This window comes from Paenibacillus sp. GCM10027629, from assembly GCF_042676425.1.
GTDB classification, from domain to species: domain Bacteria; phylum Bacillota; class Bacilli; order Paenibacillales; family Paenibacillaceae; genus Paenibacillus_K; species Paenibacillus_K terrigena.
Genome location: NZ_JBHTGZ010000009.1, coordinates 1013591 through 1071261, shown reverse-complemented (window position 1 = coordinate 1071261; position 57671 = coordinate 1013591). Strand labels below are relative to the sequence as shown.

Annotated in this window: 55 protein-coding genes and 2 pseudogenes (1 of these 57 cut by a window edge); 55 read left to right on the top strand and 2 right to left on the bottom strand. The window is 44.1% G+C overall.

All coding sequences use genetic code 11. From position 1 onward, the window contains the following. From ACFQZR_RS14380 to ACFQZR_RS14245, 28 genes and pseudogenes are all read left to right on the top strand, one after another. Positions 1 to 306, top strand: partial view of a sensor histidine kinase gene (locus ACFQZR_RS14380; protein WP_379346940.1) — the final stretch only. Its footprint begins 1428 nt before the window's first position; the window shows 306 of its 1734 coding nt (coding positions 1429-1734); its start codon lies off the left edge, out of view; it ends in the stop codon at positions 304 to 306. Next, complete coding sequence (locus ACFQZR_RS14375) at positions 303 to 1901, top strand: response regulator (protein ID WP_379346938.1); 1599 nt, start codon at positions 303 to 305, stop codon at positions 1899 to 1901. The genes ACFQZR_RS14380 and ACFQZR_RS14375 overlap by 4 nt, the downstream gene beginning before the upstream one ends. A gap of 161 nt (positions 1902 to 2062) precedes the next feature. Then, a complete protein-coding gene (locus ACFQZR_RS14370) occupies positions 2063 to 3391 on the top strand; it encodes an ABC transporter substrate-binding protein (RefSeq protein WP_379346936.1) in 1329 nt (442 codons plus the stop codon). 206 nt (positions 3392 to 3597) lie between these two features. After that, complete coding sequence (locus tag ACFQZR_RS14365; protein ID WP_379346934.1) at positions 3598 to 4344, top strand: carbohydrate ABC transporter permease; 747 nt, start codon at positions 3598 to 3600, stop codon at positions 4342 to 4344. After that, on the top strand, positions 4345 to 5175 hold the full coding sequence (locus tag ACFQZR_RS14360) for a carbohydrate ABC transporter permease (protein WP_379346932.1): 831 nt from the start codon (positions 4345 to 4347) through the stop codon (positions 5173 to 5175). A gap of 18 nt (positions 5176 to 5193) precedes the next feature. Beyond that, positions 5194 to 7857 (top strand): glycoside hydrolase family 38 N-terminal domain-containing protein, encoded by a 2664-nt coding sequence (locus ACFQZR_RS14355; protein ID WP_379346929.1) that lies wholly within the window; start codon positions 5194 to 5196, stop codon positions 7855 to 7857. A 277-nt stretch (positions 7858 to 8134) separates the two neighbouring features. Continuing rightward, entirely contained in the window at positions 8135 to 12406 is a 4272-nt protein-coding gene (locus ACFQZR_RS14350; protein ID WP_379346927.1) for a glycosyl hydrolase family 95 catalytic domain-containing protein, read from the top strand. A gap of 203 nt (positions 12407 to 12609) precedes the next feature. Beyond that, positions 12610 to 13266, top strand: coding sequence for a GntR family transcriptional regulator (locus ACFQZR_RS14345; RefSeq protein ID WP_379346925.1), 657 nt, complete (start codon positions 12610 to 12612; stop codon positions 13264 to 13266). Positions 13267 to 13362: 96 nt separating this feature from the next. Continuing rightward, positions 13363 to 14280: an MBL fold metallo-hydrolase gene (locus ACFQZR_RS14340; protein ID WP_379346923.1), complete on the top strand. Its 918-nt coding sequence runs from the start codon at positions 13363 to 13365 to the stop codon at positions 14278 to 14280. Between the two features lie 31 nt (positions 14281 to 14311). Beyond that, the gene (locus ACFQZR_RS14335) at positions 14312 to 14968 is read left to right on the top strand and encodes an RraA family protein (protein WP_379346921.1); all 657 of its coding nucleotides are present in this window, start codon (positions 14312 to 14314) and stop codon (positions 14966 to 14968) included. 14 nt (positions 14969 to 14982) lie between these two features. Continuing rightward, positions 14983 to 16059 (top strand): mannonate dehydratase, encoded by a 1077-nt coding sequence (locus ACFQZR_RS14330; protein WP_379346919.1) that lies wholly within the window; start codon positions 14983 to 14985, stop codon positions 16057 to 16059. 41 nt (positions 16060 to 16100) lie between these two features. Beyond that, the gene (locus ACFQZR_RS14325) at positions 16101 to 17087 is read left to right on the top strand and encodes a phosphotransferase family protein (RefSeq protein ID WP_379346916.1); all 987 of its coding nucleotides are present in this window, start codon (positions 16101 to 16103) and stop codon (positions 17085 to 17087) included. A 10-nt stretch (positions 17088 to 17097) separates the two neighbouring features. After that, the gene (gene eno / locus ACFQZR_RS14320) at positions 17098 to 18393 is read left to right on the top strand and encodes a phosphopyruvate hydratase (RefSeq protein ID WP_379346914.1); all 1296 of its coding nucleotides are present in this window, start codon (positions 17098 to 17100) and stop codon (positions 18391 to 18393) included. Between the two features lie 26 nt (positions 18394 to 18419). Next, positions 18420 to 19193, top strand: coding sequence for an SDR family NAD(P)-dependent oxidoreductase (locus ACFQZR_RS14315; protein WP_379346911.1), 774 nt, complete (start codon positions 18420 to 18422; stop codon positions 19191 to 19193). 40 nt (positions 19194 to 19233) lie between these two features. Continuing rightward, complete coding sequence (locus tag ACFQZR_RS14310) at positions 19234 to 20055, top strand: fumarylacetoacetate hydrolase family protein (RefSeq protein WP_379346909.1); 822 nt, start codon at positions 19234 to 19236, stop codon at positions 20053 to 20055. A gap of 13 nt (positions 20056 to 20068) precedes the next feature. Continuing rightward, the gene (locus ACFQZR_RS14305; protein ID WP_379346907.1) at positions 20069 to 20860 is read left to right on the top strand and encodes an SDR family NAD(P)-dependent oxidoreductase; all 792 of its coding nucleotides are present in this window, start codon (positions 20069 to 20071) and stop codon (positions 20858 to 20860) included. Next, entirely contained in the window at positions 20857 to 22068 is a 1212-nt protein-coding gene (locus ACFQZR_RS14300) for an enolase C-terminal domain-like protein (RefSeq protein WP_379346905.1), read from the top strand. The genes ACFQZR_RS14305 and ACFQZR_RS14300 overlap by 4 nt, the downstream gene beginning before the upstream one ends. A gap of 21 nt (positions 22069 to 22089) precedes the next feature. Then, positions 22090 to 23133 carry a DUF4432 family protein gene (locus ACFQZR_RS14295; protein ID WP_379346903.1) on the top strand — a complete coding sequence of 348 codons (1044 nt, stop codon included), beginning with the start codon at positions 22090 to 22092 and terminating at the stop codon, positions 23131 to 23133. 337 nt (positions 23134 to 23470) lie between these two features. Then, on the top strand, positions 23471 to 23593 hold the full coding sequence (locus ACFQZR_RS14290; protein WP_379346901.1) for a hypothetical protein: 123 nt from the start codon (positions 23471 to 23473) through the stop codon (positions 23591 to 23593). Between the two features lie 65 nt (positions 23594 to 23658). After that, a complete protein-coding gene (locus tag ACFQZR_RS14285; RefSeq protein WP_379346899.1) occupies positions 23659 to 23826 on the top strand; it encodes a VOC family protein in 168 nt (55 codons plus the stop codon). A 100-nt stretch (positions 23827 to 23926) separates the two neighbouring features. Next, a pseudogene (locus ACFQZR_RS14280) lies at positions 23927 to 25275 on the top strand (IS3 family transposase). Between the two features lie 85 nt (positions 25276 to 25360). Next, complete coding sequence (locus ACFQZR_RS14275) at positions 25361 to 25900, top strand: P-loop nucleotide/nucleoside kinase family protein (protein ID WP_379346897.1); 540 nt, start codon at positions 25361 to 25363, stop codon at positions 25898 to 25900. Between the two features lie 587 nt (positions 25901 to 26487). Further along, on the top strand, positions 26488 to 26730 hold the full coding sequence (locus ACFQZR_RS14270; RefSeq protein ID WP_379346895.1) for an integrase core domain-containing protein: 243 nt from the start codon (positions 26488 to 26490) through the stop codon (positions 26728 to 26730). Between the two features lie 305 nt (positions 26731 to 27035). After that, entirely contained in the window at positions 27036 to 27962 is a 927-nt protein-coding gene (locus tag ACFQZR_RS14265) for a poly(ethylene terephthalate) hydrolase family protein (RefSeq protein WP_379346893.1), read from the top strand. A 394-nt stretch (positions 27963 to 28356) separates the two neighbouring features. Next, complete coding sequence (locus tag ACFQZR_RS14260) at positions 28357 to 29097, top strand: class I SAM-dependent DNA methyltransferase (protein ID WP_379346891.1); 741 nt, start codon at positions 28357 to 28359, stop codon at positions 29095 to 29097. 242 nt (positions 29098 to 29339) lie between these two features. Next, positions 29340 to 29798 carry a VOC family protein gene (locus tag ACFQZR_RS14255; protein ID WP_379346889.1) on the top strand — a complete coding sequence of 153 codons (459 nt, stop codon included), beginning with the start codon at positions 29340 to 29342 and terminating at the stop codon, positions 29796 to 29798. Positions 29799 to 30070: 272 nt separating this feature from the next. Next, the gene (locus ACFQZR_RS14250) at positions 30071 to 30547 is read left to right on the top strand and encodes a hypothetical protein (RefSeq protein ID WP_379346887.1); all 477 of its coding nucleotides are present in this window, start codon (positions 30071 to 30073) and stop codon (positions 30545 to 30547) included. A gap of 84 nt (positions 30548 to 30631) precedes the next feature. Then, positions 30632 to 31219: a class I SAM-dependent methyltransferase gene (locus tag ACFQZR_RS14245; protein WP_379346885.1), complete on the top strand. Its 588-nt coding sequence runs from the start codon at positions 30632 to 30634 to the stop codon at positions 31217 to 31219. 21 nt (positions 31220 to 31240) lie between these two features. Here ACFQZR_RS14245 and ACFQZR_RS14240 read toward each other — a convergent pair whose 3' ends face one another. After that, positions 31241 to 31939: a DUF4386 domain-containing protein gene (locus ACFQZR_RS14240; RefSeq protein WP_379346883.1), complete on the bottom strand. Its 699-nt coding sequence runs from the start codon at positions 31937 to 31939 to the stop codon at positions 31241 to 31243. A 593-nt stretch (positions 31940 to 32532) separates the two neighbouring features. On the opposite strand from ACFQZR_RS14240, the gene ACFQZR_RS14235 reads away from it, so the two are divergent. From ACFQZR_RS14235 to ACFQZR_RS14120, 24 genes are all read left to right on the top strand, one after another. After that, positions 32533 to 32859: a hypothetical protein gene (locus ACFQZR_RS14235; protein WP_379346881.1), complete on the top strand. Its 327-nt coding sequence runs from the start codon at positions 32533 to 32535 to the stop codon at positions 32857 to 32859. A gap of 391 nt (positions 32860 to 33250) precedes the next feature. Beyond that, a complete protein-coding gene (locus ACFQZR_RS14230; RefSeq protein ID WP_379346879.1) occupies positions 33251 to 34135 on the top strand; it encodes a GNAT family N-acetyltransferase in 885 nt (294 codons plus the stop codon). A gap of 386 nt (positions 34136 to 34521) precedes the next feature. Further along, positions 34522 to 35253, top strand: coding sequence for a Crp/Fnr family transcriptional regulator (locus ACFQZR_RS14225; protein WP_379346877.1), 732 nt, complete (start codon positions 34522 to 34524; stop codon positions 35251 to 35253). Positions 35254 to 35258: 5 nt separating this feature from the next. After that, the gene (locus tag ACFQZR_RS14220; RefSeq protein WP_379346875.1) at positions 35259 to 35981 is read left to right on the top strand and encodes a nucleoside phosphorylase; all 723 of its coding nucleotides are present in this window, start codon (positions 35259 to 35261) and stop codon (positions 35979 to 35981) included. Between the two features lie 4 nt (positions 35982 to 35985). Beyond that, positions 35986 to 36681, top strand: coding sequence for a nicotinamide mononucleotide transporter (locus ACFQZR_RS14215; RefSeq protein WP_379346873.1), 696 nt, complete (start codon positions 35986 to 35988; stop codon positions 36679 to 36681). 574 nt (positions 36682 to 37255) lie between these two features. Continuing rightward, positions 37256 to 38377: an aminopeptidase gene (locus ACFQZR_RS14210; RefSeq protein ID WP_379346871.1), complete on the top strand. Its 1122-nt coding sequence runs from the start codon at positions 37256 to 37258 to the stop codon at positions 38375 to 38377. Between the two features lie 88 nt (positions 38378 to 38465). Next, on the top strand, positions 38466 to 38912 hold the full coding sequence (locus tag ACFQZR_RS14205) for a GNAT family N-acetyltransferase (RefSeq protein ID WP_379346869.1): 447 nt from the start codon (positions 38466 to 38468) through the stop codon (positions 38910 to 38912). A gap of 186 nt (positions 38913 to 39098) precedes the next feature. Further along, positions 39099 to 39947 (top strand): AraC family transcriptional regulator, encoded by an 849-nt coding sequence (locus ACFQZR_RS14200; protein ID WP_379346867.1) that lies wholly within the window; start codon positions 39099 to 39101, stop codon positions 39945 to 39947. A 224-nt stretch (positions 39948 to 40171) separates the two neighbouring features. Continuing rightward, positions 40172 to 40564 carry a nucleoside 2-deoxyribosyltransferase gene (locus tag ACFQZR_RS14195; protein WP_379346865.1) on the top strand — a complete coding sequence of 131 codons (393 nt, stop codon included), beginning with the start codon at positions 40172 to 40174 and terminating at the stop codon, positions 40562 to 40564. A 140-nt stretch (positions 40565 to 40704) separates the two neighbouring features. Continuing rightward, positions 40705 to 40998 carry an alpha/beta hydrolase-fold protein gene (locus tag ACFQZR_RS14190; RefSeq protein WP_379346863.1) on the top strand — a complete coding sequence of 98 codons (294 nt, stop codon included), beginning with the start codon at positions 40705 to 40707 and terminating at the stop codon, positions 40996 to 40998. Further along, positions 40982 to 41590, top strand: coding sequence for a VOC family protein (locus ACFQZR_RS14185; protein WP_379348845.1), 609 nt, complete (start codon positions 40982 to 40984; stop codon positions 41588 to 41590). The genes ACFQZR_RS14190 and ACFQZR_RS14185 overlap by 17 nt, the downstream gene beginning before the upstream one ends. Positions 41591 to 42054: 464 nt before the next feature. Further along, positions 42055 to 43500: an FAD-dependent oxidoreductase gene (locus ACFQZR_RS14180; RefSeq protein ID WP_379346861.1), complete on the top strand. Its 1446-nt coding sequence runs from the start codon at positions 42055 to 42057 to the stop codon at positions 43498 to 43500. A 14-nt stretch (positions 43501 to 43514) separates the two neighbouring features. Continuing rightward, on the top strand, positions 43515 to 44111 hold the full coding sequence (locus tag ACFQZR_RS14175; protein WP_379346859.1) for a TetR/AcrR family transcriptional regulator: 597 nt from the start codon (positions 43515 to 43517) through the stop codon (positions 44109 to 44111). A 529-nt stretch (positions 44112 to 44640) separates the two neighbouring features. After that, positions 44641 to 45009 carry a hypothetical protein gene (locus ACFQZR_RS14170; RefSeq protein WP_379346857.1) on the top strand — a complete coding sequence of 123 codons (369 nt, stop codon included), beginning with the start codon at positions 44641 to 44643 and terminating at the stop codon, positions 45007 to 45009. Between the two features lie 298 nt (positions 45010 to 45307). Next, positions 45308 to 45994, top strand: a complete 687-nt coding sequence (locus ACFQZR_RS14165) for a response regulator transcription factor (protein WP_379346855.1) — start codon at positions 45308 to 45310, stop codon at positions 45992 to 45994. Further along, positions 45995 to 47530: a sensor histidine kinase gene (locus ACFQZR_RS14160; RefSeq protein WP_379346853.1), complete on the top strand. Its 1536-nt coding sequence runs from the start codon at positions 45995 to 45997 to the stop codon at positions 47528 to 47530. 235 nt (positions 47531 to 47765) lie between these two features. Next, positions 47766 to 48911 (top strand): TolB family protein, encoded by a 1146-nt coding sequence (locus tag ACFQZR_RS14155; RefSeq protein ID WP_379346851.1) that lies wholly within the window; start codon positions 47766 to 47768, stop codon positions 48909 to 48911. A gap of 29 nt (positions 48912 to 48940) precedes the next feature. Next, positions 48941 to 49636 (top strand): hypothetical protein, encoded by a 696-nt coding sequence (locus ACFQZR_RS14150; protein ID WP_379346849.1) that lies wholly within the window; start codon positions 48941 to 48943, stop codon positions 49634 to 49636. Positions 49637 to 49901: 265 nt separating this feature from the next. After that, complete coding sequence (locus ACFQZR_RS14145; RefSeq protein WP_379346847.1) at positions 49902 to 50510, top strand: hypothetical protein; 609 nt, start codon at positions 49902 to 49904, stop codon at positions 50508 to 50510. A gap of 334 nt (positions 50511 to 50844) precedes the next feature. Next, a complete protein-coding gene (locus ACFQZR_RS14140) occupies positions 50845 to 51021 on the top strand; it encodes a hypothetical protein (RefSeq protein WP_379346845.1) in 177 nt (58 codons plus the stop codon). A 124-nt stretch (positions 51022 to 51145) separates the two neighbouring features. Next, positions 51146 to 51493, top strand: coding sequence for a VOC family protein (locus ACFQZR_RS14135; RefSeq protein WP_379348843.1), 348 nt, complete (start codon positions 51146 to 51148; stop codon positions 51491 to 51493). Between the two features lie 185 nt (positions 51494 to 51678). Then, the gene (locus ACFQZR_RS14130) at positions 51679 to 52116 is read left to right on the top strand and encodes an LSm family protein (protein ID WP_379346843.1); all 438 of its coding nucleotides are present in this window, start codon (positions 51679 to 51681) and stop codon (positions 52114 to 52116) included. Between the two features lie 124 nt (positions 52117 to 52240). Next, positions 52241 to 52729, top strand: a complete 489-nt coding sequence (locus tag ACFQZR_RS14125) for an NUDIX hydrolase (RefSeq protein WP_379346841.1) — start codon at positions 52241 to 52243, stop codon at positions 52727 to 52729. Between the two features lie 61 nt (positions 52730 to 52790). Beyond that, positions 52791 to 53333 carry a GNAT family N-acetyltransferase gene (locus ACFQZR_RS14120; protein ID WP_379346839.1) on the top strand — a complete coding sequence of 181 codons (543 nt, stop codon included), beginning with the start codon at positions 52791 to 52793 and terminating at the stop codon, positions 53331 to 53333. 267 nt (positions 53334 to 53600) lie between these two features. Here ACFQZR_RS14120 and ACFQZR_RS14115 read toward each other — a convergent pair whose 3' ends face one another. Beyond that, positions 53601 to 54206, bottom strand: coding sequence for a TetR/AcrR family transcriptional regulator (locus ACFQZR_RS14115; protein ID WP_379346837.1), 606 nt, complete (start codon positions 54204 to 54206; stop codon positions 53601 to 53603). A gap of 163 nt (positions 54207 to 54369) precedes the next feature. On the opposite strand from ACFQZR_RS14115, the gene ACFQZR_RS14110 reads away from it, so the two are divergent. The 3 genes and pseudogenes from ACFQZR_RS14110 (at position 54370) to ACFQZR_RS14100 (ending at position 57415) form a co-directional block, all read left to right on the top strand. Beyond that, on the top strand, positions 54370 to 55818 hold the full coding sequence (locus ACFQZR_RS14110; RefSeq protein WP_379346835.1) for an MDR family MFS transporter: 1449 nt from the start codon (positions 54370 to 54372) through the stop codon (positions 55816 to 55818). Between the two features lie 247 nt (positions 55819 to 56065). Continuing rightward, positions 56066 to 56518 (top strand): annotated as a pseudogene (locus tag ACFQZR_RS14105) (VOC family protein). A gap of 369 nt (positions 56519 to 56887) precedes the next feature. Continuing rightward, a complete protein-coding gene (locus ACFQZR_RS14100; RefSeq protein ID WP_379346833.1) occupies positions 56888 to 57415 on the top strand; it encodes a hypothetical protein in 528 nt (175 codons plus the stop codon). Positions 57416 to 57671: the final 256 nt, after the last annotated feature.

The following is a 57671-nucleotide window of genomic DNA, read 5'->3' as shown; positions in this document are numbered from 1 at the left end:
AAGCATGCCATGAATAAAGGGAAAAATATCGAAATTCAAATCAGCGTAACGGAAGTTCAGGATAAGATCCAAGTAAAGGTGACAGATAACGGAAAGGGAATCATGCCGGAAAACTTAAATCGTCTACGAGCCAATCTTCAAATGACACCGTTCGAATCAAAAGAATCGTCATCCGTCGGAATCATGAATGTACATTCGAGGCTGCGATTAATATTCGGCATAAACTACGGGTTGGATATTGAGAGTAGGATAGGAGAAGGCACTGTAGTTACACTTTATATACCGAAACTTGAGGTGAACGCATGAGTTCAATTAATAGAAAAGTCATTATTGTGGATGACGAGCCGCTTATTCGAGAAGGATTGCACGCCATAGTTGATTGGGAAAGCTTAGGTTTCGAAGTAGCTGGATTGTTCGAAGATGGTGAAGATGCATGGGAATTCCTGCAATCGAATAAGCAAATCGACGTCGTTATCACTGATATTCAGATGGACGTATGCACGGGACTAGAGTTGTTAAAAAGGATCAGAGACGCCGATTATCGGACGAGAGTCTTGATCATTAGCGGATATGACGAATTCAGTTATCTTCGTGAAGCTATGATCAGGGGTATTGACAATTATTTGTTGAAGCCGATTAACAAAGAGGAATTGATACGGTCTCTTCAACAAATTCATGAAAGCCTTCTCATAGAGTATCGTAAATCTCGCGAGTTGTTCGAGGGAACTTTACTCATGAAGAATAATATTCTGAATCAAATTGTCATGAACAATTACTCGATTCGAGACGTTCACGAGAAGTGCGGAATGCTGAACATCGATCTAGAAGATAGCGGTTTTCAAGTCGTCGTTATGGACACGATTACCCGTCAGAGAAAAGTCCCTTTGCTGAAAGAAAGACAATTAAGTGAGTTTGCCATACGCAACGTTGCTCATGAGGCAATTGCTATTGATGAGAAAGTATATGTATTCGGGAATCAACAAAGTCATATCATTTTATTATTCACCGGTATAAATCACCATAGCCAAGACGCGATCAGTAATCGAACAGAAGAGATTATCGCGCTCATTCAAAAGGTATTGAAGATTCAAGTTGTCGCCTTTATTGGTAAACCCTGCACATCTTGGAGAGATATCTATTTATCTTATCAATGCGCGATGGACTTATACGACTATCGATATTTCGTCGATGCCGCATCGGTCATCGATTATTCCAAGCAGAATCGGGAAAAGAAAAAGGAAACCATCTCCAAAGAGCTAGGCTTCATCCGTTTGAATTTATTAATAGAAAATCATGACTATGTGGCTGTACTAAAGGAATTGGAGTCGACTGGCAAGAAACTGCAAGAAATCCAAGTGCCTGATCTCAGCATCATTCGTACGGTATTTATCGACTTCGCCTTATTGTGCATGAGCCAATTAAGGCAAATGGAGTTCGAGATTCTCGAGCATGCAAGCCACTTTCCAAAGTCTGTCGATGCACTCTTTCAGGCCGATTCGAAAGAAAAATTGTACGAGCATTTTATACAATTATCCCAAACGTTACTTGAAACGCTGCAGAGGCTGAAAATGAACCGAAATACGAATATCGTAGAAAAAGTGGTTAAATTCATTGATTCTCATTATATGGAAGGATTGACCTTGCAGGAATTATCACAACAATTTCATATTTCGGCTCCTTATCTCGGAAAGCGGTTAAAGATCGAATTGGGGCAGCAATTCAATGAATACTTGCATCATGTCAGAATAAGAAATGCGAAAAACCTCTTGTTGATTTCCGGCGAAAGCGTGAAGGATATAGCTGAGAAAGTCGGGTATACCGAACCGAACTATTTTTACAGCCAATTTAAAAAAATTACAGGCAAATCACCAATGGAATTTAAGAAAGGTAATAAGTCTTAAGCTACAGAATGCTTCGGGAGTCGATCTCGAAGCATTTTTTTCTGAGAGCCTAGTAACAGCATTATTTATTATAGTCGAACGTTAATTCCTGCACTTTTTGTCGCTGGCGTTCCTTTTTATAATTGTAAATGAAGTCACATTACATACTAGGGGGTAATAAAGTGAAAAGATTTATGTCATTGTGTCTAGCTCTAATGCTTACGGCAGCCCTTGCCGGATGCGGTAATTCGTCATCCTCCAATGATCCATCGAATACTTCTGCTAAGGGACAGACAGATTCCCCCAAAGCAACCTCGGAAGCTCCTGTATCCGAAGAGCCGGCCGAATTGAACGTACTTGTGTTTGAAACTCCTAACCTGACTGCACAGTACTGGGATGACACGATCAAAAGATTTACCGACAAACACCCAAATATCAAAGTTAACAAAATCGTATCCCCCGACGTCGACCGCACGAAATACGCGAAGCAATTACTCGCGACTGGCCAATTCCCAGACGTGCTTATGTCTGTAAGTGTGCAAGATTTTTTAGCGTCCAAGTCACTAATGCCATTTGAGGATAAATACGTGAGCCAAGTACCGGGCGCAGATTCAGTAGCGATCGATGGCAAAGTATATCAGCTCCCATGGGGTGCCCAAACAATATCTTATATTTACTATAACAAAAAAATGTTCGATAAAGCCGGTGCGACCGAGCCAAAAACATGGGCGGAATTCGTCGATGTCGTCAGTAAACTCAAAGCATCTGGTCAAACGCCGTTGTTGTACGGTGGAGCAAAAGACCCGTGGTCAACAACTTTCCTGTTGGACGGCATTATCAGTACGGACGTCTATAGTAAAGAACCGGATTGGGTCGCTAAACGCAAGAAAGGCGAAGTGAAATTTGCTGATCCGCTCTTTAAGAACGCAGTACTGAAGTGGAAGAGCCTAGTGGAATCCAAAGCTTTCAACGAAGACGGGTTGGCCATCGGATATTCTCAACTACAAGACGCATTTCTGAAAGGCAAAGGAGCTATGTATCCGATGGGATCTTGGTTTGTTGCCGCAGCTACTGCGCAAAAAGATATCGAAATCGGCGTATTCCCGATTCCGACTGATGATGGATCGGTCGTTACTCCATATTCCGTTGGCGGCCCTGCTTCTGTTAGCGCAACCACCAAGTACCCTGAAGCGGCGCAAATGTTCGCGACGGAATTTGTAACGGATCCCGCTACCGTAGTCGAAGCCGTTAAGTCGGACGCCTTGATTCCGTTGGAAGGCCAAACCGTTGATTACGTATATCCACCTTTATTCCAAAAGGTCGTCGAAATGAGCAAACAAGGTACGAAGGTTAATGCTTTCGGTTGGGAAAATGGCGACGCCGCTATGCTCTCTGGAATGGTCGATGAATTCAATAAAGCTGCGCAAAATATGATTCTTGGCAAATCCGTCGATTCGGAATTGGCAGCGCTGGATGCGAAATGGGATGAAGTCAGCAAGCGAACCAAGTAAATCCGAATAATAAAGAACGAGTGAAATAGGGAGAAGAGAAAAACATTCTCTCCTCCTTATTTCTTGAGTCAAAAGGGGTGTAGATTCTGAAAAACAAATGGTCCAACTTCTTTTTCTTCGTATCTCATGGTCTGATCATCTATCTTACATTCGTTATCTTACCAGTCGTCTTTTGTGTATATTACAGTTTCACGAATTTTAATCCGTTGTATCCCGATTTTAATTGGATTGGGATCGATAACTATAAAGAGCTCGCGAAAGACAGCGAGTTCGGCCATGCTATCTACGTGACTTGCTTGATTGCAATCATCGTCACTTTGGTCTCAAACGGGTTAGGGCTGCTTTCTGCAATGTTAGTAAACTTCAAGGGTTGGATTTATAACGCATCCAGAACCGTCTTTTTCACGCCTCAAGTATTAAGCCCCATCATTGTCGGATTTATTTGGTCAATCATTCTAACCGATGATGGTGTACTTAATAAGCTGCTGGGCTACATTGGTCTGGACGGGACTAGCTGGCTGGCGAATACGAGTATCGTTGTTTACTCCATTATCGCCGTTATCGTTTGGCAATCCATGGGTTTTTGCACAGTCGTCTTCCTTGCAACGCTGCAAAGCATTCCGAGCGACCTGTACGAAGCCGCTAAAATAGATGGATGCAACCAGTGGCAGAAGTTCAAACATATTACCTTTCCGCTGCTTGCACCGGGAATTACGATCAATACCGTTATGTTGTTGATTTCGAGCTTCAAAGTTTTTGACCAGGTTGTCGTATTAACGAACGGTGGCCCGGGAACGACGACTGAAACCATATCATTGAAAATCATCAACATGGGATTTAACGAAAATCAAATGGGATATGCATCGAGCATGGCTGTCGTATTGTTCCTTCTGATCGGCGTCATTTCCGTTGTCGTCGTCACCTTGTTGAAGCGCAGGGAGGTTGAATATTAAATGTCTTCCAAATGGTTGTCTAGAGCTCATAAAATATTTACGATTTGCATCACGTTGGTGTTTTTCCTCCCTTTATACCTTGTTCTCGTTAATATTTTCAAAGAAAACGACAAAATCATGGCCAATCCGCTCAGTTTTCCGAGTCGCTTCACTCTGGAAAATCTAAAAGGCATCATCACCAGACCGGATCAACTGTTGTTCACGAGCATGTGGAATAGCGTCGTGATTACCTCCATATCATTGCTTGTTATCATCGTTTCTTCGTCGATGGTCGCTTATTACTTAGTACGGAACGATAGCAAAAAAACGAGATTTCTGCTTCTCTTTTTTCTATTCGGACTCATGGTGCCCACGACGATTATTCTGATACCAGTCGTTAAGGTGTTAATGGCAACGCATTTAATGAGTTCAAAGGTTGGCCTTATCGTTTTTTACATGGGCTACTATGTTCCCTTTGGCATATTCATGTATTCCGGGTTCATTCGTACCATTCCGCGTGAACTGGACGAAGCGGCTTCAATCGATGGCTCAGGACCGCTAAGAACATTCTGGCAAATAATCTTTCCGTTGCTTGGGCCGTGTACATCGAGTGTCATCATCTTCATCGGCTTATGGGTTTGGAATGATTTTCTGAATCCGCTTATCATTATCGGACCGATTAAAGGAACGACAATTACGGCGGGCATCTATCGCGTCATCGGACAATTCTCGGTCAATTGGGGGCAAATGTTTTCTATGATGTTTCTGGCCTCGCTGCCGATTATCGTGTTATACCTTGCCCTGCAGAGACAATTTGTGGAAGGCATCACATCCGGCTCATTAAAAGGATAATAGAAAGGAAGACAAGGGATGTCAAAGATCAAAGAGGTGCTCGTGCTGCATCATAGTCACCTGGATGTCGGATATACGCATGCGCAGCCCATATTATTGGAAATGCAAAAAAAATATATCGACCAAGCGTTGGACATGTGTGAGATGACTGAAGATTGGGAGGAAATCAACAAGTTTCGTTGGACCTGCGAGTCAAGCTACCCCATGCTGCGCTGGTTGGAAACGGCGAAGGCGAGTCAAGTCGACCGGTTCAAGCATTATTTGCATAACGGACAAATGAGTATCTCGGCTTCTTTTATGCATACGACGCCGCTCTGCTCAGCTGAAGAAATGGCGAAAATGCTGTATCCTGTCCGCCAATTACGCAGCCAATTCGATATCGAAATCAAGACGGCCATTCACCATGATATTAACGGTCAACCATGGCCGTATAGCCAACTTTTATTAGATGCCGGCGTTGAATTTTTTATCATGGGCATCAATATCCACTTTGGCGGGGTACCCTTTAAACGACCAAATGCCTTCCATTGGGAAACGCCGGATCACCGAAAATTGCTTACCTTTAATGGTGAACATTATTCGCTTTTCAGCCAAATCTGCGACGTAAATGCACTAGATACACGAATTATGGCAGAAGGGCTTACTAAATATCTTCCTAAAATCGAAGCGGACCCGGAATATCCGTTCGACTTTGTATATTTGACAGCGACGAATTTGCCGCTATACGACAATAATCCACCAGATCAAGATTTGGCGGGCCTACTTAAAGTGTGGAATGCGGAGCATCGTGAACAAACCATCTCCTTCGTAACGCCGGAGCAGCTCTATGCCAGAGTTCGGAGTCATGCGGCGGCATTGCCGACTCATGCAGGGGATTGGACGGATTATTGGAACTTTGGTTCTGGCAGCTCTGCCAATGAAGTCAAGCTGAATCGCCGAACGAAGCAGGGGATGAAGGCAGTCGAAATGCTGGATGCGTTTCAACCTGAAACGGAAGTCTCCTATCAATCGATCAAGAAGCAGGCTTGGGAGCAAATATATCTTTACGATGAGCATACATGGGGGGCATTCAATTCTATTTCGGAGCCGGATCATCTTAATGTCAAGATTCAGCACATGCATAAGGCGCATTATGCCTATCAGGCGAATAGCTTAACGGGATATTTATTAAACGCGCAATTGGAGAAGCTGGCGAACAATCCGCTGCAGTCGAAAGAACCTGAAGGGATACTGCTCATCAATCCTTCTTCGGTGCCGATAACACACGACATTCGGATTCCATCCAATTTTACGATTGCAGGGAGACATCTGAACGCAGACCGAATGCGTCATGTATTAATGAACAACGACACCTATCATCCAGGAACGAGTTATGGAACGGTTCAACTTCCTCCTTTCAGTTGGCGCAAGATTCCGATTCGAAATTTACAAGAAGCGCCGCGGTCCGAGGAGATCCTAACGGATCCGGGTATCATTGAAACCGCTGGTGAAGGGCCGTGGGAGCGCAGGGTTACAACGCGATTAGGTACAATCGAAACACCTTCTCATGTGTGCAACTATAACCCGTTAACTGGCCGAATCACTAGACTATACGATAAACAGCAAGATTGGGAAGTCCTAGATGCAAGCAGTCCTTGGACGCTATTCCAGTATGTGCAGGAAACCGTTGATCCGATCTATCATTCGAACAATCGCAGTGCCATTTTTCCCCGAAATGTTGAAAATGGGAATAACAGCATTACCGATTGGAATCATGACTGGAAAGCTAAGAGACAAACCTATACACGGTTGGAATCTTGCTGCGTAGAGAGAAGTGCGCATAGCGCTACCTTAATATTACGATGGGATGCGCCCGGCGTCGAACAATTGGAGCAAAGATTTACCTTTTATAGTTATCGCGCGGATATCGAGATCAAAGTCACCTTCAACAAACAGAATATCACAACGCCTGAAGGAACTTATTTTGCCATCCCGTTGAACTTGCAAGCATGGCGCTGCCATTACGATACGGCCGGACAACTCGTGGAATTGGATGACGAGCAGCTTCCGGGCGTATGCAGAGATTATCTTACTGTCGATAAAAGCGTGTCGGTCTACGACGACCAGTTTGGTGTGACTATGAGTTGTCCGGATGCTCCGCTTGTCCAAGTGGGAGATTTCAACTTCAGCAAAGAGCAGAAGCATGTACCGAGAAAAGCGAATCCACTGCTGCTTGCATGGCCAATGAACAACTACTGGGATACGAACTTCCAAGCTCGTCAACCTGGGTTTGCCTCATACACTTATGTCTTATCTACATTCCGAAACTTCGATCCTGATACTGCGATGGCTAGAGCTATCCAAGCCGTTACTCCGGTATTAACGTTTCCGGTTATCGATTGTAAAGAAGAGTTATCCGGGCAGTTTATCGAGATGAACGGAGAAGGGGTCCAAGTATTCGATGTCAAACGTTCGGAGGATGACTCGGGCATTGTTGTTCGTCTTCGTAACTGTACGGATCAAGAAACGAATGTCAAAATTGCTTTTCCTGATAGAGAGATCGAAGCTGCATATCAAACGAATGTACTGGAGGAGACGCAAGCCGAAATTCCTGAGGTTCAAAAGCATGGTGTGAATATTTCGCTTAAAGCAAAAGAAATGATACATCTATTGATTAGGCTGGCAGACGCTTTGAGTTCATAATGTAGTTCTTCGCTTGAATAAAGAGATACGTGTTATCTCCCAATTCAAGCTTTTTTTATTCATCTATGAAATCGTTTTCTTGAAGGGGGGATGATCATTAAAATAATAATTTTTATTGATTAGAATTTATAGTGAATTGTTAATTTCTTTACTATTTGGAAATCTTGGCTGATTTTATAATAGCATCAAGGAAGGCGATCAACAATCGATGCATACGGTTTTCGCGCCTTTTTGATTTGAATCGCAAGACAAATCTAATCAATCCGGAGGAGATGAAATGAAACTGTCAAAAACACGTAGACGAGCTGTGGCACTGACCCTAAGTCTTTGTTTAAGTGCGTCAGTCTGGAATTTGCCATCCGCACTGGCGGCTGACGACATGGACACGCCTGCATCAAGAGATGTCGTTTCGGTAAATCAATTCGCAGAAACAGCGAGTACAGAGGAGTGGGGAAGTATCAGTGAGATCGTAGGTAAGATCTACGGTGAATGGAATGGCGACAGTTACATTGGCGCCTATACCGACCAAATGCCCAACACGGCACTGCTTGGCAACGGCGATGTGGGTATAACTTCAGCAGGGGCGAAAGAGCAGAAAACGTTCCTGATCTCAAAGTCAGACTTCGTATCGGCGGGAAATCTGTTAGGCGTGTTTAATAGCGGAGACAATCTGACCAAACCTCTGCCCATCGGTGGCATCACGATCCAAAAGAAAACCGTTCAAGATAATAGTGAGAATTTGGCCCCGACATACAAAGCTGTCTCTGCGAGTACATACCATGACGCCTTCTATCCGGCCACCGCAGTAGATGGCAATATGCAGACTTCTTCCAACGGCTATGGCTGGGTGACTAAGGTCGGCAAGACCCACTGGCTGGAACTCGAGTATACTGCGCCGATCACCGTACAGCGCTGGGTAGTCAAGAACGATGGCGCGGTACGCAACGGTTTCAGCATGAACAACACGAGCGTGTTCCGTCTGCAAGTCAGTGAAACGGGCGGTCCGGACGCTGTGTGGACGGATGTGTCCGTGGTCGACAACAACACAAAGGATGTATACGACGCGAACCTGACCGCTCCGGTCACTTCCGCGCATTTCCGGCTGTACATCACCAATCCACTGCAGCAGAGCAACACCGACCCCAATCCACGCGCTAGAATCGGACAGTTTGAACTCTATGAGCGTCCGCAGCAAACAACACCTGTTCAAGGGAATCCGAACATTGCGCTGAATCGGCCAGTGAAGGTTGACGATTCCTTGTCCGGCTTCGGTCCGGAGCTGCTGGTTGACGGCATATCCAACGATGCTTATAAGAAATGGTGCTCCACAAATCTTTCGACCCCGCACTGGGCGATTATCGATTTAGGAGAGTCAAAGTCGATTGCCAGTTACAGTATGTATAACGCAAGCTTGGCGGGCGAACCTATCTCTCGCAACACCAAAGATTTTGCGCTGCAATACTTGCCTGACGAGAGCGGCGTTACCTGGGACAACGTCACAACACAGAGTGGTTGGGTCAATATGGACGCTGTGACTGGCAACGACGCAGCTATTGTAAACAGAAATCTTGCGGCTCCGGCCACGGCGCGCTACGTGAGGCTGTGGGTCACTAAAGCATCTGCTGAGGCAGGCAAAGAGCATGTGCTTCGTATTCATGAGCTGGAACTCTACAGCAAACCCTTCAGCAATACGCCGACGTACGAGAAGCAGGATATCTTGAATGCGCAGATCCAGACCAAGCTGAGTATTAGCGGCGTAAATCTGTCTATGAAATCATGGCTGTCCTCCTCGAAAAACCTGTTGGTTACAGAGCTCACGTCTCTGGGATCCGAGCCGGTGGATCTGGAGGTGAACACCTGGGGGAAGGCGGAAAACCGAAACTTCCCAGCCACTGCAGACAAAGTTGACGGATACGCTGTAGCTACAAGGGCGACGTACAACAATGCGCTGCTTAACCCGAACTCTTGGACGTCGAAGGCGGCCCTTGCAACCAAGGTGTTAGGTACCCAAAGTACGGTCTCGGTCAACGGCTTGAAAGGCACAGGTACCACTGCGTTTACGCTGGATGCCGGTCAGACAGTGCAGATCGTCACAGCGATCGGCGGTGGCGGTAAGACCTATGACGCACATAACAAACTGCTCACCATCGATCCTGTCTCTGAGGCGAGCGCGATGCTATCGCCAATCAACGATGCTCATAATGTTGAGACCCTCTGGTCCGATCATCAAAGCTGGTGGAAAAACTTCTGGTCTGCCTCCTACATCAACATCCCGGACTACGCTGACGTACAGAAATACTATTATGGGGCGCAGTATCTTCTCGGCAGCACCGCTAGATCCGGAAAAGTTGCCCCAGGACTTTATGGGATATGGCACACCACCGATAACCCCAGCTGGTCCTCCGATTACCATCTCAACTACAACTTCATCGCCACGTTTTTCGGAGCCAACTCTAGCAACCGCAACGACCTGTCGCTGCCGGCCGGAGAGGCGATGTTGAGTTTCGTGCCCGAGGGTATGAGACGCGCTGCGGACCCGAACCAGCTCAGACGCATCAACGAAGGCTTTGTCAATAACCGTCCGGATCTGCAAAATGGTATCGCTGACGCGGTTTTGTATCCGGTGGGTATTGGGCCGTGGGGCACCATTACGGACGATAGTTATCACTCCGAGGCGCTCAACGCTGCTTACAGCAGTTATCCATTGATTCAATATTACCACTATACGCAGGACAAAACGTATCTGGAAAACAACGTTTATGACTATCTTAAGAAATGCGTGAACTTCTATGACGCTTGGCTCGACAAGACAGGTGACACATACACATTGTATGCCGGTTACAACGAGGGCTCATGGGCCAAAAACCCCGCGGTGGAACTTGCGGCGCTCAAGAATGTCTTGTCTGAGTTGATTGCCGCTAGCGTCACGCTGGACAGAGACGGGGATAAGAGAGCTCACTGGCAGAATCTTTTGGATCACCTTGCTTCGCAGCCGACCAGTATGTGGAATGGCAAACAGGTTTATGCCCTCGCGGAAAAGGAATGGAAGAACGGGCAGTGGGTAGATCTGGCCAATCCTGTCCCGGGTGATGGCAATATCATTCCTCTGGACATCGTTGTCCCGGGCGGTCAGCTGGGTTACTATTCCTCTGACAGCGAACTACAGATCGCCAGAAACACGATCGACGTGTTCGGCACTAGGGCGTGGAGTCAGATCAACAATTTCCCTAGAATCTTCAACGACGCAGTTCAATCCAGATACCCCGCAGATGTTGTCTTGGGGAATATGACCAATACGATAAAAGCCCAGATTCAACCAAATCTGCGCATTAGTGATGGTGTGCACGGCGTGGAGAAGATTGGTGCGACCGAGGCGATCAACAGCATGCTGCTCATGAGTGACCAAGGCGTTATGAAGGTGTTTCCAAATTGGGTGAGCGGAAAGAATGCGTCCTTTGTCAGATTGCGCGCTCCGGGAGCTTTCGTTGTGTCCGCTGCTTACGACGGAGCGTCTAACGAGGCGCAGAGCGTTATCATCAAGAGTGAGGCAGGAAATCGTCTAACTGTCGCTTCTCCCTGGGCTGTAGGCGCCGATGTCTTTGACTCATCCGGTCGTAAGATTGAGACCACCACCGGAATCGCGCCTAACTGGGAAAGCGAGACTACCGTTACTTTCGATACTGTTGCCGGAGAGACCTACACGTTGCGCAAACAGATCCCGAATACTATGCCTCTGTCTACTTTACAAGGTCCGCAGCAGGTCCAGCCTGGCCAAACCTTTGATATCAAAATGGGACTTAGCAATGTAACACAAGATGTATATCAGCAGGTATATGCACAAGATGTGACGCTTAACTATGATCCGAATCTAATGAAGCTGGAGTCGGTAACCTCACTCAAAGATGGATTTCAAATTATCGAGCAAAAGGAGAACGTACCGGGGCATGTTCGGGTTCTTGCTGCCAGCACTATGGCTCAAGGAGTAATTCCTCAAGGCGATATCTTAAATTTTAAATTTACGTCCAAATCTGTAACCCAAGCTACCAATACGACAGTGTCGGTAAGCGGCGTTGCCATTGCTAACAAAGAAGGGAACGAACTTCCGATTAATGGAGCTTCCAGTGAAGTGCGAATTCAGATCTCTGTAGACAAATCGTTGCTGAATGCCTTAATTGCGAGCGCTCAGGCAATGTACAGTGCAGCGATAGAAGGAAATGAAGACGGCATGTATGCGATGGGTTCCAAAGCACTCTTGCAGTCGGCTATCGATACGGCTAATACAGCAGCAAGCGATTCGAATATCACTCAGCAGCAGGTAGATGAAGCAAAAGCTCAATTACAAGCAGCGATTCAAGCGTTTGAATCCAGAAAAATAAATGCAGACGTTAATGGAGATGGACGAATCACGATCGGAGATTTGGCTATCGTTGCTGCAGCTTATGGCAAACAACAAGGTCAAGCGGGTTGGAACGTAAAAGCGGATGTCAATAAAGACGGTACCATTGATATTGTAGACCTTGCAATCGTAGCAAAAGCTATACTGAAATAGAATATCATGCAACAAGTTGATTGAATGAAATTTGGGATTGTACAGTCAAGTAGGGGGGAGAGTCCCCCCTACTTATTTTACGATCGGCTCAAAAGCGGTTATACAAGCTGCGATGAAAACAAATTCCCATTGACAGAGTAGTGTATTACGATTTAGCATAGGAGGTGTAAAGTGTAACATGTTACAAGAGAGGATCAGTTAAGATGACCAAGTTCACCCAAATCGATAATCTGCTAATGACGGATCGCGTCTATAAAGAACTGAAGAACGCCATATTCAAACGTTTGCTGGCGCCAGGCCAAAAGTTGGATATTTTCGAACTCGCCGATCAATTCAACGTCAGCAGGACACCGATCAAAGAAGCTTTTAACCGTCTGAATCTAGAAGGTTTAGTCGTGATCAAGCCGCGTAAAGGGACTTACGTGGCAGAAATCGACATGAATAAGATCATAGAAGTGTTCGATGCTAGACTTTTAATTGAGACATGGGCCGCGAGAATCGGGGCGTCTCAAGGAACGCAAGAAGACTTTCGAGAACTTCGTAAACTATGCTATGAAATGGACAAATATTATCAAGCAAAGCCTTTCGATTCTATGAATTTTAACGAATTGGATATCCAGTTTCATATTCAGATCGTGAAGATGGGTCGAAATCAAATCATTTTGGATTTGTATAAAGGCCTTAATGCTCATCGGATCACGGAACGCGCTTTCTTTGAAAGGGCTTTCGAGAAAGCTGAGTCAAGTCATTATCAGCATCTTGAAATAGTCGAAGCGTTCGAGAAAAGAGATGAGGCTCTCGTTGTTGAGATCGTTACAAATCATATCATGAATGGCAAAGAAGCACTGCTGCAATCTTAGAAATAAGATTGCTCGGCTTTACTTTCGACTTTACTAACATGTTACATGTCAGTTGGATTACATGTTCCATATTAAATATTGAGAGGGTAGATCGGATTGAAAATTAATGAAAAGATATTCGCGGCCAAGACGATGCTTTCGGACACGATTCCATTGCATACCTTCATCGTCAAAGGAAAAGATTTTTCTGTATTGATTGATTCAGGAATCGCCTCCATGTTCAGTGATATTGTCGACGTTGTAGAAGAATCTATTTCATCCGATGTTCGCTTTCTTTTCAATACCCATCCCCATGCAGACCATATCGGTAGCAACAAGCAATTAAAAGAAAAGTACAATCTCCTGATTGCGGCACCCGTCGGCTCCGAACAATGGATTGAAGACATGGAATATCATTACGAGCAGTTCTGCTTGCCTTTTCCGGAAATTTTGCCTCATTCAGACGAAACCAAACGGGATATTATCGGACTCATGGACGGCGGCTCGAAGGTTGATCTCTCGGTAACGGAAGGTATGACGATCAAATTGGATGGTGAAACGCAACTTACGACGATCTCGTTACCTGGGCACATGATTTACGAGATCGGTTTTATCGAACACAGTACAAATACACTCATATTAGGCGATGCCATCACCGTCTATGAAGGCGATTTGTTTCCCGGACATTTCAGCCCGAAGATGTACCGTGCAAGTGTCAAGAAACTCGCCGAGCTGAATCGAAAGCATCAATTCAAACAAGTACTCACTGCTCATTTTGATCCGACGGATTCGGAAGGGTTGTACAAACACTTGCTTGGCATACACCATATGATCGATCAGATCGATTGGACGATTCATCAAATTTTGACGGAAGCCTCCAAACCGTTAGCGCTAGAACCGATTTGGAGAGCGGTATGTGATCGGATGGGTCGCATATACGAATTCCGCGGATTGGCCATGGTGCACGGACATTTGACGGAAGCGGTTCAAGACGGAAAAATATTGCAAGCCGACGGGTTATATACCGTTTGCTAACTTTAAAAAAACAGAAAGCGTGGTAGTAACAATGAATAGAGACGCGAATTACTTTGACGATTTGAAGAATACATTGAACTCTTCAGTCATCTCGGACATTTTGGATGATATGGGCTACCGGAATCAGAGCATGAATCAATCGATTCGCCCGCTTCAGCGCGACATGGTCGCCGTAGGACGCGCATATCCCGTGCTAGCGGTCGATATTTTCGAGACGCCTGAGAAATTCTATGACGGACTAATCGATTCCTTGGACGCCATCATGCCAGGCGATATTTATATCGTCAGCCTACCATCGGGGAGAGCGGCCGTATGGGGAGAACTGGTATCCAATGCAGCAATTGCCCGTGGAGGAAGAGGTGCAATCGCGGAGGGCAACATTCGAGATACCGCGAAAATCGAGGAGCTCGGATTTCCGGTGTTCTCTTCAGGTTATGCACCTCGCGACAGCAAGGGCCGCAACCTCATTTTGCAGCATCGAGTACCGATTGAATGCGGTGGTGTATCGATTCAACCGGACGACCTGATTTTCGCCGATTTCGACGGCATTGTCGTCGTCCCTTATGCTGTGGAGGATGAAGTGATCCGGCATGCCATGCAGAAGGTTTCCAGCGAGAACAAAGTCCGAGACGCCATCCGAGACGGCATGCTAGTTCGTGAGGCGTTTGACAAATACGGCGTACTGTAAAACGGAGGGACAAAATGAAACTGGGCATAGGATTATACCGCAGCATGCTGACGAAAGAGTATTACCGCTTCGCGAAGCAGGCGGGCTGCACTCACATCATCGCACATCTTGTCGATTATTTTCCGAGTATGTCTAAGAACGGCATTCCGGCGACCGATGCCAATAGAAATTGGGGCGTAACGACTGGAGATATGGAAGTGTGGTCCTATGAATCGTTAAAGAAATTGAAGGATGAGATTCATGAAGAAGGCCTCGAATTATTCGCAATCGAGAACTTCGATCCAGCTCATTGGCACGATATCCTGCTGAATGGGCCGCGCAGAGACCAACAGATCGAACTTCTGAAGTCGTTTATTCGTAATGTTGGTAAAGCGGGTATACCAGTTATCGGCTACAACTTCAGCTTGGCAGGCGTATGGGGACATACGAAAGGGGAGTATGCGAGAGGTGGAGCGGTTTCAGTCGGATTCACGCCAGACAAGGCAAGCGAGCCTACGCCAATGTCGCTTGGCGAAGTCTGGAATATGACTTATGATCCGAACGCACCGGTTGGCACGCTGCCGCAAGTTTCTTCAGAAGAGCTCTGGGAACGTGTCGCTTATTTTCTGCACGAACTGATCCCCGTGGCAGAAACTTCCGGCGTTCGCTTGGCCGCGCACCCTGACGATCCACCGATGCCGACCTTACGGGGAATGCCGCGTCTTGTGTATACGCCGCAGTTGTATCAAAAGCTGCTCGATCTGGTGCCTAGCCAATCGAACGCATTGGATTTGTGCATGGGAACCGTCCAGGAGATGGCTACAGGGAATTTATACGATGCGATCGAATCTTACACGAAACAAAATAAAGTGTGTTATGTGCACTTCAGGAACGTAATAGGCAAGGTGCCGGACTATAGGGAAGTGTTCATCGACGAAGGCGACATCGATATGATCAAAGCACTTCGAATCTATAAAAACAACGGTTTCGAGGGCGTGTTCATTCCTGATCATACGCCGCAAATGACTTGCGATGCGCCGTGGCATGCGGGAATGGCTTTTGCACTAGGCTATATGAAAGTAGCGCTGGCCATTGTCAACAGTGAATCCTAGTTCACAATAATTCTTGTCTTATCGAGAAGGAGGTGCATCGGATGGAGCTTCTCACAGAAGAGCAAGTGGAACGATACATAGCAAGTCTTGATGTGATTCAGCGAACGAAGATGGTAACCGTACAGCGATTGAGTGGAGGAATCTCTTGCTTGGTCTGGAAAGTAACGGCTGACGATGAGAAATGGGTGTTGAAGCAAGCACTTGGAAAACTGAACGTGGACGAGAATTGGTTCGCAGACGTCAGGCGGATCGAGCGTGAGCAGCATGCGATGTGGTTCTTGGAACCAATGATGCCGGAAGGAACCATTCCGCGTATCATCCATTCGGATGCGATAAACCATGTGTATATGATGAATTGTGCACCGGAAGAGGCCATTCCTTGGAAGAATCGGCTGATGGAAGGCGAATTTCAATCGGAAGCCGCTCGCCAAGCCGGTTTGTTACTCCGCGCAATGCATGAGAATAGCAGACGGTTTGCCGACCAAGAGCAACAAGAAGCTTTCGGCGATATGACATTTTTTCGCGAACTCAGGATCGAACCTTTCCACAGGCATCTTATCCGCAAATATCCCGAATTAGGGTCAAATTTGGAAGCGCTGATCAGTGATCTCGAAGAGAATCGAACATGTCTAGTTCATGGCGATTTCTCTCCGAAAAATATGCTTGTCGACAATCGTCAGCGAGTCATTCTGCTAGATTACGAGGTTGCACATTGGGGAAATCCGGTATTTGACCTCGCGTTTCTGCTTGCCCATTTGCTGCTTAAAGGCTGGGTGCTTGGGAAACATATCGATGCCTTGCAAATGATTGAACGATTCTTAGAGGCATACGAATTCAACCAGGAAAGGCATGCCCAATTGATCGGACATACAGGAGCATTGCTTCTTTCCAGGATTGATGGAAAATCTACAGTCGACTATGTAAAAGAGCAAAAGCTGAAGGATCTCATCAGACAGACGGCGATTCACTGGATCCAGCATCCTGATGACGATGTTTTCATGAAGTTAAGAAAAGCTATGAAAGGATGATGACTACGTTATGAGTACAATCGTGCGTATTCAGGGACGCGAAATTCTAGATTCCAGAGGCAACCCGACGGTAGAAGTAGACGTGGAACTATCGAGCGGCCATACCGGACGGATGATGGTACCCTCTGGCGCTTCAACCGGGAAGTTCGAGGCTTGGGAGCTCCGGGACGGGGATATGAACCGATATCAGGGTAAAGGAGTTAGCAAGGCGGTTTCGCATGTGAATTCGGAGATTGCCCAAGCGATCGTCGGTCAAGACGCATTCGATCAGGAGCGAATCGATCGCATGATGATTTCCCTTGACGGTACTTACAATAAATCGAGATTGGGCGCGAACGGCATTCTTGGCGTATCGTTCGCTATCGCTCACGCGGCGGCGAAGTTTGAAGGGAAGCCTCTGTATCGCTATTTGGCGGATCGTTACTTACCTAATGGGGCTTGTCTGAGTGTTCCTCTCCCGATGGTGAACATCATCAGTGGCGGACTTCACGCGGGGAAGAAGCTCGACGTGCAGGATTTCCTGGTGGTTCCAGTCGGTGCTGATACGTATCCGCGTGCGTTGGAAATGCTCTCATCTGTTTATTGGAAAACGCAAGAGATCATTAATGAACGTGGTTATGTGGGATGGCTTCTTGCAGACGAGGGAGGGTTCGGCCCATCTCTACAATCTAATGAGGAGGCGCTGCAGCTGCTCGTATCTGCAATCGAGCGCGCAGGGCTACGTCCGGGTGAAGACATGGCGATCGCGCTCGATATCGCATCGAGCCATTTCTATAATCCGGGCGAAGACACGTATGAACTGCAATCCGAAGGGCGGACCTTACATGCAGGTGAGATGATTGATGTATTGGAACGCTGGTGCGACCTGTACCCTATCGTGTCCATCGAAGACGGTCTGGCTGAGGACGACTGGGAGGGCTGGCGCAAGCTCACACAGCGACTCGGGAACAAGCTTCAGTTGGTCGGTGACGATCTTTTTACGACCAACCCGGATCGCATTCGCAAAGGCATAGAAGGGAATGCCGCTAACTCTGTGCTTGTAAAAATGAACCAGATCGGAACACTGACGGAGACGGTCGAGGCCGTCAATATCGCCAAGACAACTGGATACAGCACGGTCATCTCAGCTCGCTCAGGCGAAACGGAAGACGCAACGCTTGCCGATTTGGCTGTCGGTCTTGCTGGAGGGCAGATCAAGATCGGTTCTCTGGCACGTTCGTCGAGATTATCGAAGTACAATCAGCTATTGCGTATTGGAGAACAACTTGGCGGCGATTATATTGGCCGAGCGGCGTTAAGACGCTAAAACATTCAGAGATGGAGGAACAAACGATGAGATTGCAAAATAAAACTGCGCTCATTACCGGAGCAGGTTCCGGGATCGGTCGGATGACGGCGTTACGCTTCGCTTCTGAAGGGGCAAAGGTAATCGTTAACGATCTGAAGGCAGTTGACGGAGAAGAGACGGTACGATTGATTCGAGAGCAAGGCGGGGAAGCAGCATTCGTCCAAGCAGACGTGACAATAGCAAGCGACGTTGAACGGATGGTTGAACAAGCTCTCCAAACCTATGGAGTCATTGACATTTTGTTCAATAACGCCGGTATTTCAGGCGTTGGGGCGATTCACGAATTGTCCGAGGAGTTGTGGGACCGCGTCGTGAACGTCAATATGAAAGGCGTCTTCCTACCGTGCAAATATGTCATTCCGCACATGATCGATAATGGGTCCGGTAACATCATCAATATGTCCTCGGCGATCGCCGAAATCGGACTCATGAAGCGGGCAGTTTACGCTGCGACGAAAGGAGCAGTATTGACATTGACCAAATGCATGCAGGTCGATTATGCCCCGTACAATATTCGGGTCAACGCGCTGCTGCCCGGCACGATTTTGACACCGTTCGTAGAGAATTATTTGAAGGAATCGTACGCTGATCCAGAAGAGGGGCTGAATACGATCCGTAGACGACAGCTGTCCGGCGACCTCGGTAGACCGGAGGACGTGGCGAATGCCGCGCTTTTCCTTGCATCCGATGAGTCGAAATTCATAATGGGTTCGCCTCTCTATATTGATGGAGGCTGTACGTTCGGCAAGATGGCTTGAAACACTTATAATTTAAACGATCAGGAGTTGAGTGCAATTTATGAAACTTCTTATTTTAAATAATGAAGGAAAATCCCGAGTTGGAGTCAAACAAGAAGACGGGATTCGATTAGTGGATGCAACACTACAGGACATTCTAAATCGTGGGCTTGACGGACTAGCTGATTTGGAAACGGAAGGTGAGGCGCTGAACGAGGAGTTTCTTGACTTTGCTCCATGCATTCCGTTGGACAGAAAAGTGATCTGCGTCGGACTGAACTACCGCAATCATGCGAAGGAAGCAGGGCTTCCTGTACCCTCCAGCCCCGTGTTGTTCAATAAATTCTCGAACGCTTTGACGGGACACGGGAAAAAAGTAAAGTTGCCGGAAGTGACCACGCAGGTCGACTATGAAGCGGAACTTGGAATCGTCATCGGGAAGCCAGCGAAAGACGTGACTCGCGAAGAAGCGCTCGACTTTGTTTTCGGTTATTGCTGTATTAATGATCTGTCCGCACGAGACTTACAAAATCGCACGAGTCAATGGCTGCTGGGCAAAAGTTTGGACGGTTTCTGTCCGACCGGTCCCTATCTCGTTACGGCTGACGAAGTAGGCAATCCCAACGGGCTAGGCATCCGTTGCTATGTAAACGGGGAACTTCGTCAAAACTCGAATACAAAAGATATGATCTTCTATGTCGACGAGATTGTCAGCTATATTTCCCGTCATATTTCATTGGAGCCAGGCGACTTAATCCTGACGGGAACGCCGGAGGGGGTCATGTTTGGTTATCCTGATGATCGAAAAGAGTGGCTAAAGCCGGGCGACATGGTGACAGTGGAAGTAGATAAGCTCGGACGTTTGTGCAACGAACTAGTATAAGGAGGAGTAGTCGATGGATTTCAAAGGGAAAGTCGCGATAATCACCGGAGGCTCCAAAGGGATTGGTTTCGCGGCTGCACGCAGATTTGCCCAAGGCGGAGCTTCTGTTGTCATTGTATCGAGGGGGGCTGCTCAGGAAGCGGCTGATTTGATTCGTCAAGAAACAGGAAATGCCGACGTAGTCGGGATAGAGGCGAACGTATCCGATCGAGTGCAGGTTCAGTCTGTAGTTCAGCGAACCACGGAAGCCTTCGGCGGTATCGATATCCTGGTCAACAGTGCTGGTGTCCAACGTTACGGAACCGTCGTCGATACGGAAGAAGACGTCTGGGACGAGGTGCTTGACATTAATGTGAAGGGAATGTATTTGACTTCCAAGTATGCGATACCGGAAATGCGCACACGTGGTGGCGGTGTCATCATCAACGTTTCCTCTGTACAAGCGTACGTAGCTATGAAAGGCTCCGCTGCTTACGTCACCTCAAAAGGAGCGATCAATTCACTAACCCGTGCCATGGCGCTGGACCATGCCGCCGATGGGATCAGAGTAAACAGCGTCTGCCCAGGGTCGATCGATACGCCAATGCTGCGTTGGGCAGCCGATCTGTTCAAGGGAGATCAGACGCAGGATGACGTGATCAAATCTTGGGGGCAGATGCACCCGATCGGACGCGTCGGTACGATGGAGGAAGTCGCGGAGCTGATCGCTTTTCTGTGCGGCGACAAGGCCGGGTTCATTACGGGAGGAGATTATAAAATTGACGGCGGTTTGCTTGCGTCGGCTGCGGTGGTGTTGCCGAAATGAAAATAGTAGATATCAGAGCCACCACTGTCACCGTTCCATTAGAAGCAACGATTCGCCATGCCATTGGCGCCCACTGGGGTCGCTTCGTTCGCACGATCGTGGAAGTAGAAACCGACGAGGGATTAATCGGATATGGGGAGATGGGAGGCGGCGGAGAGAGCGCCGAGCAGGCTTTCGCCGGGCTCAAACCCTATCTTTTGGGCCACGATCCATGCCAGCTAGAGGAGCTTCGGTTCAAGATCTGTAATCCGACTTCCAGCTTGTATAACAATCGGACGCAGTTACATGCAGCGATTGAATTCGCCTGTTTGGACTTGATGGGTAAGAAGCTCGGCGTACCGGTTTATCAGCTGCTTGGAGGCAAAGTGCGAGATCAGGTGCCTTTCGCCAGCTATCTGTTCTTTCGTGCTCCGAACGAGCGGACGGGAGAGGATGAAGTGCGCACGCCCGAACAGCTCGTGGAGCATTGTCGGGAGCTCAAGGAGAAGCACGGATTTACGGTTCACAAGCTGAAGGGAGGCGTATTCCACCCTGACGTGGAGCTCGAATGTTATCGCGCCTTGGCCGCTGCCTTTCCGAAGGACCGCTTACGCTATGATCCTAACGGTGTACTCAGCGTTGAGGAGTCGATCCGCTTCGGTCAGGCGATTGAAGGATTGAACAACGATTACTTCGAGGATCCAACATGGGGATTGAACGGTATGCGCCGGGTTCGGCAAATGGTACGTATTCCGACCGCAACGAATCAGGTAGTCGTGAACTTTGAGCAGCTCGCCGCCAACGTGCTGGACGTAGCAGTAGATGTCATCCTGCTCGACACGACGTTCTGGGGTGGAATTCGTCCTTGCGTGAAAGCTGCCGGTGTTTGCGAGACGTTCCAACTCGGTATCGCAGTGCATTCCTCCGGAGAACTCGGTATTCAGCTGGCTACAATGCTTCATATGGGAGCCGCGATACCAAATCTATCCTTCTCGGCCGATGCGCATTACCATCATTTGACCGACGATATTCTGGTCGGCGGCAAAATGCAATACGAGAACGGATCAATCAGAGTTCCGGAAGGACCAGGGCTCGGAATCGAAGTGGATCGGGAGAAAATCAAGCAGTACGCGGAGTTATATCGTGAACTTGGAGGCTATACATACGATCGTGATCCACTCAGAGCAGGCTGGTTTCCGCTTGTGCCGAACGATCGTTGGGCAATCTGAATCTGAAAGGAGCATTGTCTCATGAAATACAGATACAGACCACAACGGAATTACGGTTGCCGCATTAACGATCTATATACTTACAAGGGACTTGATACCGTTGTTCTTGAGAACGACCTAGTTCGAATTTCTGTATTGGCCGGCAAAGGCACGGATATCTATGAATACGTGTATAAGCCAACGGGATTGGACTACATGTGGCTGTCTTCCGGCGGCGTTCAGAACCCTTCGGAATACTTACCCACCTCGCCGGACCCAATCTCCACGATGATCGACTATTATTCCGGCGGCTGGCAGGTGGTTTTTCCGAACGGCGGTCCGAGTTCTGTATATCAAGGAGCTCAATTTGGCCAGCACGGAGAAGTGCTCCATATGCCCTGGGATTGGGAAATTGTCGAGGATACAGAAGAGCGTATTTCTGTTCGCTTCAGCGTCTACACGAAAAAGGTTCCCTTTCATGTGACCCGTACGATGACGCTTGAAAGAAACTCTCCGTCACTTTGGATCGAAGAGGAAATTGAGAACTTGTGCGCATTCCCTCAACAATACATGTGGGGGCAGCATCTCGCCTATGGTAAGCCCTTCGTAGAGCCCGGTTGCCGAATTCGTCTGCCGGAAGGGACCCTCGTCGTCACGGAGTCAACTGATTCGCCGATAAGCCCACCTGGCAGAGTACTAAGAGGCGAGCCCCAAAATTGGCCGATTACCCGCGCTCCAAACGGCACGAGTACGGATCTGTCAGTTCTCCCCGAAATGGGAGCGCCTTCGGACATTTGCTACTTGACCAACTTCAAAGAGTCGGCTTGGTACGAAATCGAAAACCCGAGGCTGGGCATCGGGTTTCGGGTGGAATGGGACGCAGCTACGCTCCCATATCTGTGGTATTGGCAAGAATTTGGAGCAACAACCGATTACCCTTGGTACGGGCGGCATTATAACATCGGCTTGGAGCCGTTTGCCGGTTATCCAACCTGGGGTTTGTCCGAAGCGATCCGTAACGGTAGCGCTGGAAAAATCGGACCTTATGAGAAGAAGAGACTATGGCTTCGTACGAGTCCTTTTTGAAAAATTCGGAAATTCATCTTTTTAAAAGGGGCGATTAAATCTAAAACCCAGCCGAATGAAGTGGCTGGGTTTTAGATTTGCCTGATGAGAGGGAAAAGAATCGGTACACATCGTTGACAGTCGACAAATGTCCAAATACACAAATGTTCCTACATAACAGTTAATTACACAAAGTTACCTACATTATCGCGGATGGTTGAGTAGTGGTACTCGCTTCACTGCGGATCATCATCTGTTCATTGAGCTAACGGGTAGTCTAGTGGGAATAACACAGAGGAAGGGATTTAGCAAAACGAGTAGAATAAGAAGTGGAATACCATAAAATAGGAGGTTTTTGATGGGACTAAATAAAGCATCACAGTGTATACTCGTATCTGATGTAAGACAATCCCAAGAATATTACCGAGATAAGCTTGGTTTCAGAATTGAAGGACAGTTTGTAGAACGCGAGATGGAGTAAGTTTCTTAATCAAAAAAGCTGAAAATAAAGAACTAATTCGTCCTAACCACACAATAAATGGATATATGGAATCTTACATTTGGGTCGACGATGTAGACATTGTTTTTGATGACTTCAAGGCAAGAGGAGCAATATTAGAATCCGAACCAGTTAATCAACCGTATGGTATGAGAGAAGTCCTCGTCTATGATCCTGATGGATATAGATTTTGTATTGGTGGTCCTTTGAAATGATTGGTTATTATGCTAGACGGGACACAAAAGTGAGGAGCATGCTTGAGTGAACTGCACCCCAATTGTTAGACATAGTCTAACAATTGGAGGTGTAATTTTTTTGGCTAAATACTCAACTGAAGAGAAATTAGAAGCTGTCCTGGCTTATCTAGAAGGTAAAGCGTCGTATAAAACAATTGCTGAAGAACGTAATATGAGCACTGCGCCACTAAAAAGATGGGTATTACGTTATCAAAAACATGGAGAGGAAGGAATTACCTCTTCGTATACAAATCACGAGATTCAATTTAAAATGGATGTACTCAATTACATGAACGAATTTGGGGCATCCAACAATGAGACCGCCGCTCGATTTAATTTGTCTTCGGATTACACAGTACTTAAGTGGAAGAGGCAATTCGAAACAGGTGGAATAGACGCCCTCATATCAAAGAAAAAGGGGCGTACATCCATGAAAGAAGATACAAAGAAATCAACTCCAGTTGAAGGCTCAACCGAGGCTTTACAGGCGGAAGTAGAACGTTTACGAATGGAGAACGCCTACTTAAAAAAGTTGAATGCCTTAGTTCAAAGCAAGGAAAAGTTACAAAGCAAGACAAAGCGCAAGTAGTATTTGAACTAAGGCTAGAGTATCCCATTACTTCATTACTGCAGCTGGCTCAGATTCCACGTAGCACGTACTATTACTGGGTAAGTACAATGGATTGTCCAGACAAAGATACGGTCTTGAAATCTCGTATTTTAGCGGTCTATCATGAGCATAAAGGCCGTTATGGATACCGTCGTATTACAGACGAGCTACACAATGAAGGGCAATTAGTGAACCATAAAAAGGTGCAGCGCATCATGCGTGAACTCGGCTTAAAATCCATCGTTCGCATGAAGAAATATCGCTCATATAAAGGAACAGTTGGTAAAATTGCTCCAAACATCCTAGATCGAAATTTCAACGCTACAAGACCAAATGAGAAGTGGGTTACAGATATTACAGAGTTCAAATTGTTCGGAGAGAAGCTATACTTGTCACCCATACTTGACTTGTTTAACGGGGAAATCATTACCTACACCGTTGATTCACGTCCACTCTATACGCTTGTCTCTGACATGTTGGATCAAGCCTTGAAACGTAAGACAAACGATGACATCTTATTGATTCATTCTGATCAGGGTTGGCATTACCAAATGCCCCAATATCAGCAGTCATTGAAGGAACAAGGCATAACATAAAGCATGTCACGTAAGGGGAACTGTTACGACAATGCCGTTATGGAGAATTTCTTTGGGATCCTAAAATCCGAGTTTCTTTATACAGAAGAATTTGATAGCATTGAACAATTCAAAGTAGAACTTGATCAATATATCCACTATTACAACCACAAACGAATAAAGGCAAAACTAAAACGCATGAGCCCGGTACAGTACCGAACTCATGCGTTAGAGGTGGCCTAACTATATATTGTCTAACTTTTGGGGGTCACTTCAGAGGCGGCTCCTTTTTGATTTGTTGAAGTAACTGAGAGATGGGGGCGTCACTATGTTTTTTTTACAAATGTCTGGATTTCCTGGGTCGGGAAAATCGACTCTTGCCAGGGAAATTGCGAAGTTCACTAAAGCAGTTATTATTGACCATGATATTGTGAAAACAGGTTTATTAGAGGGGCTAGAGTTAGAGGGACAAGATAAAAATATAGATCCCAAGCGTGCTGGTGGGGTTGCTTATCATATTGAATGGTCATTGGTCGATTTCCATCTCTCACAAGGACATAGCGTTATACTAGATAGTCCTTGTTTGTATGAAGTGATAGTTGGGAATGGAACTACACTGGCAGAAAAACATAGTGCGAAATACAAGTATGTAGAGTGTGTATTGAACGACATTTATGAACTTAACAATAGGCTGAAAAATCGTGAGCGAATGATTACCCAAATTGGTCCAGTCGATATAACTGAAGAAAGATGGCAAGAGGTAATCAGCCGTGCCAAAAAGCCAGCTCACTTGGAGTGTTTGAAAGTAGACACTTCAAACCACGTAGACGATTACATTGGTGATGTTCTCCTTTATATTGATAGATAACCTCTCTAAAGGGCTATCCGGTAAAGGATGGCCCTAAAACTTGCCGTTATAGATCGCACGGTGAACCGTACCATAAGTATTGAAAAATTATTAACGAAATTCCTTGTGGCGTATGTGTTTGAGTATATGCGCTAAGGAAATGCAAGAAAGGTGCATGAGGATATTGTTGTTTGGGTTGAACCCTTAAAGGCGCAGATAGCAACAGTGCTTGTGGATCCGAAAAACTCTAAAAAGCATACACAGCCCCTATCCTAGTTAAAGGGTAGGGGCTGTTTGACGCTTGCTAACTAACACATCACACCTTACAAGCCCCTTCAAGTAGTCCAGGAGCAGCGGATAGAAATCAGGCTTGAAGTGAACACCGTTGTCCGCGTAATGGATTTTGTTGGCGGCGAAGAGAGGGACATCAGCAACATGAATCTAATTAGCGTGACTAATCAATTCATTCATTATTTTAGACGTCCCTGCATAACGATAGTAAAGTTTGATCTTACTTCTTTAGTCACCACAATCTTCTCGATAAAGCAATTATTAACAATACGATTAATCTCATTAAACTGCAATGCTTTATTTCGCATGCCTTTGAAATGGCGTGTTTAAACTTCGGAGTCAAGCATGATCGTATACCACCACGAACACCAAACATGAATGCACATATTGAATCGTTCCATCGATTGCTTCAAGATGAATGCCTAAGTCGCTATGACTTTCAGAACTATTCAGAAGCTAATGACGTGTTCACGTCCAATATTGATTATTATAATGAGCGTCGTATTCACTCAAGCATCGGAGATCGATCACCAAGAAATTCGCGTATAACGAAATGGTGAGATTAACAGATTAAGAGTGAGTATGTGTACAATTTGAAGGGGTTAATCTGGTTTATAATTAAAGCATACATTTCTCATTTCATCGGAGTATCAAGCATTATATCTCTTTGGTGACCAACGTCGAGTCTATTGTACTTACAGCAAATCGTATTTTCTAAGCTATTCTCGGTCCTCCGTATCTACTTTTCAATCTAGCATCTTGTTTAATGAAACATAATTACATCTTTCGCGTATATCTCTTTAGCTCCATATTTTAACAGATGAAACGATAGAGTAACTTATAGACTATCGTAGAGGTCACGTGTATGTTGGTTTTGAAAAAACGAAAGCGGATTGTATGGTTGTCAGCTTTAGTCCTTATCGTTGTAGTTCCAATTACAATTTTCTTGCAAATAATTATTCATTCTAATGTACCCGAACTTGCAGAAGGAAGCATTGAGCAGCGGTATGCACAGCAAGGAAGCTATCATGTAAAGGTAGAAGAAGTTAAGAGTACGAGCGGAGAGGCTTTATTTAGAATTTACTACCCAGCATTTCAAGGAGACGAATCCTATCCTATTATTTCTTGGGGGAATGGAACAGATGCCACGCCTGATCGTTATGATGGGCTCTTAACTCATCTTGCTAGCTGGGGTTTCATTGTAATCGATTCCTATAGCAAGACAACAGGAACAGGCAAAGAAATTGTGGAGGCTATTGATTATTTGAGAAATGAAAACGAACTAGCAAACAGCTTGTTTTATCAAAAGGTACAAATGGAACAGATTGGTGTAGCTGGACATTCTCAAGGGTCTACGGGGGTCATTAATGCGCATACCAACTATAAAATCGGATCGTTGATTAAGACGGTTGTATCCATCGCTCTCCCGGATTTGAAGTATTGTGATCCAAAAGATGTGTACGATACAGCACGTATTACTGTTCCTTTCCTCATTATGGGCGGTACACGAGATTTTCTAATCTCACCGGTATCAACGAATCAATTAGCCTTGCATAGTACTAACGCAAGCACACCTGTTATGATGGGGATGGCAAAAGGTGCAGCTCATACAGCTATTGAAGGTAATGGTGGCAATCATAGAGGTTATTTGACGGCTTGGATGAGATATCGGCTGCTTGATGATCAGGAAGCCATGAAGGCATTTCATGGGGATTCTTCCGAGATGATGCATAACACAAATTGGGTGGACGTTATACAAGCAAATATGAATGATAATAAATTCGTGCATTAATAACAAAAAAACGGCTTGTTTGCCGTTTTTACTGTTAGCATAATCATGTTCTGCAGCCTTTCAGTAGTCAGCTATCTATTGCTCTTCCTCCACAACACCCAGCTCGGTTCTTCTCTTTTAATCGGTCGTTATGTGACGAGACGTAGGCTATATAAGGGGCATCCGTTTCCATGTACGCTTAACGGGCAGGATAACGTTGTGATTATCGACTTAAAGAGTAGTTATGTAAGGTCCGATAAAAATTGATTATAACGATTTATTACCAATTGGATTATCAAAAAAATAGTAAAATAATACTGTTAAGCGCGATGGCTGGCGATAGGGATTTCATTTCGATTATCCTTTCTGCGTCTAATTCGAAATGTGATAACAAGAAATGAAAGGGGGAATGGCGTTGATTGAACATAGCAATCTTGATGAATATCAAGATCCGGTAAATTACGATCTTGAATTTGACGGTGAAATGGACAAATATCAGTTTTATCTTGAGCTTGCTAGATCGAGTTCTGGGGAAGTGTTAGAACTTGCTTGCGGTACAGGCTTAACAACGATACCCCTGTCGAAAGCCGGCATAACGATGACCGGTGTAGATATCTCTTCAGCGATGCTCGCATATGCGCGGTTGAAGGCGGAAGGGTTGACTGTTACTTTTATGGAAGGCGATGCACGTACCTTCGAATCGGACAAGCGATTTTCGATGATTTATTTGACTGGTAATGCATTTCAGGCATTCTTAAGTGATCAAGATCAAATCGATTTGCTCACGACCGTTCACAAACATTTACAACCCCATGGAATCTTTGCATTCGAGACCCGTAATCCGGAGGGAACGGATTTATCCGATCAAGAAGAGACAGAATGGGGATCATTTATTGATAAGGATGGGAATAACGTCAAGATATCAGGCACACAATGTTACGATGCTAGCCAGCATATCATGCATTGGGTCACGATGCGTGATTGGGGATATAAGCGAACGACTTCCCGAATTGCTTGTCGGTTCACGGGTCAGGAAACGCTGCATTCTTTATTAACCCGTCACGGTTTTCGCGTCGAACATCAATATGCTGATTGGGATAAAACGCCGTTCTCTCCGTCATCTTCATCTATCATTAGCGTTTGTAGGAAATGTTAGGAGAGACGTAATGCATTGCAATAGAAAAAATCCCCTCAGGTCGAGGGGATTTTTGGGGAACACCGTCGAGAGCTTTACCGACGATTCTTTTAGCATTTTTTGTACTGTTGAATATAACGGTGGTACGTACTTAACAATTAAAGGGCAGGATAGCGCGATTACGGTAACGCATTTACATATTTTTCATTTCTGGTGTACACTGGCTTGGTGGATTAAAATTCCAATAGGTGGTGTTATGTAATATGGGTGACCAAGTAATAAATAAACATGGGAAGACTCTACCAAGCTTGAAAGAAGAAGCAACAGTAAAATCAGTTGCTTGTATTGAAGTGCCAGTTAAAAACATGCAACGTTCGGTTGATTTCTATGTGTTTCAATTGGGTTTCTATATTAACACCACTAAAAATCGTCTTCCTATTGAAACAGACAACACAGAAGTATTTATTTATCCTGCATCAGGCGTAGAAATCATGCTTGTAAAAACGGATGGAGAAGAACGATTAGCTTTTACTCATAAAGGAAAACCCAATCATGTTCTCATATTGGAAATTAGTGAGGACATTGTAAAATGCCAAAGCAGATTAGTTGAAGCTGGTATTAGAACCAGCCCAATCAAAGATCGTGGCGGATGTGGAAAATCTTTTGATGTTTTCGACCCTGATGGGAACTTAATTAAATTATGGTTTGGCTATCCAAGTTAATGCTCAACTAAACGGATACTATAGCTAAATAAATTACTAAGCTGCCGACATGGATCGGTAGCCGCTTTGCGCTAAAGGGCAGGTAAATCAGGTGCAGAAGATGATCAGGCTTATGACTAACGAGGACGAGTATGAGAACGTTTTAGTCGGCAGCATGCATGGACTCCAGAGAGTCTTATTCATACGCGTTTTCGTAATAATTGTTACTATCTTGACCATACTGATAAAAGGTTGACTTTCAACTAGTACATTGGAGTTAAAGGATGGTCAATATGAGAGATGAATTAAGTATAAATATCTATTTAGATGAAACGGATACTCCGTTTTCAAGATACTATAGCTTAGATGATGTTCACCTAAGTTCTGATCTTGAAGATTTTATTTTGTCAAAGCAACACAATGGTAGTAGAAAAGAAGTAGAAATATGTTTTTTAGGTCAGAATGAATTTGACGAGAAGTCATTGCAGACTGCCACAATTAACACTTTTTCTAATATCTTGAACGAAGAGGAATATACACATGCTAGAAATGTCAAAAAAGCTATTGTTTTGTTTGTGCTGGGTATTATAGTTGGGGTGATATTCTTGAAGTATTCAACTACTCATACCTATATTGCAGGAGTTTTAAGCATTGTGAGTTGGGTTTTTATTTGGTCAGGTACAGAGGTTTATTTTTTTGAAAATCAGCAAATCAAACAAAAAATTAGAAAATGCAGGAATATCCTAAATGCGAATGTGCGCAAAAAATAGGGTTTTAGTGAAGATGGTTATTTTACAAATATTAGCGAATTCATAATCATTAAATGGATAAAAGTGGTGATATGTTGGATGAATATGGATGAAAAATTATTGAATTATTACCTGGAACTTAAAAGCCCTGAAGCTGGTGAATGGAATTCATCCCCGCAATGTATCCATACAGAATTGATAACAAGGGATTACGTAAGAAAAGCATTTTCAGTTACTGATGGAATGCGGGTTTGTAATGTTGGTATCGGTACTGGAGATTGGGATGATTACCTAGGATATTGGTTAAAGGGAAGAGGTAGATTAACAAGTATTGATATTGACATGGGGATCTGCGAAATTTTCGAGTATAGGCAGCGGAGAGAGAGACATCCGAACCCTTCAGAGGTTTTGAATAAAAGTATTTTTGATTCGGATTTACCCATAGAAGAATTTAATATTGTTACCTTAATCGGCTCCGCTATAAACGAAACAGAGGACTTTAAGCGGTGTTTAGATTCGTGTTTTGGCTTATTAAAACATGGGGGATACCTGCTGTTTATGGCGAACTTGAGAAGAACCCCCGTAGAAATGTTAGAACAATACATACAAGATACAACTTACCATATTGAACAAAAGGATCTATATGATGTTTTCCCGGAGTACCCTTTTTACATCTGTAGAATCAAAAAGTGATTCAACTAACCAGCATTCATCTTAATTGGATACAGAATCCTGTTCCGCCCTGTTGAATCCTGAAATGATTAGCCAAATAGCCAAAACCAATTGTTGAAAGGCTATTGGAATGTTCAACATCATATAGGTTGCATCCAGACTGATGAAGCGAATCATAAATAATAAGCTTGCCAATATAGACAATGTAGACCCCATAATACCCAAAGCTGACAACCAACGTGGAACTAATTTTGTTTGGTAAAATATGCAGTTATACAAGAACATAGCCAAAACAAATGCCAGTGTCGTTGCCACATGGTTCACCAAATCACGTCCTTCCCGTAACAAACCACCTAGGGTCTGAAAATACGATTCATTCAGAGGTCCAACTTTTGCAAATTCGTGACTTAATATCAATAGCAACAGAAGAATGAGTACACCAATAATAATGAACACACCCGCAATGATGCCGAAAGCAACAGATCCAAGAGCTAAACCTTTATTATGCTTACTTAAAATCGGATACATCAAAACAGGAATACCAACATATGCAACAACCATTAACAATTGGAAAAACGCTCCTAATAGTACCTGATTTTCAGTTATAGAAGCCTTGACTAGGTAGTCTGCACCATCTATAACAGGAACAACACTAAATATACCTGTAACCAACCCGGCTATTAATAACACCCCAGTAATTATTGCAGATCTTCTACTTGAATTTGTACTCTTCCTCAACATAATTAACCTCCTTATAGGATTTCTGTATAAAAATGCGATATTTCATTTAGGACAACTTTTTTGAAGAACGTTATTGTAATCCGTTACTAGCTAAAGGAGATAACGAGGTTGTTAAAATCGGTAATGCATATTTACTTCCATTCGTATCAGAGTTGTACGGGTTGGAAGGTATGAAACCAGTCTGGTTAAGGCACATGCCGGAGGGCGTAATGTCGTTTATACCTGTGAAAAGGAGGGCACCGATGCAAAAATACTCAGAATCGTCTTCTTAAATGACAGAAGCCGAGAAGATTTTCTAGGTGAACTTGAGTATGTCAGGTATTTATTCGAGCATGGCGGAAGTGTTTCAATGTAGTCAACTCCCTGAATGGGAATCTGCTGGAAGAGATAACTTATGAAAGAAGCTGGTACAACTTTTTAACACCTTAGAAGAATTGGATAGGAACCGTGAGTCTTTCGGTATGATCCATTTTGATTAGAATGATGGGAATTATTCGATAGATTTTGATAACGGGCAAATAACCGTTTATGATTTCGATAATTCTTGTTACTGTTGGTATATGTTTGACTTGGCCAGTCTCTGGACAAACGGAGTGGGCTGGATACAATTTGAACCAGATGCCGGTAAACGCAAAAAGTTTATGGATGATTATTTTAAAACAGCCCTCGAGGGATACAGATCTGAGACCAGGATCGAAGATTCAATGCTAGAAAAATTGCCCTTATTTATCCAAGTAAACCTCATGGAAGGTATTGTAGATGCATTCGAGGTAATGCGGAACAACGGCGAAGAGCCGGAGTGTGATGAGGAGTTGACGTATCGAATAAAGTGCCTGGAATACGATATCCCGTATATGGGTTTTTTCCATGAAATTTACTCTTGTGAAGAACCCTTTGAGTATGAGGAACGAAATATTTAGTCTTTTTGTAGCAGCCTTTGATAATTTGATAAGGGGAATTTTATAATGAGAACGGCTGACGGAAGGGATAGCGTTCGAAACGTTAGTAGAATTCGCGATAGACAGATGTGCTGCATGCGAGCTCAAATTCTTTATATGTGACACAAACATGTTACAAGTCTCTTGTAACATGTTTGTGTCATTATTGTATGTATGATGTCGGGTGACAAGAACATATATGCTCAAAAGCCGCGTAGTTGCGGCTTTTTTTGTTAAAACGATATATGTATTGCCAAAAACCAATGGCAAGGAAGCAGTGGCGTTAAAAGTGCAGGATTACGTAATAAATATGCACAGAAGTTGTATGGTAAAATATTATAATTAAACTTATCTATAGAAAGGGAAAATACCAGTGGAAAATCTGTTAATAGAACCCTATAAACCCGAAAGGGATAAAGCCGCAATCAGAGCTATGTTGTGTGGAAATGAACAGTACAAATATTTACAAGAGAGTGAAAGAATATTTTCTGACAGTATACTTGTTGCCCATTACAACGGCGTAACAGTAGGTTTTCTCTCATTTAATGGTTTTAAGAGAGCAACTGTGACGATGATATTTGTAAGCAAGGAATACAGAAGAATGGGTATTGGTACCGTACTTATTGCAAAAGCAAATAAATTGCTTTCCCACAACGAGGCAGTAGAACGTTCATTGGTTCCATGTATAGATGGTGACCATTCTTCACTTCAATTTTTTTATAAGAACGGTTATTATATCAGTTATTCGTCTTACATCATGGAGCGTGAAGGTGAACCTCTTCCTGAAAGTCATATTTCCATCAGACAATATGAAGATGATGATTATGTTACATGTCATAATATTTGGGAAATAGCTTTTTACAAAATGCATAAACGCGTGGGCTTGCTTCCGACTTATTATTTCCCACCTAATGAAAGGGAGAGGAAGAGATTTGTCGATGATAGAAACAATAGATTCGTGATGCTTGTCGACGGTGAAATCGTGGCAGTCGGAGTTATTGACGGTAATGAACTAAGTCATGTTTCCGTTCGCCCAGATTTTCAATCACGTGGATACGGTAGAGCTTTTGTTTCATTCCTTGTAAATGAAATTATGCGTAGAGGCGAGAAAATCGTGAAGCTCGGGGTTGTCAAAGGCAATCCAGCGAAAAAATTGTATGAGAGTCTTGGTTTCAAAGAAAAGTCTTTATACCATTGGCTAACAAAATATTATAAACCGGATACTCGAATGAGTAGACCACCAAGCGATATATGGTAAAATAGATCATTAACTTGTCATTCAGTGTCAAGAACTTGATCCCATTAACGTCATATAACCGGAAGAAGTGGAATGTGATTAAGCGAACAGCACACAAGCGGGGCCGAATGGCTGCCGCTTTTTTTGTGCGACAGGTAGTTGCAATTTTAGCGATAGGAGGTTCGTGCGCTAAATATTTCTAGAGCCATTCTTTCCCAAGAGCATTCTCATACGACGAATGATGCTTTTTTAGTGCACATACAGAATAAATACGCATAGAACAAGCACCATGCACCAGACTAAAGACAATGTAGACATTTGTCTACCAAAAAACATGAAAACGTTTTCTCTTATCTCCATTATGAAGATAATTGACGTTTAATTCACATGGTCTTCCTTGATACAATATGAGTGAAGTGTTGAACGAATTCGATTATCAATTTCTGAGTCCATACTTTGCCGGTCCGGAAGAAAGGAAGAGATGTGTGAACAGACTCATTGAGATTATAGAAAGTACTCCAGAAATTGCAGAGCTTCTAAAACACTGCCCGTATTCGGTTCTTAAAAAGTTTCAAGTCAAAGAGTACGCAAGAGGGAAGTTTATGCTTGAACAGGGAACCATCTATTCAGAAGTCTACATCATTGTTCAAGGGAAAATAGACATTTTTATTCTTAGCGATTCGGGTCGAAAGATCACGCTTGACATCTATGAACCAGGAAATATTATTGGCGAGCATGAGCTTCTTCAAGAAATCCCTTTTAGCTCTTCCGTGCAGTCTTTAAGTGATGTGGTGTTATTAAAATTGTCTCGAGAATCTTTTCTCGAATGGATGGAATTAGACCGAGGCTTCGCCAGAAATTTGACTGAATCATTATGTAAACAAATTTATCAATTAAGCAAAAGAATCGAGTCGTATAGTTTGTTCTCCACGAAGCGTCAAGTTGTTGCGGTGTTAAGTTCGTTAAGCAAGAGCGATTATATCGAAAGAAAGGCGCTATTAAAACGGATTAGCTCTACGCCACGCAGTGTCGATCGCGTATTAAAAGAACTGAAAGATTTAGAGCTGATTGAAATGGATAATGGCGTGATTAAATTACGGAACCCAAACTTATTAATTGAGCTGGGTTCAAAGGAGTAGAAATAATGGAAAAACAACCTCATATTCAGCTGGATGGATCGTTGGCTGTCAAAAAAGCAATTGTAGTAGGAGATCCCGCCCGGGTAGATATTGTGAAATCGGTTCTGGAAAATCCACAAGATATCACATATAATCGTGAGTTCAAATCTGCGATTGGTACGTTTAAGGGGCACAAGATTCTAGTCCTGTCGACCGGTATTGGTGCACCTTCTATGGTTATTGCCATTGAGGAGCTGAAAGCGATAGGTGTCGAATCCGTGATTCGTGCCGGAAGCTGCGGTGCGATGGACAGCAGCTTTAAGGTTGGCGAAATTATGGTCGTAACAGGCGCTGTTCGTGATGAAGGTTTAACCGGAAAATATGTTCCAAAGGATTTCCCGGCCATTCCATCAAGTGAGCTGCTGATGCGAGCCATGAAGCAAACAGAAATTCCAGTGAAGTGTGGAATTGCAAGAAGCCATGACGGCTTTTATATGGACAATAACATAGCAGTAGAGGATTTCTGGTCGCGCAAACAAGTATTAGGTGCAGATATGGAGACAAGCGCTCTCTATGTTGTTGGCCATCTACGGGGACTTCGAACGTTATCGATTCTCAATAATGTCGTGCCATATATGGAACCTCTGGCAGATGGGGTCAATGAATTGGTGTCAGGAGAATCACAAATGAAAATTGGAGAATTACAGTCTATCAAATTGGCATTAACCGTTCTAACGGAGGGGGAATAGGTGTATGAAACAAGGAATTTATAAAGTTCTAAAAAGCAAAACGTGGGACGCATGTTGGCTCATATTGGGGATCATTCTGGTTATGGCTAGCTCTTATTATAGTTATAGTGGTACCTTTGATCTCCTTCTCGTTACCTCATTTATTGGCGGTATTCTAGGTATGGTGATCGTGTTGCTCTTCGCCAATCAATATGGGAAAACGGCCAGTGGTTTGGGTGTCGTTGGAGCTATATTTGATACGTTTAATAACTTTAGATACGGCTTGCTAGGAAATGTGTTCGTAGGGATCTACTGTGCTGCGCTGTACGCCAAAGGCTTCCTGACGATGGGAAAAGAAATTGAAGTCACGAAAGTAACGAAATCCAATTTATATATTTCAGCAATCATAGCTTTGGTTGGTTCTGTCGTTCTCTACTTCTATGGCGGTACGATCCTGCCTGCCGATGCACCGATGTGGGTCATCGTGTTTAACGTTTTAGTTTTCCTAGTCCAAGTTATTTCGCAATATTTGATGGTAGAGGGTAAAGCGATTTCTTGGATTGGTTGGATTCTTGCTAACTTTATTAACTTGGCTCTGCAAATCTATGTTGTTGTTCAAGGCAACAGTCCGACGGCAATGATTTACTTGTCCATGACCATTATGTTCCAACTCAATTCCATTAAAGCAGCGATTCTATGGTATGGATACGGCGAAGAATAAATAATGAACTACAACATACGTAGACGGGATCGAGCCTGATTCCATCAGAGAAATCCTAATGAAGAGTCGAATAACACATATTGTTGAGCAGGCTACCGCAGCCTGCTCATTTTTATTAATCACGTGCCCAGAAGCACGCACTTCTAGCCGGTGAAAGTCCGGCCACGGGAGGGGTCAAGCCCCCATGTAGCTAGGATGCCTGCGTACGGCGAAAGCTTTGCGTAGAAGCGTATCGATAGAAGTCCTGTCTGAGACAGGGCGAGCAACATGCCAGGCCGTAACATCAAGTGAAACTTGCCGCGTCGTTAAAGATTCCATGCTTTGTATGACAAGGTATACCTTCCCCTGTTCGACGGAAGTATATCCCGGAGAAGAATGGAAAACAAAGGCCGCTCGGGATCCCGACATTTGTTATATTAACTATTTACGCATCATATTTTACGCTCTCATTATGGGTAAATAAAATTTCTAATTGTTTATTATATATTTTCTATAAGTTTCCATTGATAAAATTAATTAACGAAGTTCGTGCATAAGTCATTAGGTGGTAATACGACATACTGGAGGGGTTTTCATGAAGGATCAAAGATTGCAATTGCTTGCTCGTAACGTAGTGAATTACTCACTTAATCTCAAGAAAAATGAGAAACTTCTCATCGAAGTAGAGGGACATGAAAATCTTTTAGCAAAGGCAATCGTTGAAGAAGCTTATCATGTGGGCGGAATTCCTTTTGTTGTGTTTCTTGACAATGAAGTATTAGCAATTCAACTAAATAACTGTTCGCTAGAACAGATCACATCTATGGCTAATTTTGACAAGCAGCGAATGAAAGAAATGGATGCATACCTCCTCATCAGAGCGGATCAGAATGTTAATGAATTAAATGAGGTACAACGTGAGAAGATGGATCTTTATTGGAAGAATTATTATCATGAAGTCCATGCATATCGATGGGACAGAACCAATTGGTGCATTATGAGATATCCAAATGCTTCAGCAGCACAAGCAGCTAATATGTCAACAGATCGATTTGAGGAATTTTACTTTAATGTCTGTAATTTAGATTATTCTAAACTTTCTTTACAGATGAAGAAACTTGTTGATTTAATGAAAACCACAGAAAAAGTAAGGATTGTAGGACAGGGTACTGATTTGTCTTTTTCTATAAAAAATATGCCCGTATCAATGGATGCTGGCCATCAAAACCTTCCAGATGGTGAAGTGTATAGTATTCCTAAGAAACACTCAATCAATGGATTTATTACTTTTAACACTCCTGTGATCTTCCAAGGTACGACATTTGAAAATGTAGAGTTTACATTTAAAGATGGAAGAATTGTTGAAGCAGTAGCCAACAACACTGAAAAATTGAATCAAATACTTGATTCAGATGAAGGCTCAAGATATATTGGCGAGTTTGGAATTGGTCTGAATCCATATATCACAAATCCCGTGAAAGATATATTATTTGATGAGAAGATTTGGGGTAGTATTCATCTTGCAGTAGGGACTACTGCAACTCAATGCGAAGATGCAAATTTATCTTCGATACACTGGGATATTGTATACATACAAAGACCGGAATATGGTGGAGGGCAGTTGTGGTTTGATGATGTTCTCGTTAGGCAAGATGGATATTTTGTAATTGATGAACTCAAGGGATTAAATCCAGAGATTTTTATCTCGAATTCATAGAAGGTCGTTACATTAAACCAGCTAAATATGAGACGAGATAAAAGTCCCAGCACCACTCTGTGACTAAAAATTCGTTGGAGTTGAATATGTGGATATAAAAGTGAGAAAAGCAGGAATTGAAGATGCTAATGACTTGTCTAAATTTTTCATTGAGTATGTTGGAACTGATTCTAACATTGAAAAGATGCAATATCAGTTAGAGATTATTTCGAAACAACCAAATTATTTAGTTGCAGTTGCATCTAATGACGAAAAGGTAATTGGAACAGCAATGGGAATCGTATGCCTGGATATTGTGGGAGAGTGTCAACCATATATGTTGGTAGAGAATGTTGTGGTTTCGTCAACGTATCAAGGAAAGGGGATTGGTAAGACTCTCATGGCTACACTTGAGGATTTTGCTAGTAAAATGAACTGTTCTTACATAATCTTAGCTTCTAGTGAAAACCGAGAACAAGCACATAAATTTTATGAGTCAGTAGGATACCTGGGCACTAAGACTGGATTTATAAAACGAATGGAATCTGCTCGCTAATAAAAATTTCGAAAAGACATTTGTTGGGATCGACTTCAGGCGATGTGGCGATATTGGAGATTTATGGAGCAAGCATAGCGAAATAATAATTCTTTACATCTTCGACATGCTGACTTTTTCGTGCAGAAAATGCACGGTATTCATTTTTTATCTGCGATAAAATTTATCTTGAAAGGAGGGAAAACGATGGATTGGTTGGACAGGATGAATAGCGCCATGGAATATATCGAAACAAATCTAGCGGACAACATATCATATGATGAAATAGCGCAGAGAGCCTGTTGCTCTACGTATCATTTTCAACGGATGTTTCCATTTATTACGGGAGTATCGTTATCGGAGTACATTCGACGTCGACGGTTGACATTGGCAGCATTTGAACTGCAGACAACAGATACAAAGGTTATTGATGTAGCTATGAAATATGGATATGATTCGCCAGAAGCGTTTGCACGGGCGTTTAAGAATCTTCATGGGATAATACCGATATCTGCGCGCGATAAAGGCGTTTCTCTAAAAGCCTATCCTCGAATGTCCTTTCATATTTCAATAAAAGGAGATATCGAGATGAATTACCGAATTGAACAAAAAGAGTCTTTTGAAATGTTTGGAGCCTATGGTCTGGTCAATTCCGATCCCCAAAAAGTATATGCTGAAGTTGCTCAATTTCGTCAACAATGTGATGTAGATGGCAGTGTTGAAGGGATGAATGGAATACTGGGACGATTTAGTAACACCATCTTACACGCTGCCTTATATGATCATACTGGTACATCTTTTAAATACATGGTGAGTTATTTTTTGCCAAAAGGGTTTGAAATTCCAGAGAGATTTACAAAACTATCCGTTCCGGCACTAACGTGGGCGATTTTCCCGGAACCGCAATGTGATTTAATAAAGTTATGGGGACGGATTTATTCCGAATGGTTTCCGACATCAGAATACGAACAGGTTGAAGGTCCTAGTTTCGAGATGTATTATGGAATGGCAGAGTATGTTACTGGGGAGATTTGGATACCGGTAAAGAAAAAATAACTTTTTTACTCCATGCGACACGCATGTATTTATTCATTGGATACCCGTCGTACATTTGCACAACCAGAAATGTAGGTATTGCACTAACGGGAAACGATAGTTCAATAAAAACTTTTGAAGGCAGCCGGCTTTTTGTGTCGGCTGTCTTTGCTTAACTAACGCGCAGGATACTTCCAATATGTGTTAATATATAACTACTAAAGAAATCGGAACGGGGGAAGCATGTGAAATTTTACATAGCATCCAGTCTCAAAAATATAGAAAATGTACGGCGAGTTGCTGAAAGTTTAAAAGCCCGTGGGTTTATACAAACGTACGATTGGACAACACACTCAAATATAGACTCCATATCAAAACTCTGTAAAATTGGCCAAGAAGAAGTAACAGGGGTTTTGGATGCAGATGTTGTAATTGTTATGTTTCCAGCGGGGAAAGGGAGCCATGTAGAGTTAGGAATTGCTATAGGAGCGAAAAAGAAAATATATTTATACTCCTCAGCACATGAAATCAATGATATCGGAACCACATGTACTTTTTATCATATAGACGAAATCGAACAGATTATTGGCTCATTAGAGGAGTTGATAGATTCTGTCTGTCTATCGTACCAAGAATGATTGAACTAAAGGTGGATCATTTAAATTACGGCAACAATGAAGTATTTCACTGATATTTAGAAATTGAACAAGGTAAATCTAACAAGCATCCAACTAATGTGAATTTATTATTTTCTGAAACAATTCAGGGGGCGTATTAAATGAAACCGATCATGGCTAAACCTTGGAGAAGCGTATTTTCTCCGTCAGAAGGCCACTCCATAACAGGTGATGTGAGAATTATTGATGACTTCTACATCCCTCAGTTAGACGTTGAAAGAAGAGTTTGGATATACCTGCCTAGGGGATATGAGAATAGCAGTAAACACTATCCGGTTCTTTATATTCATGACGGTCAGAATGTCTTTGATAAAGTAACATCTAATGGTACGGAGTGGGAAATCGATGAGAGCCTAGAAGAATACGCGGCATGGTTATATTCAAAGTGTCATTGAACTCTATACGCATGATCTTAAAGGATACTATCGTTTTCTAAAAGAACGTGGTGTTGATGTAAATGAGATTGATTGGGAGCAGGAACCGAATCGTCAAGGATTTGGTTTTCGGGACTGCGACGGTAATTCGTTTGGGGTTTGTAGTGTTGAACTCACTGGTCAAGGAGGAGGTAATCAAGAAATCCCAAAAGCGCATCCGTTCGTATCGCGTGTTGCAGGCGTAGAAATTCCTGTCACGGATTTGAAAAAAGCTGTTGCCTGGTATACCGAGACCTTTGGCATGAAAGTTCTTGGTGAACCAGAGAGAGATTGGGAGGCTGCAATGCTTTATCTTGACGGAGGCGAACGGCTTGGAGTACCAAACTTTTACTTGGTTGAAACACATGATGAACAACGACTTGCATTTGTGAACAGCTACACGAATATAACCCATAGTGTAATCGACTTCTACTCAGCAAATGTTGAGCCTATGCTATCAGGGTTGCATACTCGTAAAGTTAAGATGAATGGAGCAAGTGGATTTTATGACCCAGATGGGAATTCACTAGCCATATGCAGCGCAGTACATCGTGGACAAGTTAGTAAAATGTAGCGTATTGATGATGAAACTTGTCGTTATGGACAGAATGGGGAATTATACAAAATGGTCCGTTCAACTAACGGGACACGATAGCTCAATGGGGTAGTCTACAACTTTTTATACGGATTTAACTTAAGCAACACTTCAATACGAAATTGAGTCTAACGTTTTTATAAATATCATTGCGATTAAAATGACCGGGATTCGTTGATAGATAAGGAGTCTCGGTCTAATACTTTATTAAAAACAGTTGCGTTAACGGATTTCCGAAGCCATGGAGCAAACCTCCCATATTTCCACCTAGGGTCTATGACATTGCCTTGCTTTGTTCTGTTAAAAAAAGGAATTTAGCTTATTGACTTACGGAAAATAATCGTCTATTCTACTATTGACTGATTCAGTCAATCTAAAAATCCAACACATATTTTAATAAATAATTGACTGATTAAGTCAATCGAAAGTTAGGAGTGAATCATATGAAGAATAAACAAAAAGAAGGCAAGGCTATCGTGATCGGTGGCAGCATCACAGGTTTGATGACGGCAAGGGTCCTCTCGTCGTATTACGAAGAGGTAATCCTTATCGACAAGGACGAATTTCCGCATCATCCCGCAGATCGGAATGGTGCTCCGCATGGCTTTCATCCCCATAGGTTCACACAGCGTGGTAAAATGATTACGGAGCAGCTTTTTCCTGGCTATGAGGAAGAACTGGTGGCTCTTGGTTCACCAAGTTCACTAAATAAAACCGTTCATATGATGAATCAATATGGAACGGTAGCCGGACCTTATCAACGGAACGATATAAAGTTCAGCCGTGCTGTACTGGAGTGGGTGATCCGTGGACGTGTAAAGGAGATTCCCAATGTACGGCTGCTAGAGGAGCATGATGTCATTGGGCTTCATACAGCTCCGAATCATACGGCCATAACGGGAGTCCAAGTACGTAGGAGAGGAACAAGCAAGAAGAGCGAATTCTTGGCGGATCTTGTTGTGGATACCAGCGGCCGCGCCTCCAAACTGACGCAATGGTTGAAGGAGTTTGGATATGATATACCTCGCTCTGATCGGATGAAAGCAGCTATCGGATACAGTACGCGTCGATATAACGTACCTGCGCATTTGAAGCACCTGATTGAGAAATGGGATGTGATCAACATCATGGGCCAACCGGTCAAGGGAACATTTACGGGTGTATTTTCCTTTATAGAGAATCAGGTGGCTGAAATGCTGCTGTATCGTCCAGGTGGGCATTATCCACCAACGAATGCGGAAGATTTCGAACAAGAGGTCGCTCAGCTTCCTACCCCTATGATTGCAGAAATCTTGTGTGAGCTCGAACCTATCACCCCGCCTAAGGGTTTTCGTGTACCAGAACTGTACCGTCACCACTATGAGGAAATGGAAAGATGGCCGGACGGATTGTTAGTGTTGGGCGATGCGTTCTGTATCTATGACCCGATTTTTGGTCAAGGGATGACGGTTGCTGCCATAGAAGTGGATTTGCTAAACACCTTATTGCAGGAGCGACAGAACAACCCTGAGCCTCATTTCGAGCAAAAGGTGCTCCGTAGGATACAAGAGAAGGTCATTACCCCTGCCTGGTGGTTAAATTGCGCAGCGGATTTGCAGTGGGATGGCGTCGAATATGAGGCAGGCACTGAACCACTCAAAGGAATTGCTTTTGGCAGCAGGTATATGAATTTGATCCTGAAAGAGGGGACTGCGAATCATAATTTCAAGCTATTCGGGTTATACTGGGGCGTTAATTCGCTATCATTACCGCTGCATGAGTTGTTTAATCCACAGATGGTCAAGTCGGTGCTTGAGGCATCGGAGGAAGGACAGCAACTACTCGCGGACCTGCTGAAAGAATACGAGCTGCCGTTAGAAGAAGCATTAACTAAAATGATTCCAAGTTAGGAGTGAAAGACGTATTGTCTCCGTTGAATGAAGAACAACAGCATCACATTCGAGATGAACGCAGGGAGCAAATTATAAGCGCTGCGCTTAAAGTTTTTGCAAGGCGGGGGATTATTGGGACGAAAATGAGCATGATTGCCGCTGAAGCCGAGATTAGTCATGGGCTGCTTTATCATTACTTTGCGTCTAAAGAAGAGCTTTTCACAACACTTGTTGAAAGAGCAATGATTGCATCGGATGAGGCTATACAAAGTGTTTATGAGCTGCCGGGGTCGCCGATCGATAAAATCAGAGTGTTAACGCAAGATATGTTGGATGAAGGTGGTACGGACTACTTTCTGCTGATCCATCAGGCACGAACATCAGATGGAGTGCCTGAAAAGGTGGTGGAGTTGATGAGGCATTACTCGATGGACAATTACGTCAAGCAACTGCAGGCATTATTCCGGGAAGGACAAGAGCTCGGAGAGCTTGTGGTTGGAGATTTGGACGAAATGATTTCGTCTTACCTATCGGTCCTCTCTGGTCTGATGGTGCTTAATGTGCAGAAGATTGGTGGGTACCAGCTTCCGAGAGTTGACGTGCTGCTGAGGATGATTGCTCCTTTATAGCGAAGAGTGACATGGCAAGTAAGGGCTGTTTTCAAGTAGATAAATCTACTTCGAGACAGCACGTTATTTTAATTCAATGTTGCCATCATGCATGTACATGATGGCATGCAGTTCTGAAGATTACATAAAAACAAAAGAGTTAGTACAAAAAAATTTCCTAACATTGATATTAAGTTTGCAAGAAAAGCAATAGAATGACGTGTTCTTTTATACTAACGGGACACGTTACGACAGAAACTAATGCATAAGGTTATTAATTGGATGTAGGTGGTGTTTATGATGCAAGTAATAATTGTCATTTTATTATTAAAAATCATTACACTTCTTCTTAGAATTAACTCGAAACTGCCCAGGCGTGATTTGACAAAAGAAGCCTTAGAACGGTACCAAAAAGTAAAGCTTAAAGATAAATAAATGATTACGCTAACGGGACACGTTAGTTCAGAACAAGGCAAGGATTGTTTTTAGCCATATGTATCTACACAGCATCGTACTGTAGGAGGCGATTATAGTTAAGCCAAAAGAGTTATTGGAAACTTACGACTTACAAGATAGCATTGTAGAGCAAATTGAATACTTGCTCGATGAGAAAAAGGTTCAATTAAAGCTGGAATTATGTCAGTGGAGACAAAAACATCATGATACTTCCGAGCCCGAAATACAGGAAGGAATAATGACATTTAGTGTTGTAGAATCACTTCAAATTGAACCACCATCGTTTTTGATTAACAGTAATGAGATTCTTGAGGTAAGATTAAATGCTGAAAATGGGAGTATCGAGTTTATACTTATGGGTTCTGATGATGTGGGAAAGGTCAAGATTCTATCACAAGATATTCTTGGGAAGGGCGCTGAAAGCTCAGCATTAAATTTGGCTGAGGAGATTAAGCTAACGTGACACGATACTTGAAGAGGCTGCCGCGAAGCAGCCCTTATTCCGTCAGCATAGAAGCGGGATAACATGCAAAGAGATTGCTTTGGTCGTGTATATCCTGTGGTGGTAAAGAAGGAGTCCGTAATTTCGGAGTTAAGCTAACGGGACACGATAGTTCAATTGCATTAGGGCTGCCGGATGGCAGCCTTTTCTATACTAATGAACGGGTAGGATCGTGTCTGGATCGTGGAGATTAAGGACCGTGCAACCGTTTCAGCTTGTTTGGTATAATACATGGTACAAAGTAATCGAGGAGATGTTCATGATCAAAATACTTGTGGTGGATGACGAGAGCAGCATTCGCGCGGCTGTAGCTTATGCGCTGCGTAGGGAAGGGTATGAGGTGGAGATGGCTGCGGACGGCAAGGAAGCGCTGGACAAGGTGGAGTTGTTCCAGCCCACGGTGATGGTGCTAGATGTCATGATGCCTCGTGTAAGCGGTTATGACGTTTGCCGCAAGTTGGATGGTCGACCGCGGCCTGCGATTCTGTTGCTGACTGTCAAAGATGATATTGTCGATAAAGTGCTGGGTCTGGAGTTAGGCGCTGACGATTACATGACCAAGCCCTTTGATATGCGGGAGCTGCTGGCTAGAGTCAAGGCGCTATCGCGTCGGGGAGGTTATGTGGAGCAAATGCACCAGGAGCAGCAGGATGTGTTGAGACTGGGAGAACTGTCTGCCGAGCTGTTCAGCCGTGTGGTGTCTATTCAAGGTGAGCTGCTAGACTTAACGCCGAAGGAATTTGATCTACTGGTGTTGCTTATGCGCAATCCGGAGCGGGTCTATTCTCGGGAAATGCTGCTGGAACAGGTATGGGATATGGATTTTGCGGGTGGTACCCGCACGGTGGACATCCATGTGCAGCGTCTGCGCAAAAAGCTGGGCAGTCACCACGGACTCATTCAGACCGTTTACGGCATTGGCTATAAAAGCACGGGGTCACCCTAGATGACCGGCAAATTTCGGCTCGGCTTGAAGGCGAAATTGTCATTGTTACTCGCCCTGTTGCTCGTATTTATCGTAACCTGCCTGAGCGTGTTGGTGCTGAGCGGCATCCGGGAGAACCAGCGAACGATGCTGGAGCAATCTTTTACCCGACAGGCAGAAGCCGCCAATCTGCGCGTGCGGGAGGAATATCTGACAGGAAGCAAGATTCCGCCGGATCAATTTATGAAGCAGACGGGACAACGGCTGGCCGTGGATTTGGGTGCGCAAAGCGGTATGGCGGTGACGCTGTATACGGTAGATGGCTCATTTGCCGGCACCTCGCTGCCATTTCAGCCTCGGGCAGATGTGCAGGATGCTCTACAATTTACGGCACAGGGGCAGTTATCATACATTACCGAAGGGGATCAGCTGTTATTCCTTGCTCCCCTGTACAATGCCGAACAGCGATTGGGCACGGTACAGTTTCATGCTTCGCTCGCCGAGCAAAATGCTTTTTACGCCCGCATTCGCCAGTTGTTTCTTCTTGCCGGTGCCACCGTGCTGGGTGCAGGTTTCCTAATCGGCTACTTGTATGTCCGGCGACAGGTCAATGTCATTGCCCGGCTGAACAGGGCGGCATCGCAAATTGGTCAAGGGAATTATCTATCGGCCCCTTCGGTAGTCAGAAAGGATGAGCTGGGCGAGCTTGCACAAGGAATCTATGAGATGAGCGGCAGCATTTCCAGTTCTGTCGGTGCTCTGCATGAAGAAAAGCAGAAGCTGCTTGAAACGGTGGGGCTGCTGCGAGAACTGGAACAACAGCAAAAGCAGTTCATCGGTAATATCAGCCATGAGCTAAAGACGCCGTTAACCTCGATTATCGCGTACGCCGACCTGTTGACGATGTACAGCGATGATCCTACCCTGCTGGACGATGCCGGAAGACGCATCCATGTGGAGGCACAGAGACTGTACAGTCTTGTGGAGAAGGCGCTACATCTGTCAGCGATGGATGTTTACGAATTTGAGACACAGGCGGAGGCGGTTCCACTGCGGCCTTTGCTGGAGGATGCTGTGGCTCGGCTGCAAGGAAAGGCGGATAGCTGCAGGGTTACGATTCATACTTCGCTTGTTGAAGGTGAGGTGTGGGCCGATCCCGAGAACGTGATGCACATCATGCTCAATTTACTGGACAATGCGATAAAATATAACCGCCCAGGCGGACAAGTTCATCTGATGAACTTCACGGCAGCGTCAGCAGACGGAACACACCGGATGATCATTGAGGTTGCTGACACGGGAATCGGTATTCCCGAGGACGCCGTATCCCGAATTTTCGATCCGTTTTATACGGTCAGTAGAGACCGGTCAAGAGCTAGCGGCGGAACTGGACTTGGGTTAGCCTTAGTTCGCAATCTAACCGAGAAGCAAGGCGGAACGGTGCAGCTTGTAGAGACGGGACCGGACGGTTCGCGTCTCAGGGTAGAGCTTCTACTGCATGCCTTCGGTTCGGAGAGGATAATATATACACCAAATGACGAAGCCCGGAATGAATGAGATCATCCGGGCTTTTCGCCATGATTCAGACAATGCCGGCTTCCCGGATTGTTTACAAGTTCGTTACAAGTCGGATATGTTAATGCAATATTGTCTTTATATACTAAAGGCCATGGGGGAGCTTTGCATCGGGTTGGATCGAAAGGAGACAACAACTGGATCAAGTGGCCCGGGTCTGAATAATTTTTGAAGCAGGAGGTCCCTGATGAACAAAGGGAAATACATCGCCGGGCTGATGGCCGCGACCATGCTGACTGCCGGTATCTTATCCGGCTGTAACGTTGAGCAGAAGGGCAGCACAGCACAAGTAGGCAACACGCCGGATACAACGGGCCAACCCCGCTCCGGGGCGGGTGGAGGAAAACGTGAACTGACCGTAGTCAAAGAGAGCAAACCACCTGCTGAACAGGGCATTGCCGTTCAACGCATACATCAGGTAAATGGCGCAAATATCGAGAAATGGCTCTCAGACCATGAGTTGGAGATCCAAGTCACCACGGTAGAGAAACAGGCCACCGCAACGGAGGAAGCGCAATATAGCTACCATCGGTTCCGTCTCGATCTGGAGACTGGTGATCAGCAGAGCATCAAGGAAAAGACAGGAGCGGACCAGGGAGAAGTCATCAAAACTTTCCTATCGCCGGATGGGAAATATAGCTTCATTCAGACCTGGAAGGACAAATATAAGGCCGTGAACGAGATCAAGAATATGGCTACAGGGGAGCGGCATGAGGTCACAGTCGACAATTATTTGGAAGTGGGCGGCTGGCTCAATAATGACTCCTATGTTCTTGCCGCCGGATCGATGAAGGGTCGAGGCGAGATATGGAACATTTCCGTGGACGGTACCCGGAAGAAGATCGAGCTGCAGGATCCTGATGTTGAGATCTTCACCGAAATTGCTACGGGCAACGGGAAGATTTACTACACCGATGCCAAGAGCCGCATGAAGAGTTTCACCCCCACACAATCCCGACCAACCCTGCTGGCTAATGACGTCTCAACTATGAGTCTATCCCCTGACAGTCAACGGATCGCCGTCTCCACCGCGAGAAGCGGCGGGCAGGAAGACTCGCGTCTGCTCATCTACGATACGGGTGGTCATGTACAAGGTTTGTTGATCGGTAAGGGCGATTTGCTGTCCCATCAGTCCTGGTCCCCCGATTCCTCCAAGCTAGCGTTCGCGGTCTATACCGAGGATAAGGGCGGCATGAATGGGATCTATATCTTTGATACGGTCTCGGGCAAGGTATCGCCGCTAGGCTTATCATATTACCCGGTATACCCGCTGAGCTGGAACCCTTCTGGCACTAGGCTGGGTATTACCGTGGACGATAAAGAGAAGCTAATCGTCACGCATATTGTGGATTTCAAAAAATGATATTGTTCAGAAAAAAGGAGAGATTCGTTATGAAAAAAACACTTTTGACCGTCATCGTATTGGGAATGACTTTATCGGGAGCTGCCGGCGTGTATGCCGGCAGCAAGCTGGAGAAGATCAACGCATATCTGAATCACGGCATTACCTTTGTCGTAAACGGGGCAGATCAATCCTTAACAGACAGTAACGGCAAAAAGCTGGCGCCAATCACTTATCAGAATACGACGTATTTGCCGGTGCGGGCCATCGCCAACCTGGCTGGAATCCAAGTAGGATTCGATGCCGCTAGCCAGCAAATTCGGCTTGAAACAGAACAGGACAGCGGTAACCCCGCAGATAAATGGACAACCATCCATTACAGCGAAGCACAAATCAAGGTTATCAAAGAGGCATACGCCAAGTTTGAATCCTTTGAGACGGCCTATGCTCCACAGCAAATGGCCAAAAACGACAGCTACGTTAAAGCAGCAGCTGCGGGCGATGGAGTCAATCTGATCTTTAAGCATATGACCGTGAATGTGTCGCCGCGGGATTACTCCGATGGTTATAAATCCAAGGAGGTTAAGCTGTCTAACGGCGTGAGCGCGAAATGGTATACGCCTTCCAAAACACCGCTACTGGGTTTCCAATTGGACGACCGGACGGTAACGATCAGCTCCCTTGACGGTTCCCTGAGCAGCAGCCAAATTGAACAGGTCGCTGTTAGTGTAGCTGAACTGAAGTAAGGAATTGAGGAATAGCAACAGTACAGTTTATTTAAACGAAAAAGAACTCCTGATTAGGGGGTTCTTTTTTATCTGCTAAAATCGGAAACATCACTTGTAGAGGTATTAGGTGCTGTAGTATGTTAACCTTGATTCAGCCACGATTAGCGTTTCTGAAATCACGTGCAACTTTCCATTATTTAGTTTCGTTTAAGAGGTGAAACAGACGGGACAACGGCTATAGCGTGAAGAGCGAGAAAACTTTTAGGAGTGAACAAATGTGAGGATGTATTCTAAAAGCATTAGAATATTGATTGGTGTGGTTTTTATCGTTTGTGTAGTGGGAGGTGTAATGGTATTCCAAAGCACATATGCTAAAAGTACGACTAATCAAAGCCACATAAATTCTCCTAACTATCCTAAAAATGAACATGGACAGACATACGGTTTGGCTGAAGAAGCTACCTCCGTTGAAATGCTACCTGATTTAATCCAAGCAGGAAGTGTGAATGGCATTAAAGGGTATTTGCTGAAAAAAGATTATCTCGGTGAACCTGGCAATGTCCCACTGTATGATGTTTATGGGAAAACCATAATTGGTTCTTTTCGTATTGGCGCTAAGAATATGAAATTTCCTAAAAATAAAAACGGACAGACATACGGTTCTAGCTCAGATGCTACTTCTCCAGAAACGGAACCTGAATTAATCAGTGCTATGGGTGTGGATGGCACTTCAGGATATGTGCTGAAAACAGACTTAGACGGTGAACAACCAAAATCACCTGAGGAAGCCCTTGCGATACAGAACAGTAGATCACCAGGTGGTCGTGATATTCCACTATATGATGTTGATGGTGAAACCGTAATTGGTGTGTTTCATGTGGGAGGAGAGTAATAAAAAAGTATGTTAAGAGTTCTGATAACGAGGAACGATAGTTCAATAAAAGAGAAGTTCAATAAAGAAGCCACTTCATTTATTCGGGGTGGTGCTTGTTTTTAGATGAAAAGGCAGAAAATATTAATCGGCTAAATAGTTATTGTTATTTGCGCGGCGTGGATGGTATTTAAGACGTTTCCTCGTTCAATCGACGTAACGTTGGCGGGTGTTAAGTATTAGCTTAGCGCTGAAGGTGCGAAGGCGGGTACGGAACCAGCGACGGTAGTAATTCAGGGCAAATTGTATACGAGCCTGAAGGGTGAACATACATTCAAAGGTGAAGTGAGTATTGTTGGCCAACAAGCACTTCACTCAAGTGACGCTCCTCTTGAGTACGCCGCAAAAGGTTTGGAATAGCGACAATGGATATATGATTTGGGCACCTGCATCCACTCGTGAAGATGCGTTGACGCTGTCGAATAGTTTGATGCGCAAATTTTTGGCACTTTATGGGCTGTCGTTGCAGTAAAATGGGTTATTCGCTGAGGTAAGCGACAGAAGGAGGGGTTGAAGAAGGAATTTGTTTATATTTCTTGAATTTCTAATTTAATCGAAAAATTAAAGAAATTAGAGAAGGGAGCGAGTTTATTATGATGATAAAAGGTTTCGGAGGAATATTTTGGAGGACTAAAAATCTAGACGCTGTAAAAAAATGGTACAGTGAAGTGCTGAAGATTGAAATAGAAAATTGGAATGGAACTATTATTAAATCCCATTCAGGAAATGAAATTGCCTTTTCATTCTTTACTGAAGATGACCTTTACTTCCCAACAGAACAACAAGTGATGTTAAATTTCGAAGTTTATAATCTAAACGAGACTATTAAGCATCTTGAACAAATTGGTGTACCTCTTGTAAAGGAAAAAGAGATTAGTGAATTTGGTAAGTTTATTTGGATTAAAGATCCTGAAGGTAGACTGGTTGAGCTCTGGGAGAAATAACGGATTGTAATTATTCATATTTTGTTGAAGAAACGGCAGCCAGCATATGGGCTGTCGTTTTCTCTACGAGTACGAACACATTCATCTTGACCAATTCCTAACATTAGAGTTTCATACGGCACTTGCGTAGAGACGGCTTGCTACTGCCTGAATAGATTGTAATACCTGTAGAAAAGAGGTGATGAATGATGGCTGTAAAATCCAAAATGACAAGGAACAGCGCAAAGCAATGGATAGGTCAACCTGTATATATCGAATTAAAGAACGGGCGTTCTTATGTTGGTTGGGTCACAGGTGCAGAGAGTGGGCAACTGATTATGTCCGGACAGAGTAGCCCGCGGAAGACAAAATTGATTTCTAACAAAGGTGTACGCAAAGCTCGGGTTTCCAGTTTTATACCAGGTATGTTGGGGTCAATGATTGGGAGCGGTTCGATGTTTGGCAGTGCTATGAATCCCGGCTCCGGGGGCATCGGTGGAGGAAGCGCAGCAGGTGGAATTGGTGGGGGCTTTGGAGGCCTAGGGGGTATCATGGGATTTATGGGAAAAGCATTTCCTTTAATGAAGATGGGCTTTGGAATGATCAAATCCATTATGCCGATTATGAAAATGTTTAAAGTATAAGGCTTAAACCAGCTTTGCAGACTAAACTGTCCGCGAAGCTGGTTATCTACATAGTACGAAGGCAGGAAAGTATAGGAACCATGTGGAATAAATATACAAATTATCCATTTTAGGAGGTCGTGAAATGGCGTTTCCGACACATATTGTATCTGCAGGCGGAATTGTAGAAGATGGAAATGGAAATATCCTATTAGTAAAAGCCCATGACGATGGTTGGGTGTATCCTGGTGGGATAACTGAAGTTGGAGAAAACCTGATTAATGGCGTGATTCGTGAAATCAAAGAGGAAAGTGGAATAGACGCCACTGTTAGCCATTTAATTAGTGTTGTTTCGAATACAGCGATCCATAAGTGGTATGACGGAGTGACTGATGTTCCTACGAAGGTCATGTTTGATTTCGTGTGCAAAGCTGTGGGTGGAGAGTTAGCTACTTCTGATGAAACGAGCGAGTGCAGGTGGGTTCCAAAGGAAAATGTTCTGGATTTGATTACTTTACCCACAATTCGCATGCGTTTTGAAGCTTATTTGAACTTTAACGGCTCTGTGAATTATATGGAGTACGTCACTGCGACAACGTCAGAATGTAATGTCAAGCTTCAAAGGTGTGTTTAGTTGTACGAGGGCACGTGTTATAAAAATCATTGCACTAACGGAACACCTGGGGAGGCAAAGTATGGAGCCTAGATTTCAAACAAGCCGCTTAACTCTTAGATTATTTGAACCCTCGGATGCATCATTAGTTCAAGCCTTTGCTGGAAGCGAAGACGTTGCACGGACAACTCTCTCTATTCCTCATCTATATCCTGATGGTGCGGCTGAGGCATGGATTGAACGTACTCGAAACGCATCTAAAAAAAAGGATATTTATTCTTTCGCGATGGTCAAAAAGGAAGATGAGATGCTAATTGGGTGCGTAAGTTTACGTGTTTCAAAAAGAGAAAACCAGGCTGAACTAGCCTACTGGGTAGGTCGTCCTTATTGGGGGCAAGGTTATGCCACAGAAGCAGCGCAAAAGATAGTTAAATTTGGTTTTGAAGGGTTGGGCTTAAATCACATTTCTGCTGCTGCAATGACGAAGAATCCAGCGTCTTACAAGGTTATGCAGAAAATTGGGATGAAGCCAGAAGACAATTTGCCTAAACAAATCTTAAAGTCCGGAATTTACGAAGATTTAGTTCATTACGGTATGGTTAAATCAGAAATTATTTATGATTAAGCTGACGGGACACGATAGTTGAATAACACATACGTTTAAAGCTACTGTACTCCAAGCACTAATAATTTCCCACTGGCTTCGGCTGGTGGGCTTTTTGTCGTTTACAACTTAAATAACCATCCGGTAAGGGAGACGGAAGAACCGTACCCTGCCAGCACTAGCGGGGTATTTTAAGGATAGCTGGCAACCGGTTCCTCCGGCAGATATTTGAGTTCAGAGTATACATGAAAAAACCCGCTTGGCGTAAGCCTTACGAGTTTGAATTAGCTAAATAGGGAAATGTACATGCGCCGATCCGAGCCTTGAGATTTGGGAGAATAAAATAGCCATATCTATTGGTGATAGATCAAATTCCCGTTGAATCCAGAATTGAATGGTCCCCACATAGGCTGAGGCCAGATAAGCAAACAAATACTGTTGTTTTGCAGGAATATCGACTGAAATAGTCTGCCGATATTCTGCTCGATAGGCGTTCATAAACTGTTGATTTATTAATTCGATCATCTGGAGTGAAAGATCTGTGTCACCTCCAGGGCCCAAGAATACTTTGAAAAAGCGTTTTTGCTCAAATACAAATTCGAATGGACGCACGTAACCTGCTGGTGGATCTTTAAAGGGCTCACGATTTTCTAGAGTGTGGCCAAGTTTTTTTATGATCCGATGAAACTGTTCCAATATCTCATTTTTGAATTGTTCATAAAAATCATGAATGCCTTGATAGTGCAAATAGAAGGTGCCTCTATTAAGTCCAGCTGTATCAGTCAGTTCTTTTACAGTAATGTTCTCCAATGGTTTTTCTGATGCCATATCAAGCAAAACTTCTCTTAATAGAGTGCGGGTTCTCAAAATGCGCCGGTCAATTTTTTCAATCATTACAGTTCTCCCTAATAAAAATGTAACTTTACTGATCTTTTTGTGCTCAGCTGTTGATTAATGAACAGAAATATAATTTTTGTTCATCGATTTTTGAGTGTTCTCATTATAATCAATAAGTAAAAGTTAATCAACACAATGTTCAGTAAAAAGGAGAGTCGTTATGATTAAACACCAAGCAGCCCCAGAATCGTCTGGACAACTTAATAAGATCCGTACACGAAGAACATTCGTACTTGCGCTAATGGCTATTATCCCTGGCATGATGATGGTGATGATCGACAGCACTGCAATGAATGTAGCCATTCCCAGTTTGACCAGAGATTTTGGAGTTTCTTTTGACGCGTTACAGTGGGTGATTACTGGTTATATGCTAGCTATGTCAGTTACTATTCCACTTGCAGGTTGGTTCTCGGACAGACTCGGAGCAGCGAAAGCTTATATCATAACAGTTATTTTATTTGTAATTGGATCGCTTCTATGTGCATTGGCTCAAAACGCCATGCAGTTAACTATTTTTAGGATTATCCAGGGGCTTGGAGGGGGGATGGTTCAACCAATTGGTATGGCTATGGTGTTTCGCCTTGCACCGGAGAATAAGAAAGGTCAGGTCATGGGCATGCTTGGCATTCCTATGTTGCTAGCGCCGGCTTCGGGACCCATCTTGTCTGGTTGGTTGTTAGAATCTAGTGGTTGGCATTGGATTTTTCTCATTAATCTTCCCTTGGGAATTATTACTGTTTATTTAGGTGTACGATATTTATTTGATGCAAAATCTCTAAAAATTTCGTCTTCCTTGGATAATAAGCACCCCTTGGATATAATTGGGTTATTTTTAGCTCCTATGGCTTTTGTTTTACTTGCTCTAAGCATTAATATTGATGCTGTCTCCTGGCTTGTTTGGCTAATGGGAGCAGCCGGTATCATGTTACTGATTTGGTTATGGCTACATGAAATAAAACATCCACATCCAATCTTAGCGCTTCAGGCTTTCCGAGCAATCAGCTTTAGAAGAGGCATGTTTGTGAGTTGGATACAATACATCGCACTTAATGGATCCCTCGTATTTATCCCACAGTATCTCCAAAATTTCAAAGGGTATAGCCCATTTCACGCCGGGCTGGTTATGAGCATGCTGGCAATTACTTCTGGATTACTTATGCCGATCGGCGGGAAGATTTTTGATAGGGTGGGTATACGCCCTCTTGCAGGCTCGGGTCTTGGAACGATTGCCTTGGGTTTAATGCTCCTCTCGCAAATTGGCCCGAACACAGGAGGTGTGCTAATTGGAGGGATCGTAGGGTTGCTTGGAATTGGAATGGGACTTTGTATGATGTCTCTAAATATTTATATTCTTCAATCGGCTCCCGCGGAGCTGATCAGCCGAGTTACACCCTTAACTTCAGCAAGTTCCAATTTAATAATACCTATTGCTATTGCTGGCTTAAGCAACTTCCTGGCGATCCGAGCTACCGCGCGAACAATAAAAGTAGGCGGTAATACATCTATGGTTGAGATGGCGGGTTATTCTGATACCTTCATACTTACGGCTTGCATTGCTTTACTCGGGGCATTGTTCAGTCTACTGCTCAAGCCTAAACGCCAGGAATAGATTTTAATGATATTGCTAAGTTAAAAATTCCCGCCCGGCTCTTGTGTCATCTGGGATAGTAAAATATTTATACGATTTAATATGACATATCCGAAAACCTAATTTCACATTTTACTATAATGTGACTTATCTTTGTTATCATGAACTGTGACAAGATGTTAATCGTTTGGAAGGAATTAGTAATTCTTGATAGAATAAATATGAAGATGATCAGGTAATAATTTTGTACACATAAGGAGATAAAACTATGGCAAAAAATAAATTACTAAGAATGGACAATGTTGGCATCGTTGTAGAATCCCTTGATGACGCAATCTCTTTCTTCGAGGTGATTGGCTTGAAGCTCGAAGGGCGAGCTACTGTCGAAGGTGAATGAGCTGGTCGCGTAACCGGGCTGGGCTCACAGTGTGTAGAGATTGCTATGATGGTTACCCCAGATGGCCACAGCCGACTTGAACTTTCGCGATTTCTCACCCCACCTACTATATCAGATCACCGAACTGCTCCTGTAAATGCCCTTGGTTATCTACGCGTCATGTTCACCGTTGAAGACATTGACGAAATGGTATCCAGACTCACTAAGTATGGTGCTCAGCTCGTTGGCGAAGTGGTTCAGTATGAGGACTCGTATCGGCTCTGCTACATTCGTGGAAATGAAGGACTTCTAATAGGTTTGGCGGAACAACGCGGTAATAAATAAGTGACGTTTAAAAGAAGACTTAACTGAAATATACATTACTAGAGTAAAAATAGAAACAGAAAAGCAGTGTGAAAGTATCTCGAAGAAGTCGGGTGCATCATATAAACACCGCATTCACGCTCCGGGTCTGGGCGACCATCGGTCCCGGAAACAAGGAACGAGGAAGTAATTGACGGGACAAATCCGCACCGACTAACCGCATCGCGGCCGGCAGCATGCTCGGTGGGACTTCGTGATGCATGAACTTTAACGGAAATCAATGCAAAACCTAATTAAAGGAACTCAACTAACGGGTAGGCTAGCACTATTGAACAGGCTGCCGGCACAATCGGTAGCCTGTTCCGCTAAATGGGCAGATGGCATTGACCCTTGAACGAAAACGGGATAATTAAAACTAAAGGCAGGAAGGAAGAGGCAATAATGAACCCTCTGGATTACATTGAATATTTGGGACACAGCAGCGTTTACCCTCCTTTGGTCGATCAGCTTTTGCGGGACAAGATAACTTGGCGGCCGACTGTGCGGAGGAATCTTGATACGACCTATTTTGTGAGTGGAGAGGGTGTAGTTCTCCATTTCGATATTGGCGCTGAAAACAACGGTATCACCAAGAAAAGCGAGGGTGATTATATATTTGACGAATTAACAATGACGATCACGGAAGAAAATAAGAAACATGGAAAATATAACGGTCCGCTTCCTTATGGATTGTTACAAAGTTATTCAAGAGCCCAGATCGAAGCTAAGCTGGGTACACCCACGAGGAGAGCCGAGGAATTGGATAACTACTATTTGGATGGCCTCGTGTGGACAGCAGCCTTTGAAGGCGAAAGGTTTCAATTCCTGAAGTTGGCTGTTCCAACAAATGGCAAGCGAAAATATGGCCTCTGCCCATAATGATTTGCGGAACTGAGTTGTAAACTTAAATCACTGCACCGTGCTCGCTCTTTCGAAGAACGAAGTTGTCGGGTGACAAGTACTTGATCTCATAAAAAGCCGCGTAATTAATCGATTGGATAATAAAGGAAAATGTGAGGGGATGTCGAAGTTATTAATGCATCTTAATCTATACTTCGAAGGGGATATGAGAATGAGCTTAAAGGTTGAACCGTTGGATTTGCAAAAGGCGGATATATCAGGTTCTAAGTGGCAA

Coding starts and splice junctions, on each gene's coding strand:
- ACFQZR_RS14210 (WP_379346871.1), top strand. CDS start 37,256: ATGAAGGATCAAAGATTGCAATTGCTTGCTCGTAACGTAGTGAATTAC.
- ACFQZR_RS14295 (WP_379346903.1), top strand. CDS start 22,090: ATGAAATACAGATACAGACCACAACGGAATTACGGTTGCCGCATTAAC.
- ACFQZR_RS14190 (WP_379346863.1), top strand. CDS start 40,705: ATGAAACCGATCATGGCTAAACCTTGGAGAAGCGTATTTTCTCCGTCA.
- ACFQZR_RS14225 (WP_379346877.1), top strand. CDS start 34,522: ATGAGTGAAGTGTTGAACGAATTCGATTATCAATTTCTGAGTCCATAC.
- ACFQZR_RS14250 (WP_379346887.1), top strand. CDS start 30,071: ATGAGAGATGAATTAAGTATAAATATCTATTTAGATGAAACGGATACT.
- ACFQZR_RS14180 (WP_379346861.1), top strand. CDS start 42,055: ATGAAGAATAAACAAAAAGAAGGCAAGGCTATCGTGATCGGTGGCAGC.
- ACFQZR_RS14300 (WP_379346905.1), top strand. CDS start 20,857: ATGAAAATAGTAGATATCAGAGCCACCACTGTCACCGTTCCATTAGAA.
- ACFQZR_RS14110 (WP_379346835.1), top strand. CDS start 54,370: ATGATTAAACACCAAGCAGCCCCAGAATCGTCTGGACAACTTAATAAG.
- ACFQZR_RS14355 (WP_379346929.1), top strand. CDS start 5,194: ATGTCAAAGATCAAAGAGGTGCTCGTGCTGCATCATAGTCACCTGGAT.
- ACFQZR_RS14375 (WP_379346938.1), top strand. CDS start 303: ATGAGTTCAATTAATAGAAAAGTCATTATTGTGGATGACGAGCCGCTT.
- ACFQZR_RS14115 (WP_379346837.1), bottom strand. CDS start 54,206: ATGATTGAAAAAATTGACCGGCGCATTTTGAGAACCCGCACTCTATTA.
- ACFQZR_RS14155 (WP_379346851.1), top strand. CDS start 47,766: ATGGCCGCGACCATGCTGACTGCCGGTATCTTATCCGGCTGTAACGTT.
- ACFQZR_RS14345 (WP_379346925.1), top strand. CDS start 12,610: ATGACCAAGTTCACCCAAATCGATAATCTGCTAATGACGGATCGCGTC.
- ACFQZR_RS14275 (WP_379346897.1), top strand. CDS start 25,361: ATGTTTTTTTTACAAATGTCTGGATTTCCTGGGTCGGGAAAATCGACT.
- ACFQZR_RS14125 (WP_379346841.1), top strand. CDS start 52,241: ATGGCGTTTCCGACACATATTGTATCTGCAGGCGGAATTGTAGAAGAT.
- ACFQZR_RS14135 (WP_379348843.1), top strand. CDS start 51,146: ATGATAAAAGGTTTCGGAGGAATATTTTGGAGGACTAAAAATCTAGAC.
- ACFQZR_RS14165 (WP_379346855.1), top strand. CDS start 45,308: ATGATCAAAATACTTGTGGTGGATGACGAGAGCAGCATTCGCGCGGCT.
- ACFQZR_RS14220 (WP_379346875.1), top strand. CDS start 35,259: ATGGAAAAACAACCTCATATTCAGCTGGATGGATCGTTGGCTGTCAAA.
- ACFQZR_RS14350 (WP_379346927.1), top strand. CDS start 8,135: ATGAAACTGTCAAAAACACGTAGACGAGCTGTGGCACTGACCCTAAGT.
- ACFQZR_RS14255 (WP_379346889.1), top strand. CDS start 29,340: ATGGGTGACCAAGTAATAAATAAACATGGGAAGACTCTACCAAGCTTG.
- ACFQZR_RS14200 (WP_379346867.1), top strand. CDS start 39,099: ATGGATTGGTTGGACAGGATGAATAGCGCCATGGAATATATCGAAACA.
- ACFQZR_RS14240 (WP_379346883.1), bottom strand. CDS start 31,939: ATGTTGAGGAAGAGTACAAATTCAAGTAGAAGATCTGCAATAATTACT.
- ACFQZR_RS14330 (WP_379346919.1), top strand. CDS start 14,983: ATGAAACTGGGCATAGGATTATACCGCAGCATGCTGACGAAAGAGTAT.
- ACFQZR_RS14325 (WP_379346916.1), top strand. CDS start 16,101: ATGGAGCTTCTCACAGAAGAGCAAGTGGAACGATACATAGCAAGTCTT.
- ACFQZR_RS14120 (WP_379346839.1), top strand. CDS start 52,791: ATGGAGCCTAGATTTCAAACAAGCCGCTTAACTCTTAGATTATTTGAA.
- ACFQZR_RS14315 (WP_379346911.1), top strand. CDS start 18,420: ATGAGATTGCAAAATAAAACTGCGCTCATTACCGGAGCAGGTTCCGGG.
- ACFQZR_RS14150 (WP_379346849.1), top strand. CDS start 48,941: ATGAAAAAAACACTTTTGACCGTCATCGTATTGGGAATGACTTTATCG.
- ACFQZR_RS14335 (WP_379346921.1), top strand. CDS start 14,312: ATGAATAGAGACGCGAATTACTTTGACGATTTGAAGAATACATTGAAC.
- ACFQZR_RS14245 (WP_379346885.1), top strand. CDS start 30,632: ATGGATGAAAAATTATTGAATTATTACCTGGAACTTAAAAGCCCTGAA.
- ACFQZR_RS14305 (WP_379346907.1), top strand. CDS start 20,069: ATGGATTTCAAAGGGAAAGTCGCGATAATCACCGGAGGCTCCAAAGGG.
- ACFQZR_RS14270 (WP_379346895.1), top strand. CDS start 26,488: ATGGCGTGTTTAAACTTCGGAGTCAAGCATGATCGTATACCACCACGA.
- ACFQZR_RS14145 (WP_379346847.1), top strand. CDS start 49,902: ATGTATTCTAAAAGCATTAGAATATTGATTGGTGTGGTTTTTATCGTT.
- ACFQZR_RS14290 (WP_379346901.1), top strand. CDS start 23,471: ATGGGACTAAATAAAGCATCACAGTGTATACTCGTATCTGATGTAAGA.
- ACFQZR_RS14360 (WP_379346932.1), top strand. CDS start 4,345: ATGTCTTCCAAATGGTTGTCTAGAGCTCATAAAATATTTACGATTTGC.
- eno (WP_379346914.1), top strand. CDS start 17,098: ATGAGTACAATCGTGCGTATTCAGGGACGCGAAATTCTAGATTCCAGA.
- ACFQZR_RS14215 (WP_379346873.1), top strand. CDS start 35,986: ATGAAACAAGGAATTTATAAAGTTCTAAAAAGCAAAACGTGGGACGCA.
- ACFQZR_RS14130 (WP_379346843.1), top strand. CDS start 51,679: ATGATGGCTGTAAAATCCAAAATGACAAGGAACAGCGCAAAGCAATGG.
- ACFQZR_RS14310 (WP_379346909.1), top strand. CDS start 19,234: ATGAAACTTCTTATTTTAAATAATGAAGGAAAATCCCGAGTTGGAGTC.
- ACFQZR_RS14265 (WP_379346893.1), top strand. CDS start 27,036: ATGTTGGTTTTGAAAAAACGAAAGCGGATTGTATGGTTGTCAGCTTTA.
- ACFQZR_RS14285 (WP_379346899.1), top strand. CDS start 23,659: ATGGAATCTTACATTTGGGTCGACGATGTAGACATTGTTTTTGATGAC.
- ACFQZR_RS14160 (WP_379346853.1), top strand. CDS start 45,995: ATGACCGGCAAATTTCGGCTCGGCTTGAAGGCGAAATTGTCATTGTTA.